Here is a 57,671-nt window from a genome sequence, read left to right as displayed (position 1 = left end):
GCGGCCGAGGCCGCCGGCCTCTCGCCGACGCTCGACGTGCTGGTGAACGCCGCCGGCATCGTGGACACGACCCCGACAGGGGTTCTCGATCCCGCCACCTACCGCCGGGTCGTCGACGTGAACCTCAACGGCATGGTGGAGTTCACCCTGGCGCTCCTGCCGCTGCTGCGGCGCTCCGGCACCGCCCGGATCCTCAACGTCGGGTCCGTCCAGGGTTTCCGGGGCGCGCCGGACTCGCTGGCGTACGCGATCAGCAAGGGCGGCGTCCACAACTTCACCCGCGCGCTCGCTGCGGACCTCGCGCCGCATGGTGTTCTGGTGAACGCCCTCGCTCCCGGGTTCATCGACACGCCCATGGCGGTGCTCGAGGACGGCAGCACGGAATACGAGACCGATTGGTTCCAGGACGTCTACGTCCGCCACGGCCGGATCCCGCTCCGCCGCCCCGGCAGAGCCGAGGAGGTCGCCGCCGCCGCCCGCTTCTTCGTCTCGCCCGAGAACACCTATGTCACCGGGCAGATCCTCGCCGTCGACGGAGGGATGGTGGCGACATTCTGACCTCAGCACCACGGCGTTCGGCCGAGGAACACCCAGCCAGAGGCTGGTCTCGCCACCCAACGCCGGACGACGGAACCGGCCGGCACCACCGCCGGCGGCCCATGTGGCAACCGGCACATTCCAGTGAAAGGACACAGCAGTGAACATCAAGCGCATCGGAGCGACTCTGGTCGCGACCGGCATGGTCGTGGGGCTCGCGGCCTGCTCCACCGGAGGCGGAGGCGGCGACGACGCCGACTCCGGCACGACGGAACTTCTCATCTGGGACGGCGTCAACCTCGCCCCAACCACCGAGGGCGGAGAAGGCGCGGAGAACTCCTTCCTCCACGCGGCGGCCGCGCAGTTCGAGGAGGAGAACGAGGACATCAGCATCGAGATCGTGCAGACCGAAGGCGACATCAGCGCCTCGTCCGCCCAGTTCCAGGCGGCCTCGATCGCCGGCGACGGACCGGACATCCGCACATCGTTCACGGGCGGCAACACCATCTCGTTCGCCGACTTCCTGCTCGACCTCGACGGCACCTTCGACCAGGAGGTCATGGAGGACCTGAGCGGGTGGAACACCGTCCGGGAGGGATACGCGGAGGACGGCGCGCTGCTCGGACTGCCGTACGGCGGCGGCTCGTACTTCTACGTGTTCTACAACAAGGAGATGGCGGAGGCGGCGGGGGTCGATCTCTCCACGCCGCCGTCGACGTGGGAGGAGATGCTCGACCTCGCGCAGGACACCATCGACGGCGGCCAGCCCGGCTTCTTCATCGCCAATCAGGAGGGCTACGTCGGGGCGTGGGTCATCGCAGCGCTCGTCGGCGGTGAGCTGGGCGACACAGCGTTCACCCAGATGTACAACCAGGAGATCCCGCTCGATCACCCGGCGATGGTGAAGGCGTACGACGCGTATTCACAGCTCTACGAGCGAGGACTGACGAATGAGGATGCGGGCAGCGTCCCGAACGGCGATGCACTCAGCAACTTCGTGCAGGGCAACGGCACGTTCCACATCTCCGGCGGTTGGGAGAACGCGCCCCTCGTCGAGGCGATGGGCGACAACGTCGGTGTCTTCCCGATCCCGGTGATGGAAGGGGCGGAGTTCCCCGACACGGCGGCGGGCGGACCGAACACAGCCATCTCGATCACCAACTACTCGGATCACCAGGAGGAAGCGAAGGAGTTCCTGCGCTTCCTCGCACAGCCGGAGATCATCGACATGTACGTGGAGATGACCCAGACGGAGGCGTCGAACAGCGAGAGCGCCGACCCGTCGGTCATCACGAACCCGCTGCTGCAGCAGGAGGCCGAGTTCCTCAAGACGGCGGACGCGGTGGTCTTCCCCTTCGACAACGTGATGCCGCAGGGACTGATCGACCTGTTCTACCGCGTCAACGCCACGACGTTCCTCGGCACGACGAGCCCGGAGGACGCGGTCTCGCAGCTCGCTGACCTCGGTGAGTCGGAGCTCGGGCAGGAATGACGCTCACCCCGACCCCACTCGCGGGCGCCGTCGAAGCGACGGCGCCCGCGGGCGGGCGCATGCCCCGACCCGGTGCGATCAAGCGGCGCGACCGCTGGATCGGCCTGGTCGCCGCCCTTCCGGCGCTCCTCGTCGTCGCCGGCTTCATGATCTACCCGGTGCTGTTCGCGCTCTTCATCTCGTTCACCCGGTCGAACGGGATCACGTTCGACTGGATCGGCCTCGGGAACTACGTCGACGTTCTGACCGACCCGCTCGTCGGCCAGGTGTTCATCACCAACCTGAAGTTCCTCATCTCGGTGCCGCTCGTCATCTTCGCCGCAATGGTGATCTCGGTGCTCCTGTTCGAGCGGATCCGCGGCTGGAAGACCTTCCGCATCCTGTTCTTCGTGCCGAACGTGCTGTCCGCGGCGGTCATCGGCATCATGTTCAAATCGGTGTTCGGGTTCAACGGACCCATCAACTCCGCGGTGGAGGCACTCGGCGGGGAGCGAGTTGACCCGTTCGTGGACGCGAACCTCGCCATCACGATCATCGTCCTCGCGCTGATCTGGTCCGGGTTCGGGTACCAGGCGCTGCTGCTGCTGAGCGGACTGAGCGCCATCGATCCCGCCGTGTTCGAGGCAGCCGCGCTCGACGGTGCCGGCTGGTGGAAACGGCTCTGGTACATCACCCTGCCCAACATCCGGCGCGTGCTCGGCTTCGTCTTCATCATCAACGTGCTCTACACCTTCAGCTCCCTCTTCGGATTCGTGTTCGTGATGACGGCGGGCGGACCGGGCTACGAGACCACGACCATCGACTACCTGGTGTTCCTGCGCGCGTTCTCCACCACGAACCTCGGCTCCGGTGCGGCGCTCGCCGTACTGCTGTTCCTGTTCATCGGCCTGCTGACCGTCGTGCAGGCAAGATTCTTCAAGCTCTCGGATGAGGACTGACGCATGAGCGCCACCGGAACCAGTGCCACGCTCGCCCGCCGCGGGCGTCGCCCGATCTTCGTCCTGCTGGTCGTGATCGCCCTCACGGTGATGTACCCGATCGTGTTCCTGGGACTCTCCGCGTTCCGCAGCAACGTGGACTATCTGCGTGACCCGTTCGGGCTCCCGACGGAGTTCACCCTGCAGAACTTCGTGGCGCTGTGGACCCAGTACGGGGTCGGCCAGGCGGCGGTCAACAGCCTCTTCGTCGTGCTGGTCGCCATGACGATCCAGGTGACCCTCGCCACCTTCGCCGGCTACGCACTCGCGAAGCTCCCGGTCCCGGGAGCCAAGTACATCCGGGCCTCCTTCGTCTCGGTGATGCTGATCCCCGGGCAGGTCTTGATCATCCCGATCTACCTCCTGCTGTCGCGGCTGAATCTCGTGGGCGAGTTCCCCGGCGTCATGCTCGTGTACATCGCGACCGGTCTGCCGTTCGCCACGTTCTTCCTGTCGCTGACGTTCCGGGCGGTGCCGAACGAGCTGCTCGAGGCGGCGCGGATCGACGGGGCCGGGTTCTTCCGGACGCTCTTCTCCGTCGCCGTGCCGGTCGGCGGCTCCGGCATCGCGACGGTGGCGGTGCTGCAGTTCCTGGCGATGTGGAACGAGCTGCTCTTCGCCTTCATCCTCATGCCCGACAACGACCGCAGGCTCCTCACTCCGGCGCTCGCGGCGATCGGCGACCGGTATCTGACCGACCAGCCCCTGGTGTCGGCGGGTCTGCTGCTCACCGCGCTCCCGCCGATCCTCCTCCTCGTGTTCGCGTCCCGTTACGTGATGCAGGGGCTCGCCGCGGGCGCGATCCGCTGACCCTGCGAATGGCCCGGCCTCCGGGCTGCCCGACCACGCACGCCCACGACGAAAGGCAGCAGCACGCATGACGGCACGACTCCGGGCAACTTCGGCCGACGGCGGAACCCTCCTGCTCGATTCCCGTGGACGCGACCTCCTGGAGCCGTCCCGGCTGTTCCGGCTGGAGCTGAACGGAAGCCGGGTGGAGGCGCTGACGGATGCGGTTGCCGAGAGCGAGGAGGAGACGGCGGTCGTCTCCGGCACTGCCGACGGCACCGCGGTTCGGGTGCGCTGGACGGCCACCCGGATCGCCGGCGAGGCGGTCTGGGAGGCGGGCCTCGTGCTCACGAACGAGGGCGAGGCGCCGGTGCGAGTCACACGGATGGATCCCGTCGCGGCACGGCTCGTCGCCGAGCGGTGGAGCACGCTGTACTTCCGGTCGGCGTGGGGCGACGAGTTCCGCCCGGAACGCGGACTCACCGATTGGGAACTGCACCTCGACTCCAGGTCGGGCAGGTCGTCACACGGCACGAGCCCGTGGCTCGGGCTCGAGCGCGATGGCGTCGGGCTGATCGTGAGCCCCGCGTGGAGCGGCAACTGGCACATCGATCTCGCTGAGGGGCGGCTGGTGACGGCCGGCATCTCGACCTGGCAGTTCGCCACCGAGCTCGCGCCGGGGCAATCGGTTACAGCCCCATCGGTCGTGCTCGCGGTGGGCGACGACATCGACGGCGCGGCGGTGGCGCTCACCCGAGCCGTCGGCGCGGCGTGGGTGCCGCGCTCGGCTGCGTCCGAGGAGCTGCCCGTCGAATGGAACCACTGGTGGCCGTACGAGGACGTCGAGGTGAACGAGCAGGTCATCTGGGACAACGCAGCGATCGCCGCGGACCTCGGCATCGGCGTCAGCACGGTCGACGCCGGCTGGTTCGGCGATGCCGACGCCGCGAGCCACTGGCAGGAGCAGCGGGGCGACTGGCATCACACCAACACCGTCCGGTTCCCGGGCGGGCTCGCGGCGCTCGGGGAGGGGATCCGGGCGGCCGGGACCAAACCGGGCATCTGGATGGAGGCGGAGGCGGTCGGCTCCGCAACGACGCTCCGTGCGGAGCACCCGGAGGTGCTGGCGCTGGCGTCCGAACGGTTCCGCCCCGACCCCTCCTACCGGAGGCAGACGGAGTCGCTCGATCCGGACGACCCCTCGTTCCTCGGCTACGTCTGTCTGGGCTCCGAGGCGGGCAGGCAGCATGTGGCCCGCTCACTCGACGCCGTGGTCCGGGAGATGGGCGCCGAGTGGCTGAAGCTCGACTTCAACATCGATCCTGACTCTGGCTGCACCCGCACGGATCACGGCCACGGCGTCGAAGACGGCCTGTTCCGCCATTACGAGGGTCTGTATCGGGTGCTCGATGAGTTCCGGGAAGCCCACCCCCAGGTGATCCTGGAGGCGTGCTCCTCCGGGGGGCTGCGGCTCGACCTGGGGATCGCCCGCCATGTGCACTGCATCTTCCTCTCCGACCCCGACTACACCGAGCACCACCTGCAGGTGCTCTGGGGTGCCAGCCTGATGCTGCCTCCGGTCGCGATGCTGCACTGGCCGTGGTCCCAGTGGCGGGGCGACTACCCGCCGTCCCAGCTGGACTTCTCGGCCCTCACCCGGGACGAGTTCGACACGATCCTGCGCGCCGCCCTGCTCCACCGGTTCGGGGTCTCGCTGCGCCTGCCGGAGCTGAGCGACGAGCAGCGGGAGAGCCTCCGAGAACACGTCCGCATGTTCACCGAGACCATCGCACCGTTCGTCCGCGACGGCGTGCTCACCCGGCTCACCGGGCAGCCGCTGCGCGTCGGACGCGGTGAGCGCAGCCCTGCGTTCCAGCTCACGCTCGACGACCGCCGGCTGCTGGCCGCGTTCCGGCTTGAGGGCGGCCGCACCCCGGACCGGCTGCGCTTCGACGGGCTGCACCCGGACGTGCAGTACAGGGTCACGGATCTGGCCACCGGCGACTCGCGTCCGCTCTCCGGCGCGGAGCTCTCAGGAGACGGCGTTACCGTCGACGACCGGGGCGGCCGGGTGTCGTCCTGGCTGCTGCTCGCCGAGCCCGCCACCTGACCGTCGGTGGCCCCCATACGGCGGTCGGGCTCACGGAACGAGATCCGAAGGAACTGCATGATCGACCTGACCGCGCCCGTGGGCGAGGCATTCCCCCCGGCCCGGGCGCGGACCCCGGCCGCGACACTCTCCTCAGACGCACCGGTGCAGAGCCTCGACGGCATGTGGCGGTTCCGGTACTCGCGGACCGTCGCGGACGCTCCCGACGGCGTCGAGGCGCCGGACTACGACGACAGCGACTGGAGCGAAATCCCGGTCCCATCGAGCTGGGGAATGCCGTGGCACGACCGGACGCTCGGGGCGGACCACGGTGCGCCTGCCTACACGAACGTGCAGTACCCCTTCCCGGTCGACCCGCCCTTCCCGCCGGACGCCAACCCGGTCGGCGATCACCGCCTGCGTTTCGACGTGCAGGAGCTGCTTCCGCGCACCGAGCTCCGCTTCGCCGGCATCGAAGGCGCGGCGACAGTGTGGCTGAACGGCACGCTTCTCGGCACCACGCGGGGCAGCCGACTGCCGTCGGTCTTCGACGTCAGCGACGTCGTCATCGCCGGCGCGAACGTGCTGGTGGTGCGGATCGCTCAGTTCTCTGCGGCCAGCTACCTCGAGGACCAGGACATGTGGTGGCTGCCCGGGATCATCCGCAGGGTCGAGCTGGCGTCGAGGCCCCATGGCGGCATCGACGACGTCTTCGTGCACACCGACTACGACCCCGCCACCGGCGGCGGCACGCTCACCGTGGATGCCGTCGTGCACGGCGGCGGCACGGCCGAGATCCGGCTCGCCGAGCTCGGCGTCGTCGCCCCCGCCGGCGACACACTCGCGCTCGACACGGTCGAACCATGGTCGGCGGAGCAGCCGCGGCTGTACGAGCTCACCGTGAGCACGCCGGCCGAGACCGTGACGCTCCCCATCGGCTTCCGCACCGTGGAGATCCGCGACGCGCAGTTCCTGGTGAACGGCCGGCCGGTGCTGCTGCGCGGCGTCAACCGGCACGAGCACCACCCGGACTCCGGTCGCGCCGTTCCCCGGGACACGGTCGAGCAGGAGCTCCGGCTCATGAAGCAGCACAACGTCAACGCGATCCGCACCTCGCACTACCCGCCCGACCCGTACCTCCTGGAGCTCGCGGACCGGCTCGGGTTCTACGTGATCGACGAGTGCGATGTCGAGACGCACGGCTTCGGACTGGTCGGGTGGCGGCGGAACCCGTCGGACGAGCCGGAGTGGGCCGACGCCTACCTCGACCGAGCGCGCCGGATGGTGGAGCGCGACAAGAACCATCCCTGCATCGTGATGTGGTCGCTCGGCAACGAGGCGGGAACGGGCCGCAACCTCGCCGCGATGTCGGAGTGGATCCGCGGGCGCGACGCATCCCGCCCCATCCACTACGAGGGCGAGCAGGACTGCGCCTACCTCGACGTCTGGTCCCGCATGTATGCGCCGCCCTCCGACGTGGCGCTCATCGCCACCTTCGACGAGCCGCCGCTCGACGACCCGGACCTCGACGCCCGCCGCCGCGCGATGCCGTTCGTGCTGTGCGAGTACGCCCACGCCATGGGGAACGGCCCCGGGGGCCTCGACGAGTACCAGGAGCTGTTCGAGTCGAGTCCGCGGCTGATGGGCGGGTTCATCTGGGAGTGGCTGGAGCACGGCATCCGCACGACCGACGCCGACGGCAGACCGCGGATCGGCTACGGAGGGGACTTCGGTGAGGTGGTGCACGACGGCAACTTCGTGATCGACGGACTCGTCTCCGCCGACCGCGAGCCGCGGCCGCAGCTCGAGGATCTCGCCGTGGTGTTCGCGCCGGTGCGCCTCACCATCGACCCGGCTGGGCAGACCCTTACGGTGCGGAACCGCTACGACTTCACCGGCACGGGTTCCCTCGCCTTCGCCTGGCGCTTCGAGGCCGCGGACGGCACCGCCACCGAGGGCCGGATCGAGGTGCCCGAGGTGGCGGCGCGCGCGCAGGCGGACGCCCCGCTGCCGCAGGAGGCCCTCGCTGCGTCGGCCGGGGGAGCCGGTGTGCTCACCGTGTCCGCGGTGCTCGCCGCGGACGCCGATTGGGCGGAGGCGGGGCACGAGGTGGCGTGGTCGCAGCGCTCCACCGTGACCTCGGCATCGCTGGACTCCACTCGCACAGCGCCGGCCGCCGGCGCAGCGTCGATGACCGGCAACGCAGGGATCGCGACGGTGGAACCGCGCACCGGCGCGCTCGTCGCCCTCGGCGATATCGACGTCGCCGACTGGCGCCTCGAGCTGTGGCGCGCGCCGACCGACAACGACCGGGGACGGGGCTGGGAGGAGCGCGACGAACCGCCGATGAGCGAGCGGTGGACCGCCGTCGGGCTCGACCGACTGGTCTCGCGGCTCGTGTCGTTCGACGCGGACTCCGACGGGGTCCGGGCGGTCACCCGGGTGTCCGCCGCCGCGCACGATTGGGGCGTGCTGCTCGACTGCGCCTGGACCGGCGTTGTCGACGGTGTCCGCCTGGATGTGTCGGTGATGCCGGACGGCGGCCCGATCGCCGTTCCGTGGGCGCGCCTGGGATTGAGCTTCTCGATTCCGGGGGAGTTCGGAGCGGTCGAATGGTTCGGACGCGGCCCTGGACCCGGCTACCCGGACACCGGTCAGTCCGCGCGGCTCGGCTGGCATTCCGCGACGGTGGACGAGCTCCAGACCCCGCACGTGCGGCCGCAGGAGAGCGGTGCGCGCCGAGACGTCCACGCCTTCCGACTCTCCGACGGGAAGGGCAGGGCTCTCCGCACCGGGGGAGACCCGTTCGCGCTCACGGTCCGTCCGTGGAGCACCGAGGCGCTCGCCGCCGCGACGCACCGGGAGGAGCTCGCCGGCGACGGGCGGACGCATATCGTGATCGACCATCTGCAGCATGGGATCGGGACCGCCTCCTGCGGGCCCGGCGTGCTCTCGCAGTATGTGCTGTGGCCGGGGCCGGCGCGGTTCCAGCTCCGATTCACCGCCTGACGGGCGCGGGCGGGCCCAAGCGTTCAGCCGGCCGCTTGTAGGCTCATCCCGACCAAGGAGGCACATTGGCGGACCGGCTGAACGGCAAGACCGCGCTGGTGACGGGCGCCGGGGCCGGCATCGGCCGCACCGTCGCACTCCGGTTCGCCAGGGAGGGTGCGAGGGTCGTCTTCGCCGACGTCGACGGCGTCGCAGCCGAGGCCGCCGCGGACCAGGCCGGCGAGCGCGGCAGGGCAGCGACCATGGACATCTCCGACGAGGGGTCCGTGGAGTCGGCGTTCGCCGCACTCGCCGACGACGGCTGGACCCCAGACGTGGTGGTCGCGAACGCCGGCGTACAGCTGTTCGGCAAGGATGCGCGAATCGGGGACCTCGAACTCCAGCACTGGCGGCGAACGATCGACGTGAACCTCACCGGCACATTCCTCACCATGAAGCATGCGGTGCGCGCGATGGTTCCGAACGGCGGGGGATCGATTCTCGTGACCGGCAGCCCCACGGGGATCCGCGGCGGGCAGGCCTCCGGGTTCACCGCGTACAGCACGTCGAAGGCGGGCATCCACGGCATGGCCGGCACCGCGGCGATCGCGTACGCGGCCGAGGGCGTCCGGGTGAACACCGTCGTGCCGACCTATACCGAGACGGGCCTCGTATCACCCTTCAGCTCGGACCCGGAGATCCGGGCGAACATCATCCGCGGCATCCCGCTCGGCCGCCCGGGGGCGCCCGAGGACCTCGAGGGCATCATGGTGTTCCTGGCGAGCGACGAGTCGGCGTTCGCGACCGGCGGCATCTTCGCCGTCGACGGCGGCATGACCGCGCTGTAGGCGCGGGCTGGTCAGCGCGTCGGGGGCGCTGTCGACTCGCGCACCACCAGGGCGGAGGGCAGCACCCGCAGGTCGACGCGCTCGCCCGACTCGATGTGGCGGCGGATCATGTCGAACGCCACGACCCCGAGCTCGTCGAAGTCCATCCGCATGGTCGTCAGCGGCGGCGAGTAGAACGCCGTCTCCGGCATGTCGTCGACACCGACGATCGAGAAGTCGCGGGGTGACTCGAGCCCGCGGGAGCGCATCGCGCTCAGAAACCCGAGCGCGATCGCGTCGTTCGCCGCGAACACCGCCGTGAAGGACGCCGGGTCGACCGTGAGGCCGGCGTGGTGCCCGGACTCGGCTCCCCAACTGGTTCCCGGGACTGGGGCCGGCACGTCGAGACCGGCCTCCTTCATCGCCTCGGTGTAGCCGCGCTCGCGTTCGATCGCCTCGTTGCGGTTCTGCGGTCCGCAGATGTGGAGAATGCGCTCGTGGCCGAGCTCGATGAGATGCCGAGTGGCGAGGAGCCCCGCCTCATGGGAGTTCAGCGCGACGGTGTCTGCGGTCGGGAGCGGCCTCCCGGACAGCGTGACGACGGGAAGCTGCTCGGAGATGCCCTCCAGCAGTTCGTCCGCGTCGCGGTACTGGGTCGCGAGGATGATGCCGTCGACCTGCAGCGACTGCAGCGTGTCGAGTCCCCGGCGAGCCTCCTCGAGCGCGCCGGGATCATCGATGTCCACGTCGATGTGGCTGATGACGATCGAGTAGTCGGTCGCGTGCGCCGCCGCGGTCACGCCGGCGTACGTGGCGGATACGCCGTAGTTCATCGTGCCCATCGTCAGCACACCGATGGTGTTGGTCCGGTTCACCCGGAACGCCCGGGCGACATGGTTCGGCCGGTACCCCAGTTCGGCCACCGCGGCCTCGATACGGGTCCGGGTCTCCGCACTGACGTAGCCGGTTCCGGTGAAGAAGCGCGACACGGTCTGTGCCGAGACGTCCGCGAGTCGCCCGACGTCCGCCATGCTGGGCCGCGTGCGCGGCGCGATGCGTGATGGTGTCGATGACATCGCGCCGCTCCCTTCTCTGCTCCGAGGCGAAATTCTCCTCAGGATACCTGCCGCGCGATGCGGATCCGACCCGGTTGGGGAGGGTTCCCGGCATCTACATTATGACCAGTTTCCGGAATAAGTGATCGATAACTTGACACCGCTTAAGTGATCGATAACCTATCACTCAGGCGTCGCGAATCACCGGGCGTCGGACAGCGGCGTTTGACCCCTCAGGCGTCACCACAGTGAAAGGACGCAAGGATGCGTGCAGGACTCAAGCCGGTCGCGTTGGCCGCCGGCGCCGTCATGGTCGCGGGACTCGCCGGTTGTGCCGGCGGAGGCTCGGGCGGCGGCAAGACCGAGGTGACCTGGTTCAAGCTCACCGAGACCGCCGGAACGGCGAACGAGACGATCAAAGAGATCGTCGCCGACTTCGAAGCCGAGAACGAGGACATCGACATCGTCGTCGAGGAGCGTGCGGTCGACGCGCACAAGGACGCGCTTCGCACCACACTCGGCACCAACGGCGCGCCAGACATCTTCTTCTCCTGGGCAGGCCCCGGTCTCGGCGGCGAGTTCATCGAGGCCGGCGCGAGCCTGGACCTCGAGGAGTACTACGAGGAGTACGACTGGGCCGAGCGCTTCTCGGAGGCCACCATGGAGACCGTCACCCAGTACGGGGGCTACGACGGCGTTCCATACACACAGCGTGGTGAGGCCCTCTTCTACAACAAAGACCTGTTCGCCGAGGCCGGCATCGACAGCGTGCCCACGACCTACGAGGAGCTGGTCGACGCGGCCGAGAAGCTGAAGGCGGCAGGCATCACTCCGATCCAGTTCGGCGGCACTGTCAACTGGCACGTCATGCGGCTGCTCGACGCGATCCTCGAGACGAAATGCGGCGCCGACGGGTACCAGGCGCTCGTCACCGGTGAGGCGAGCTGGGCCGAAGAGGACTGCGTCACCGAGACGTTCACCGAGTTCGAGATGTGGACCGGCGAGTACCTGAACGACGGGTTCATCTCGATCAACAACGACGAGTCGAGCGCGCTCTTCTACGCCGGGGAGGCGGCGATGGCGTTCGAGGGCGACTGGTTCAACCAGGCGATCCGCGACAACGGGATGGATGAGGCGACCGTCGGCATCTTCCCGTTCCCGACCGGCACGGGCCGCATCTACGGCTTCAACGAGAACAACTACATCACCACGAACTCGGACAACCCGGATGAGGCGGCCGCGTTCCTCGACTACCTCACGTCCGAGGAGGCGCAGGAGAAGTTCATCGCCGCGTTCGGCAGCCAGTCGGTCAACGTCAACGTCACGTCCGCGAGCGACAGTGAGCTCGACCAGGCCTGGGGCCCCATCTTCGAGAACGCGACCGGCGTCTACATGAACAACGATCAGAACCTCTCGCTCGCCGAGACGACCGAGTACTGGCGCATCCAGAACCTCGTCGCCACGGGTGAGCTCGACCCGGCCGACGCCGGAGCCGAGTTCCAGAAGTTCGTCGACCAGCAGTAATCCAGCTCGGCAGGCTGGGGCGGCGTACGCCGCCCCAGCCCCCCGACTCCCACCATCCCGCAACGTCGCAAGGGATACGCATGTCAACCACCATCGCGCCGCACACCCCGCCGGCGAACCGCAAGCGCCCCGCCTCGCGCCGGCGAGCGAAGAAGGCGACCCACGTCGGCTTCGTCGCAGCGCTTCCGTTCCTCGCCCCCGCGCTCGCCGCCTACCTCGTCTTCGTCGTCGGGCCGACGGTCGAAGCGGTCCGCCTCAGCTTCTTCGAGTGGTCCGGCTTCCAGGGGGCGCCCCAGGAGTTCGTCGGACTGCAGAACTACGTCCGGATCTTCACGCAGGACCCGGTGTTCTGGACCGCGTTCACGAACACCGTCATCTGGGTGATCATGTCGCTCATCATCCCGGTGGCGCTGGGCCTCGTCCTGGCGATCGCCCTCAACCGGCCGCTGTTCGGCCGCAATGCCTTCCGGTCGCTGTTCTACATCCCAGGCGTGCTGGCCCCGATCGCGATCGCGAACATGTGGCGGTGGATGTACAACCCGAACTTCGGGGTCGGTGTGACGCTCGCCGAGATGTTCAACGCGCCGTGGCTCGCCGAGATCCAGTGGCTCGGCGACCGGAATCTCGCGCTGTACTCGATCTTCGCGGCCTTCGTCTGGCAGATCGCCGGTACGAACATGGTGCTGTTCCTCGCCGGACTGCAGTCCGTCTCGGTGGAGCACGTGGAGGCGGCGAAGCTCGACGGGGCGAACGCCTGGCAGGTGTTCCGCAACGTGACACTCCCCGCGCTCCGCCCGATCACGGTGGTGGTCGTCGTGCTGACCATCATCAACTCCATCAAGGTCTTCGACCTCATCGTCGGCATGACCGGCGGAGGACCTGCGCAGTCCACGCAGGTGCTCGCCCTGTGGTCGTTCACCCAGTCGTTCGGAAACAACGAGTACGGCATGGGCAACGCCATCGCGACCGTGCTGCTCGTGATCACCCTGATCATCGTCGTGCCGTACATGGCATGGACCGCAAGGCAGGAGAAGCACTCGTGAGCCTCTCGACCGTCCCGCCCGCAGCCACGGCCGCTGCGATCGCCGGGAAGCGCCGGCAACGAGGTTTCGGCAGTTCGCGCCGCGACTACGTCAAGATCGGCCTCTGGATCGCTCTGGTGATCGCCGTGCTGATCTGGTCGATCCCCATCATCTTCATGGTATTCACGTCACTGAAGAGCGAGGCGGACGTATTCGGCACCCCCGCCTTCGTTCCGCCGTGGTCGCCCGAGTGGAACAACTACGTCGAGGCGCTCGACCAGGGCAACCTCCTCGGCGCCGGCACGAACAGCCTGATCATCGCGCTCTTCAAGGTGCCGCTCGGACTGCTGATCTCGGCAGCGGCCGCGTTCGCCCTTGCGCGGCTGCGCTTCCGCCGTCAGAGGCTGCTGATGGGCATCATCGCCATGGGCGCCATGGTGCCGATCCAGGTCGCGATTGCGCCCCTCTTCCAGGTGATCAACGGACTCGACCTGCTGAGCACGCACATCGGCGTGATCCTGCCCTACATCGCGTTCGGCCTGCCGTACACGACCTTCATCCTGTACGGGTTCTTCCGCTCGATCCCGCACGAGCTGGACGAGAGCGCGCGGATCGACGGCGCGGGCAACTGGCGACTCTTCTTCCAGATCATCCTGCCGTTGTCGAAGCCAGCGCTCGCGGCGCTGTTCATCCTCGACTTCGTCGCGACCTGGAACGAGTACGCGATCGCCCTTGCGCTGCTGCAGAGTCAGGACTCCTGGACCATTCCGCTCGCGATCCAGGGGTTCCAGTCCCAGTTCACCAGTTCATACGGCCCGCTCAACGCGTTCACCATCATGTCGGTCTTCCCCGTGCTGATCGTGTACCTGATGTTCCAGCGGTACTTCGTCGAAGGCGCCTTCGCCGGCGCCGTGAAAGGCTGATCCACTTGCCCGCGCTCACCCAACCGGCTCCCTTCACCGCGGCGACACCGCTCTTCGAGGTGTTGCATGATCACCGGGGCTACGAGATCGTCTCGAAACACCTGCCGGGTCTCGTGCACTCCTCGACACTCCACACGCTGCACGGGTACCCGATCGGACTCGTGCTCGAGACGGAGGCGGACCTCGTCGACGATCCGGTCACCCAGGCGCTCATCCTGTCCCAGATCCGCGCCATCGATCGAGACGTGCCCGCGCCGCACCGGCACCCTGAGAGCCTCGTCGAGCCGTCGAAGGACTACGAGGACGCGGACGTGGGGCTCGGCTCCGCCGAGGTGAGCTGGACAGAGACCGTGCCGCTCTACGGCCGGTTCGAGCTGCGCCTGGATGGTCCATCGCACGGCAACCCCTTCGTCGACGTCGACCTGCGGGCGGAGGTCGACGGGCCGGCCGGAGCCTCGTCGGTCCCCGGCTTCTATGACGGCGACGGCCGCTTCCTGCTCCGGTTCCTGCCGGAGCACGAGGGGACCTATTCGTTCCTGACCTCCAGCAACGCGCGGTCGCTCGACGGGATCGCGGGCTCCTTCCAGGTCACGCCGCCACGTCCGGGCTCGCATGGCCCGGTGCGAGTGTCCGATACGTTCCACTTCGCGCACGCGGATGGCACGCGCCATCGTCCCATCGGCACCACCTCCTACGTATGGACGCACCAGGGCGAGGAGCTCGAGGAGCAGACCCTCGCCTCGCTCGCAGCGGGTCCGTTCAACAAGATGCGGATGTGCGTCTTCCCGAAGTCGTACCTGTTCAACGAGAACGAGCCGCAGCTCTATCCGTTCGAGGGATCACCCACGGAGGGCTTCGACTTCCAGCGGCCGTCGCCGCGATACTGGGCCCACCTCGAGCGGCGCATCGAGCAGCTCGGCGAGCTGGGCATCGAGGCCGACCTGATCCTGTTCCACGGGTACGACCGGTGGGGCTTCGCGACCATGGATCCGGTTGCGGACGACCGGTATGTGAAGTACGCGGTCGCCCGGCTGGCCTCCTTCGCCAACGTGTGGTGGTCGCTCGCCAACGAGTACGACCTGCTGTTCGACAAGGACACCGAAGACTGGGAGCGCTTCGCGCGCATCGTGCAGGAGAACGACCCCGCCGGCCACCTGCTGTCGATCCACAACTGCCGCGAGTTCTACGACCACTCGCGTCCGTGGATCACGCACGCCAGCATCCAGCGGCAGGACATCTACAAGACCTCGGAGCTGAGCGGTGAATGGCGTGAGCGGTGGGGCAAGCCCGTCGTCATCGACGAGTGCGCGTACGAGGGCAACATCGACCAGGGCTGGGGCAACATCACCGGCGAGGAGATGACCCGGCGCTTCTGGGAGGGCGCGGTCCGGGGTGGGTACGTCGGCCACGGCGAGACCTACATGCACCCGGAGGACATCCTCTGGTGGGCGAAGGGCGGCACCCTGCGCGGCAGCTCGCCGGCTCGCATCGGCTTCCTCCACGAGGTGCTGAAGGACGGTCCCGACTTCCTCGAGCCGTCACCGCTCGACTGGGACATCCCGCGCGCGGGCGTCGATGGGGAGTACTACCTCTATTACTTCGGGTTCAACCAGCCGACCTACCGGCGGTTCCTGCTCGATCCGGCGGTGGAGTACACGGTCGACGTGATCGACACGTGGGACATGACGGTCACCCGCCTCGAGGGCACGTACTCCGGGCGGTTCCGGATTCCGCTTCCCGGCAAGCAGTTCGTCGCGGTCCGGCTGCAAGCCGTGCGATGAGCGCCGGGCGAACGACTGCGGACTTCGTAGAGAAGATCGAGGCGCTCTCGCTCGAGCAGAAAGCCCGGCTCGTCACCGGGGCGGACTTCTGGAGCACGATCGCGGTCCCCGAGATCGGGCTCCGCTCCATGGTGATGTCCGACGGCCCGGCGGGCGTCCGCGGGCCGGCGTGGGATGAGCGCGATCCGTCCCTCAACCTGCCGTCGGCGACCGCGCTCGCCGCCGCCTGGGACGTGAGGATGGCGTACCGGTACGGCGCCGCCGCGGCCGCCGAGGCCAGGCGCAAGGACGTCGACGTCGTCCTCGGGCCCACCATCAACCTGCACCGGTCACCGCTCGGCGGCCGGCACTTCGAGGCGTTCAGCGAAGACCCGCTGCTGAGCGGGGAGCTCGCCGCCGCGTACGTGCGGGGACTCCAGGACAACGGCGTCGCCGCGACCCCGAAGCACTACGTCGCGAACGACTCGGAGACCGACCGATTCACGGTCGATGTCCGAGTGGACGAGCGGACGCTCCGCGAGGTGTATCTGCTGCCGTTCGAGTACGCGGTCGAGGCGGGCGCCTGGGCGATCATGAGCGCGTACAACTCGGTCAACGGCACGACGATGTCGGAGCACGACCTGCTGCAGTCGCCCCTGTCCACGGAATGGGGCTTCGACGGTGTGGTCGTCAGCGACTGGACGGCGGTACGGAGCCTCGCCGCGGCGGACGCCTGGCAGGACCTCGCGATGCCGGGTCCCGAAGGAGCCTGGGGCGACGCGCTGATCGAGGCGGTCCGCGACGGCCGGATCGCGGAAGCCGCCCTGGACCGCAAGGTGGAGCGGCTGCTGCGGCTCGCCGCCCGGGTCGGCGCGCTCGACGGCGCCCAGGCGGTCGAGCCGGCCGAGGTCGACGGGCCGGCATTCGCCGCCGAGGCGGCGCGGGAGGGCATGGTGCTGCTGCGGAACGAGCGCGAGCTGCCGTGGGATCCCGCCGCGATCTCGAGCATCGCCGTCATCGGCCACAACGCCCTCGAGGCGCGCACGCAGGGCGGCGGCAGCGCCACCGTGATCCCTGACCACGTCGTGAACCCGCGGCAGGGCGTGATCGAGGCATTCCCCGACGCTCACATCACCTACTCGCTCGGTGCGGTCGTGCAGGAGGGACTCGCACAGCTCGAACTCGACGAACTGGTGAACCCGGTGACCGGCGAGCCGGGCGTCGCGGTGCGGTTCCTCGACGGCGACCGTGAGCTGTTCGCTGAGCACCGGCGCTCGACAGAGCTCGTCTGGTTCGGAGGCAGCGCCCCGATCGGCGCCTCGACGCGCGTGATCCTCTCGACCCGCTACACCCCGGACTCGACCGGCATCCTGCAGCTCGGCTTTGCGAGCCCCGCCCGCGGCCGGCTCTTCATCGACGAACAGGAGGTGCTCGAAGGGCGAGCGGATACGGAGGGGCTCGACCTCGCCACCGTGCTCCTCGCGCCCCCGGCCCTCACCACGCCGGTCGCGCTGACCGCCGGCGTGACGGTCGACCTTCGCTGCGAGCTCGACGTCGGGGCCGGGGAGCTGGCGCTCGGCGACGCGCTGAGCCTCACCGTCGGAGTCGCCCCGGACCGGAGCGATCCCGAGGGCCTGCGTCGCGCTGCGGTCGACGCCGCGCGCGCGGCCGACGTGGCAGTCGTCGTGGTCGGCACCAACGCGCAGGTGGAGTCGGAGGGGTTCGACCGCACGGACCTGAGCCTCCCAGGCGACCAGGACGAACTGGTCCGCGCCGTCGCACGAGCGAATCCGCGCACCGTGGTGGTGATCAACTCGGGAGCGCCGGTGCTCCTTCCATGGCGGGAGGAGGTCGCCGCCGTGCTGCTCAGCCATTTCGGCGGGCAGGAGTTCGGCGTCGCGCTCGGCGCCGTGCTGTCCGGCGCCGCGGAGCCCGGCGGCAGGCTCACGACCAGCTGGCCGGCGGCGATCGACGACGTGCCGGTCCTCGGCACCACGCCGACCGACGGACGGCTCTCCTACGGCGAGGGAATCCACATCGGCTACCGCGCGTGGCTGCGGTCCGGAGCTGAGCCCGCCTATCCCTTCGGCTACGGACTCGGCTACACCCACTGGGCATTGGACGACGTCGATGTCGTCCCCACGCCGGACTCGGCGCAGCTCGAGATCCGGGTGCGAGTCCGCAACGCCGGCCAGCGGCCAGGGAAGCAGGTCGTACAGCTGTACGCCGAGCGCTCGGACGGCCCGATCGACCGGCCGGTGCGCTGGCTGGTCGGCTTCGGCACCCTGCGGGCCGAACCGGGCGAGACGGCGACCGTCGCGATCCCCGTGCGCGACCGCGCCCTCGCGCACTGGACGGCGGACGGGTGGCGGGTCGAGCCCGGCCGGTTCACGCTTCGTGCTGCATTCTCCGCCGCCGATGCAGGCAAGAGCGTGTCCATCGATGCGCCGATCGGCGCGAAGGGGGATCCGCAGTGACGAACCCGTCCCTGGTGCTCACCGCACAGGTCGAGCCCCGCGCTCGTGTGCTGATCGACAACGACTTCTCGGGCGACCCGGACGACCTGTACCAGCTGGTCCACCATCTGCTCGCCCCGTCGGTGTCCGTGGTCGGCGTTCTCGGCTCACACCTCAGCGTCGGCGACGTCTTCGACCCCTCAGAGCGGCAGGCCGAGAACGCCGTGCGGATCGCCGAGGAGACGCTCGAGGTGCTGGGCATGTCCGGGGCCGTGCCCGTGTATCAGGGCTCGAACGCTGCGCTGGTGGACGGCAGGACGCCGCAGCCGGCCCCCGCAGTGGACGCCATCCTCGCCGAGGCCCGGAAGGAGAGCGACCTGCCGCTGTACTTCTGCGCCGGGGCCGGTCTGACCGACCTCGCGTCGGCGCTGATGATCGACCCGACGATCGCGGAGCGGATGACCCTGGTTTGGATCGGCGGCGCCGAGCATGCCGACCTGGCGACCCCGCCGGCCGGCGCCACGGACGTCGAGTACAACCACAACATCGACCGCGAGGCTGTGCGCTACGTCTTCAACGAGACCGCCATCCCCATCTGGCAGTTCCCGCGCGACATGTACCGGCAGGCGCTGGTCAGCCACGCGGAACTCGAGACACGAGTCGCGCCGTGCGGGCCGGTCGGCGAGTACCTGGTTCGGTCGATCGCCACGGCGATCAACCGCATGACCGAGCACGGACGCCCGATGGGGGAGACCTACGCCCTCGGTGACAGCCCGCTGGTGCTGGCGACGGCGCTGCAGTCGGCGTTCCAGCCCGATACCTCGTCGAGCGACTTCCTCGTCCGCCCGACACCGGCGATCGACGAGCACGACTCGTACGCCGGCGTGAGCCCGAACGCCAGGCCGATGCGCGTCTACACCAGACTGGACACACGCTTGATGTTCGAGGACTTCTACGCTCGGCTGGCACAGCACGCGTCGCGGACGCGGTGAACACCGGAGAGGACGGCTCATGCCGCAACGACTGACTGGCAAGACGGCGCTCGTCACCGGAGCGGCCGCCGGAATCGGCAAGGCGGTCGCCGACCGCTTCGCGGCGGAGGGTGCGCGCGTGATCTACGCCGATCGGAACGAGGCCGGCGCCGCTGAGGCGGCAGGCTCCGCCCCGGACCGCCGCCCGGTCGCGATGGACATCTCCGACGAGGCCAGCGTCGAGCGCGCGTTCGCGGAGCTCGGCGAGGCGGGATGGCGCCCCGATGTTGTCGTCGCGAACGCGGGGGTCCAGCTCTTCGGGCACGACGCGAAGGCCGCGGACCTCGATCTCGAGGTGTGGAAGCGCACGCTCGACATCAACCTCACCGGCACCTTCCTCACGCTCAAGCACTCGGTCCGGTCGATGCTCGAATCCGGTGGCGGGTCGATCATCGTCACCGGCAGCCCCACCGCGCTGAACGGCGAGGGCAACGAGTTCACCGCCTACAGCTCCTCGAAGGCGGGCGGGCATGGACTCGCCCGAGCCGTCGCGGCCGCGTACGCCAAGGACGGCATCCGGGTCAACATCGTCGTTCCCGGCTACACCGAGACGCCGCTCGTGACCGCCATCAGCGACGACCCGGAATCGCGGGCGGCCATCATCGGCCGCATCCCGCTCGGCCGTGCAGGAACGCCGCGCGACGTGGAGGGCATCATGGTGTACCTGGCGAGCGATGACAGCGCCTTCGCGACCGGCGCCGAGTTCCGGGTGGACGGCGGGATGACGACGCTGTGACGGAGCCGGCTGCCGACCTGACGGAGTACGAGGCCGCGGAAGCCGCGTGGGGGCATTCCGAGATACGGCCCGAGCGGTGGCTGTGCGGCCCCTGGGCGATGGAGCGTCGCGGCGACGAGCTGGCCGACATCGCGTTCGACGGGAGCCCGGTGCTCCGCATGATCCGCGCGGTGGTCCGGGACCGGGACTGGAACACCGTTCCCGTCTCCGTCGAGGCGGCCGAGCACGCCGAGGACGGCCTCCAGCTGCAGCTGCACTTCGAGGGCTTCGGCGGTCGGTTCGAAGGGTCGATGACCCTGCGTGCCGACACCGGCCAGCTCCAGGTGCGGCTCGATCTCGAGGCGCTCCAGGACTTCGAGCGAAACCGCATCGGCCTCGTGGTGCTGCACCCGCCTGGCGTCGCCGCGGCGAAGCTCACGGTGGGGCATCCCGACGGCTCGGCCACCGAGACCTCGTTCCCCGAACGCATCGCACCGCACCAGCCGGCCATGGACATCGCGACGCTCGGCTGGTCGCTCGATGGGGTCGCGAGCGAGGCCCGATTCTCCGGCGAGGTGTTCGAGATGGAGGACCAGCGCAACTGGACCGACGCCTCGTTCAAGACCTACAGCACGCCGCTGAGGCTGCCGTTCCCCGTGCTGGTCCGGGCGGGGGAGCGGATCCAGCAGGCGATCACGCTCCGCTCCGCCCGCGTGGCACCCCCGGCCTCTGAGCCGACCCCCGGCATCGTCACGTTCCGCGAGTCCGGCCAGACCGTGCCGGAGCTCGCGGTCGGCGCGTCGACGGCCGCTGGACCGGTGCCGGATGCGGCGCGGACGGCCCCGGGCGGCGCGATCCTCGTCGAGCTCATCGTGGCAACGCCGAACTGGCGGGCGGCCCTGGAGCGAGCGGTCGACGAGGCCGACGGGCGCCCACTCGACGTGCGGATCGTGGCGGCGTCGGCGGGCGAGGTGGAGTCGGCCCTCGACGTGCTCGCCGGATCGGCTCCGCCGCTGACCCGCCTGAGCGTCTACTCCCCGCACACCTCGGTCAGCGAGCCGGACCTGTGGGCAGCGCTTCGCGACGGTGCGCGCCGACGTGGGGTCCGGGCGGACCTGCTCGGCGGCGCCAGGTCGCACTTCACCGAGCTCAATCGCCGGCACCAGGACCTCCCGCCCGACCTTCCGGCGCTGACCTTCAGCATCACGCCGGAGATGCACGCCACGGAGCGTTCCCAGCTCGTCGAGTCCATCGCGATGCAGCGACTGGTCGCCGAGAACGCGGTCCGCATCGGGGCGGGACGGCCGGTGCACATCGGGCCCGTCACGCTGCGTGCCCGCTACAACGCGGTGGCGACCACCCCGCTCTCCGCCGGGGGCGATGCGACCGTCGATCGCGGCTACGGCGCCGAGCTCGTGCCCGAGGCGACCGATCCACGGCAGCGGTCCGGCGCGTTGGCGGCGTGGACCGTCGCGAGTGCGGCGGCGCTGGCGGTGCAGGGCGTCGCGAGCATCGCCTACTTCGAGAGCTGGGGTGCACGCGGTGTCCTGGACCAGCGGGGCGAGCCGTATCCGGTGGCCGGCGCGCTCCGCGACCTGGCCGAGCTCGCCGGCAACCGGCAGCTGGACGTGAGCGGTCTGCCCCCGGGGATCTGGGCGCTCGCGGCTCGCACGCCCGCCGGCGTGATCGCACTGCTGGCGAACCTGCGCTCGACCCCGGCCGGGGCGCAGGTGCAGGGAGCCGGCGCCGTCGAGCTGGCCCCGCTGTCCTATGTTCGGCTGGCGCTTCCCGCCTGACCCGGCACAGCGGGCGGCACTGCGCTCGAATGGTGAACAGCAGTTAACATTGTCGGAGCGCCGCTGAGCCTTCGAGGGTCTCCTGCCGCGCCCATCCCTGGACTGCTTCGACGATGAGGACGACATGACCGAACCGAACGCGCCCCGCGTCTCCCGCACCTGGCTCGAGCACCGCGGCAACCCGGAGTTCCTGGCGGTCCCGTCGCCGCGGATCTCGTGGCAGGTCGAGTCCGACGCCGACGGCTGGACGCAGCGGGCCGTGCGTCTCGACCTGCGGCGCGACGGCCGCGAGGCCGAGGAGGTCTTGCTCGACGGGCGCCGGTCGCAGCTCGTGGAGTGGCCGTTCCCGCCGCTCGACCCATACGGCAGCGCGCGGCTGCGCGTCTCGGTGCAGGGCGCCGACGGGGTGTGGAGCGAGCCGTCCGCGGAGCTGACGGTCCGCACCGGACCGCTCGCCTTCGAGAACTGGCCGGCGCGGTTTCTCGCGTCGCCGACCCCCGAGGAGAACAGCCGCCGGTCGACGCGCTTCCGGACCGTGATCGACGTGCCGGAGGGCGTGGTCGAGGCCACCCTGTCCGCCACGGCCCACGGCGCGTACGAAGCCGTGCTCAACGGCTCGGTCGTCGGCGACGTGGTGCTCACCCCCGGATGGACCGCATACCAGGCGCGACTGCTCGTGCAGACCTTCGACGTGATCGACCTGCTGCGGCCCGGACGGAACGTGCTCGGCGCCACCGTCGGCGAGGGGTGGTACCGGGAGCGCTTCGGGTTCAACGGCTACTTCGAGGTCACCTACGACGGGCCCGTGGCGCTCGCAGCGGAGCTCCGACTGCGGTTCGCCGACGGCTCGGTGCAGATATTCGTCACAGACGGCTCCTGGACCTCGGGCGACGCCGGTCCCGTCGTCGCGTCGAGCATCTACGACGGTGAGACGTACGACGCCCGGCGTGAAGATGACGCCCTCACCGATCCCGACGCAGACTTCCCCGACGCGCATCCGGTCCGGGTGCTCGACGTCGACCCGGGCAAGCTCCGGCCCGCCTCCGGCCCGCCGGTCCGCCGCCTGGAGACCCGGGCGGTTCAGGACGTGATCGTCACACCGTCGGGCAAGACGGTGCTCGACTTCGGCCAGAACGTCGTCGGCTGGGCCGAAATCGATGTGCCGGCCAACGGCGGCGCCGAGGTGACCCTCCGTTTCGCGGAGGTGCTCGAGGACGGCGAGGTCGCGATGCGGCCGCTGCGCAACGCCAAGGCCACCGACGTCTACATCGCCACCGGGCGCCCGGCGTCGTGGAGCCCGCGGTTCACCTTCCACGGCTTCCGGTACGTCGAGGTGTCCGGCTGGCCGGGCGAGCTGGAGCCCGCCGCCGTCCGGGCGATCGTCGTCGGCAGCGACCTCGAGCTGATCGGCGACCTCACCACGAGCGACCCGCGGCTGAACCGGCTCGTCGAGAACGTCCGCTGGTCGATGCGCGGCAATTTCCTCAGTGTGCCGATGGACTGCCCGCAGCGCGACGAGCGGCTCGGATGGACCGGAGACCTGCAGATCTTCGCGCCGACGGCGGCGTTCCTCGCCGACACGACCTCGTTCCTCGGCTCGTGGCTGGAGGATCTCGCAGTCGACCAGCACGACGACGGCAACGTTCCCATGGTCATCCCGGACTCCGTGATGGTCGTCTCCCCGCCCGCCGCGGCATGGGCCGACGCTGCCGTGCTCGTGCCCGAGACCCTCTACCGCGCGAGCGGCGACCGGGGGCTGCTGGAACGGCAGTACCCGTCGATGCGGAAGTGGACGGAGCTCGAGATCCGGCTGCTCGGCGATGACCTGCTCTGGACCGGCGGCTTCCAATGGGGCGACTGGCTCGACCCCACCGCTCCGCCGGAGAACCCCGGGGAGGCGAAGACCGACTCGGACATCCTGGCGACCGCGTGGGCGTTCCGCTCGCTGAACGCCATGGCGAACGTGGCGGGCATCCTGGGTGAAGCGGAGGATGCGGCGCGGTACGCGGACCTGGCCGAGCGCGTCAGGGGCGCGTTCGTCGCTGCCTACGTCACCCCGTCGGGCCGGATGGTGTCGGACACCCAGTCTGCGTATTCCGTTGCGATCGCGTTCGGGCTGATCACGGATCCGGAACAGCGGCGGTTCGCGGGGAACCGCCTCACGGACCTCGTTCGCGCGGGGCAGTTCCACATCCGCACCGGGTTCATGGGGACGCCGTACGTCTGCGAGGCGCTCACCGTCACCGGACACCTCGACGTCGCGTACCGGCTCCTGCTGCAGGACACGCTCCCGAGCTGGCTCTACCCGATCAGCATGGGGGCGACGACGACCTGGGAGCGCTGGGACAGCATGCTGCCCGACGGCCGGGTGAACCCAGGCTCGATGACGTCGTTCAACCACTACGCGCTCGGGGCGATCCTGGACTGGATGCGACGGGCGATCGGCGGCATCGCGGCGGGGGAGCCGGGCTACGCGGTGTCCGACATCGCACCGCTGCCCGGCGGCGGACTGACGTCGGCTCGGGCCTCATTCGAATCCGGCTACGGAACGATCGAGAGCGAGTGGCGGATCCAGGGGAACCGCCTGGTGCTTGACGTCGCCGTGCCACCGAACGCGGAGGCGCGTGTCACGCTGCCCGGGCAGGCGGCAATCGCCGTGGGCAGTGGCCGCCACCGGTTCGAGGCGCCCTACGCCGAACCGGAAGTCCGGGAGCCCGCGCCGCTGAGCCTGGAGTCTCCGCTGGCGGACTTCGCCGACGACCCAGAGGCGGTGAGCGCCCTGCGCGCCGCGATCCGCGCCGTCAGCTACATCGACCCCGCGGGCTGGACCAGCGGTGGCAAGTGGCGCCCGGACAGCCGGCTCATCGACATGCTGAACATGTTCCCCCTGGAGCATGTGCCGGCGGTCCAGGCGGCGATCGACGAGGTGAACGCCCGGCGCGGCTTCTCGCCCACCGGACCCTGACGGGCGAAGCGCGACCCGTTCAGCGACGCGCGGAGGCGAGGAGCTCCTCGAGGTCGTCGTAGAGCGCGGCGAGCCGCTCCTGGTGCAGCATCATGGCATCCGGCTCCGGGGCCTGGCCAGGAAGCGGTCCGAGCGAGACGGCGGCCACCACCTCGTCGAGCGCCTGCTCACGCGCCTCCGAGATGAGCATCGCGATGTGGTTCTCATCCGCGCTGAGCGTCCGCAGTCTGGCGGCGAGGCCGCGGAGCACCTTCTCGCGACGGTCGAGCAGGTCGGCGTCGATCAGCCGGTAGTCGTCCTGGAACAGCGCGCGGCCCTGCCGCTTGATCGCCCGCTCTCGCTCCACCAGCACGCGGTCGGCGTCCGAATCCGTCTCGTTGGCGAGATTGAGCAGCTCCTCGCGCACGGCGGTCGAGTACCACGTGTGGTCGAACGCCTTGCCGTCGCGGAGGGTGCGGAGGATGAAAAGGTTCTTCAGTGCGAGTCGTGCGCCGGCGCACGCGATGAGCACCGCCTCGTCGACCTGCACGTCGATGCTGACGTCCGGAAGCACTCGGGGGGCAGGAAGCCGCCCGGCTCGCCGCCCACCCCGCGGCCATCTCAACGTCACGCCTCCAGCATCGCAGGGATTGCTCCCAGTGGGGTGAGCGTCGGGCGGAGCGCGCGTGCCGAGCTCAGGATCGTCAGCGCAGCGGACGCGGCGCCTGCAGCTCGCGGATGCGGGTGTCCGGGCCGCTGAGCGGCGGGGGAGTCCAGCGGGCGACGGCCTCGCGCGTGCCGGGATCGAGCTCGAACTCGAGCCGGTGCGGGGTCTCCATCATCAGCACCGAGAGATGCAGGCGCCCGTTCCGCCATCCGCCCGTGACCGCGATCGGCGGCCGCCCGTCCGCCTCGCCGACATTCCAGCCGGATCCGTCGAGACGGGCCTCGGCGGCGACGAGGCCGTCCTCGACGAGCCGCACGCGCCAACCGTCGCCGTCCGCGGCGAGGTCGACCGCTTCGACCACCGGGCCCTCCGGCGAGTGAAGGACGGCGTACCCGCCTGCCGGGTCTGCACCGTCCGGCGGCGCAGCGGGTCCGTCGGCAGTCGGCAGGCGCAGTCCGGTCAGGCGCTCCGCGAGCCGGGCGTCCGCGTCCGGACCGGCATCGCCGGGATCCTCCGCCATGGCCGGCAGCAGGTGCGTCCAGACGGCGTCGAGGACCGACTGCATCGCCTCCGTCGACGCGGTCGTCGCGAGCACGACGTCCTGCTCGGGGAGGATCACGCAGAACTGCCCGAACGCCCCGTCTCCGCGGTAGCCGTGCCGGGCGTGCCACACCTGGAACCCGTAGCCGCATGCCCAGTCCGGGCTCCCCTCTCGCGGGGTGTCGATCCAGCGGGTGGAGACCTGCTCCACCCAGCCCGCGGGCAGCAGCTGCTCGCCGTTCCAGCGTCCTCCGTCCAGATACAGCTGGCCGAGCTTCGCGATGGCTTCGGTGGTCGCGTAGAGTCCGCTGAACCCGATCGATCGCCCGTCGGGATGCGACTCCCAGCCCACCGACGGGATGCCGAGCGGGTCGAACAGCCGCGGACGCAGGTATCCCACCAGATCCGTGCCGGCCCGACGCTGCAGAATGGCGGCGACCGTGTAGGTGCACGGCTGGCTGTAGGCGAAGATCGTGCCCGGCTCCTGCTCGGGCTCGTGCAGCAGGAACCCGCGCACCGGCTCGGCAGGGTCCGTCTCCAAGGCGACGTCGAGCATCTCCTGCGTGTGGCCGCTCGACATCGCCGCCAGATGCCGCACCCGGATCGACCGCGCCCGCGGCGTGACGATCTCCTCGGCGAACTCCGGGAACGCGTCCACGACCAGCTCGTCGAGGTCGAGCAGTCCCTCGTCGACGGCGAAGCCGAGCGCCGTCGCCGTGAAGGTCTTGCTGAGCGAATAGAGCAGGTGCGGCCGCTCCGGGGTGAACGGCGCCCACCAGCCGGCGGCGATCACCTGCCCGTGCCGCAGCAGCATCATGCTGTGCGGCTCGATGTCGGGGTCGCGCTCGAGCGCATCGAGGAACGCCTCGATGCCGCGGGCGTCGACGCCCTGGCTGCTCGGAGTCGCCCGGGGGAGTCGGCCAGGTTGCAGGGCGTGCGTCATGCATCCCGACGCTAGCGTGCCGACCCGACAGTGTCGGTGCGCACTCAGCTGGCACCGGTTCGACGCGCTGGCCGATTCGGAGCGGCCGGCGGATCTGCGGGTCTGCGGGTTGGCGGGTCTGCGGGTTGGCGGGTCTGCGGGTTGGCCGGTCTGGGGTTCCGCGGGTGAGATCGGTCAGGTCGCGGGGAAGGCGCTTCCCCGCCACTCTGGCTAGGCTCGCAGACGAGACCTTCCAGCTCGAGCCTTGGGGAGACGTGTGAACCCGACCACGCTGCACGATGTCGCCCGGGAGGCGGGCGTCTCGCTGGCGACCGCCTCGCGGGTCGTGAACGGAAGCGCCCGGAAGGTGGCGGAGGAGTACCGCGAGCGGGTGATGGCCGCCGCGAAGAAGCTCAACTACACGCCGAACCTGTCTGCGCAGGCCGTGGCACGGGGCACGTCGAACACGGTCAGCCTCATCGTGGCCGACATCGCGGACCCGTACTTCTCCACGATCGCCGCGGGCGTGAACCGGGCGGCGGAGGAGGAGGGCCTCATCGTCACGGTGGCAGTCACCGGGCGGAGCCCGCGCCGGGAGGTGGAGCTCGTCCGGTCCTTGCGAGCGCAGCGGCCCAAGGTGATGATCCTGGCGGGGTCCCGCTATGCCAAGGCGGATGAGAACGCGGAGCTGGCGGATGAGCTGGCGAGCTATGCAGGCCTCGGCGGCCAGGTGGTCTTCATCAGCCAGCGCGAATTCGAGTACCCGACGGTCGACATCCGGAATGAGGACGGCGCCAGGGACCTCGCGCGCTCCCTGTCAGACCTCGGCTACCGGCGGTTCGCCATCCTGGCCGGTCCCGCAGAGCTGATGACCGCGGCCCAGCGTGTTCGGGGATTCCGCGCCGGGCTGCAGGAGGCCGGCGTGACCGTGCCCGAGGCGAACATCATCCGCGGACCCTTCAGCCGCGACGGCGCCTACGACTCAATGAAGGCCCTCGTCGACCGCGGGCTCGACGACGTCGACCTCGTCTTCGGCGTCAGCGACGTGATGGCGATCGGGGCGATGACGGCGATCCACGACGCCGGGCTGCGTGTGCCGGAGGATGTGGCCGTCGCCGGGTTCGACGACGTCTTCAGCGCGGTCGATGTGATGCCGCCGCTCACCACCGTGCGCATCCCGCTCGAGGACGTGGGCGTCAAGGCCGTTCGGATCGCGCTGGGGCTCAGCGAGGAGCAGTCGGCCGTCGAGGCCGAGGTGGTGCTGCGGGGCAGCACGCCCGGCATCTAGCCCCGTCGGGCGATGCGTGCCCGATTCCGCCGTGCCGCCTTGCGACGGAAAACGCTTTCCTTTACGCTGGTTCCCGAGTCACCCACCGCATCAACGAGGAGCGTCATGCAATCGATCGGCATCATCATGAACGGCGTCACCGGCCGGATGGGATACCGGCAGCACCTGGTCCGATCGATCCTTGCGATCCGCGAACAGGGCGGCGTGCTGCTCTCGGACGGATCGCGGGTGCAGGTCGAGCCGATGCTGGTCGGCCGCTCCGAGGAGAAGCTCCGCGAGCTCGCGGAGAAGCACGGGCTCACCCACTACACGACCGACCTCGACGACGCGCTCGCCAACCCCGACTTCCCCGTCTACGCCGACTTCCTGGTGACGAAGGCCCGCGTCGCGGCCATCCGCAAGGCGATCGCCGCGGGCAAGCACATCTACACCGAGAAGCCGACCGCCGAGAGCTTCGAGGACGCGCTGGAGCTCGCCAGGCTGGCCGACCAGGCCGGCATCAAGCACGGCGTGGTGCACGACAAGCTGTACCTGCCGGGCCTGCAGAAGCTGAAGCGCCTCATCGACTCCGGATTCTTCGGCCGGATCCTGTCGGTGCGCGGGGAGTTCGGCTACTGGGTGTTCGAGGGGGACTGGCAGCCTGCGCAGCGCCCGAGCTGGAACTACCGCGCCGAGGACGGCGGCGGCATGGTGAGCGACATGTTCGCGCACTGGAACTACGTGATCGAGAACCTCTTCGGCCGGATCGAGAGCGTGTACGCGCAGACGGCGACGCACATCCCGGAGCGCTGGGACGAGAAGGGCGAGCGGTACGACGCGACCGCGGACGACGCCGCCTATGGCATCTTCGAGGTCGAGGGCGGCACGCTGGTGCAGCTCAACTCCAGCTGGGCGGTCCGCGTGAACCGCAAGGAGCTGGTCGAGTTCCAGGTGGACGGCACCCTCGGCTCCGCCGTGGTCGGCCTGTTCGGCTGCAAGATCCAGCCGCGGAACGCCACCCCGAAGCCGGTCTGGAACCCCGACCTTCCCGAGACGCACGACTACGCCGCCGACTGGATCGAGGTGCCGGACAACGAGGCCCACGAGAACGGCTTCAAGGTGCAGTGGGAGCAGTTCCTGCGCCACGTGCTCGAGGATGCGCCGTACTCCTTCGACCTGCTCGCCGGCGCGCGCGGCGTGCGGCTCAGCGAGGAGGGGCTCCGCAGCTCCGCCGAGGGCCGGCGCATCACGCTCGAGCCGGTCGAGGTCCCCGCCAGCGCTCCCGAGCTGCAGGCCGCGGGCCGCTGATGGACGTTCGCTTGCTGAAGGCGGGCGGCTCGGTCGAGCGGGTGAGGCTCGCCCCCCAGCCCGCGTACGAACCCCCCGCCTCACCGATCACCTCCCGGGTGGCGTATGCCGCGGCGCACGTGGTGCCGCGGCCGTGGGCCGAGAACGTGCCCGGGCCTCCGGCCGAGATCGACTGGGATGCCACGCTGGCGTTCCGCCGGCACGTGTGGTCGTGGGGGCTCGGCGTCGCCGACGCCATGGACACCGCACAGCGGAACATGGGGCTCGACTGGGCGGCGACGGCGGAGCTTATCCGGCGGAGCGCCACCGAGGCGAGGTCTGCCGGGGGCGACCTCGTCGTCGGCGTGAACACCGACCACCTCGCCGAGTCGTCCGTGTCGCTGGACGAGGTGATCTCCGCCTACCTGCACCAGCTCGAGGTCGCCGAGGAGGCCGGAGCCGGCGTGGTGCTGATGGCCTCCCGCCACCTCGCGCGCGCCGCGTCGAGCGCATCCGACTACGAGCGCGTCTACCGCGAGGTGATCGCGCGGGCCGGCAGTCCGGTCGTGCTGCACTGGCTCGGCACCGCGTTCGACGCGAACCTCGCCGGCTACTGGGGCTCGGACGATGTGCCGACGGCAACGGACACCGTGGTGCGCATCATGGGCGAGCACGCAGCCAAGGTGCGCGGGATCAAGATGTCGCTGCTGAACGCCGAGTCGGAGATCACCGTGCGCCGCCGGCTGCCGGACGACACCACGATGTTCACCGGCGACGACTACAACTACGTCTCGCTCATCGAGGGCGACGAGGTCGGGCACTCGGATGCGCTGCTCGGCGCCTTCGCCGCGCTCGCTCCGAGTGCGTCGGCGGCGCTGCAGGCGCTCGACCGCTCCGACAGCGAAGAGTATCGCCGCATCCTCGGCCCGACCGAGGCGCTGGCCCGCCAGATCTTCGCCGCCCCGACGCAGTACTACAAGACCGGCGTCGCGTTCCTCAGCTGGCTGAACGGCCACCAGGAGTCCTTCACCATGGTCGGTGGACTGCACTCGGGCCGGAGCCTGGTGCACCTGAGCGAGATCGTGCGCCTCGCGAACGAGTGCGGTGCGCTGGAGCGCCCGGAGCTCGCCGCGGCCCGCTGGCACGGGATGCTCGGACTGAACGGCATCTCCGCATGATCGCAGCCAGCTCAGCCGCCGGGCGTTTCTCCCTCAACCAGGCGACCGTGAAGCACGCCGACCTGGAAACCGCCGTCCGGGTGACCGCTGAGGCGGGGATCCCGTCGATCGGCCTGTGGCGCGAGCCGGTGGCCGAGCACGGCTTGGCGGCGAGCGTTCGGCTGGTCCGCGACGCGGGCCTGCGGGTCTCGAGCCTCTGCCGAGGCGGTTTCTTCACCGTGCCGGAGGGGCCGGACCGCCGGGCGGCGATCGACGAGAACCGCCGGGCGATCGAGGAGACCGCGACGCTCGGCGCACCGACGCTCGTGCTGGTCGCCGGGGGCCTGCCGGCCGGATCTCGGGACCTCGTCGGGGCACGTGCCCGAGTCGCCGACGCGCTCGCCGAGCTGGCGCCCGACGCCGAGGCGGCCGGGATCTCGCTCGCCATCGAGGCGTTGCACCCGATGTACGCCTCGGACCGCGCGGTGGTCTCGACGCTGAAGCAGGCGCTCGATTTCGCCGCGCCGTTCGCCCCGGAGGTCGTCGGCGTGGTCGTCGACACCTTCCACCTGTGGTGGGACCCGGAGCTCGCGGAGCAGGTGGCGCGCGCGGGTCGTGAGCGCCGCATCGCCAGCTACCAGGTGTGCGACTGGGTCACGCCCATCGCGGCCGACCCGCTGCTGAGCCGTGGCATCCCCGGCACCGGCGACATCGACTTCGAGGCGTTCAGCGCGCTGGTGCGGGACGCCGGCTACGACGGCGATGTGGAGTGCGAGGTCTTCCGGCAGGAGGTTTGGGAGGCGGATCCGGCTGAGGTCGCCCGGTCAGCGGCCGAAGCCTACGAGCGTCTCGTCCGCCCGCACCTGGATGCTCAGCCAGCGGAGAGCGCCGTGTCGAGGTCCCGGTAGAGGTCCTCGACGTTCTCGATCCCCACCGACAGCCGCACGAGCCCCTCCGGGATGGTCGGCGCCTCCGCAGCCCAGCGGCGACGGCGTTCGAGCGTGGACTCGACGCCGCCGAGGCTCGTGGCGTGCCGCCACAGCCCGGTGCGGTCGATGAAGGCGTCGGCCGCCTCACCCGAGGGCAGGACGATCGACACGATCGCCCCGAAGCCGGGGTAGCGGACCTCCGTCAGGGCGGGGTGGTCGTCGAGCCGGCGGACCAGCTCTTTGGCGGACGACTGGGCCCGCTCGAGCCGGACCGGCAGAGTGCGGAGCCCGCGGAGGGCGAGGAACACCTCGAGCGGCCCAGGGATGGCGCCGTTCAGCGACCGGCGCTTCTTGAGCCCGTCGTAGAGGCTCCCGCTGCCAGTGACGATCGCGCCCATCACCACGTCGCTGTGGCCTGAGATGAACTTGGTGGCCGAGTGCACGACGATGTCGGCGCCGAGCCCCAGCGGGCGCTGCAGCAGCGGCGTCGCGAATGTGTTGTCCACCACGGTCAGCGCTCCGGCGGCGCGCGCCGCGGCACTGATCGCGGCGATGTCGGCGAGCTCGAGGGCAGGGTTGGTCGGAGACTCGATCCACACCATCGCGGCATCCGCGGCGGCGGCCGTCACGGACGCCGTGTCGCCGATGTCGACGAGCTCCGCCCGGAGCCGGCCCCGCTCCTCGGCGTGGTTCAGCTGGCCGATCGTGCCCGTGTACGAGTGCCGCGGCGCGACGACCTTCGCACCGTGCGGGAGCAGGTCGAGCGTTGCCGCGATCGCGGCGATGCCCGAGGCGAACGCAAGGCACCGGCCATCCTCCAGGCCCCCGAGCGTCTCCTCGAACGCAGTCCACGTCGGGTTCCCATACCGGCCGTACTCGAGATCACCGCCCGCCGTGTAGGTGGACGCCAGGAGCACCGGCACGTTGAGCGGCTCGTCCGGCTCGCGGCTCGGCCGGCCGGCGGTGACCGCCCAGGTGTCGGGGTGGACGTTCGACGGCGACGCGTCGTGGGGGTTTCTCACGGAGGCAAGGATATTGGGCCGATCCGATGCGATTGCCGCACGATGGACTTTCGACCGTGGCCGGGCTTCCCGGTGGTCCCTAGAATCCGGACTGCCGGGAGGTCCCCGGCCGACGAGTGCCACGCGCACGAACGGAAAGGCGGCACGCTCATGAAGCGATCTCCGGCAGTGATCGACGTGGCTACGGCACGGAGTGCGGAGGCGGTCGGGGCGCGCAGTGCCGGCGCGGCGGCGACCGGGGCGCTGGCAGTCGGTGCCGCCGCATTCGGCCCCGTGGCGGTCGGCGCGCTCGCCATCTGGCGCCTCGCCATCCGCCGCGCCGTCATCCGGGAACTCCGGATCCGTCACCTGCGGGTGGACCACCTGGAGGTGCGGCGGCTCGACGTCGCCGACCGTGGCTGACGGCACCGTCGGCCTGTCGGGTCCCGGAATGCGGGCAGACTGAGGGCATGCCGGAGATCCGCTACGTCGCGCTGGGTGACAGCTTCACCGAGGGCGTCGGCGACGACCTGCCGGACGGCCGGGTTCGCGGCTGGGCCGACCTGGTGGCACAGGGGATGGCGGCCGCGTCGCCCGATCGGGTGCTCTACGCCAATCTCGCGATCCGCGGCCGCCTGCTCGACCGGATCATCGACGACCAGCTCGTCCACGCCCTCGCTCTCGAACCGACGCTCGTCACCTTCAACGGCGGCGGCAATGACATCCTCCGGCCGAACGCCGACACCGCAGCGCTGTTCCGCCGGTACACCGAGGTGATCGACCGGGTGGCGTCCGCCGGAGCCCAGCTGGTGCTGATCAGCGGCGGCAACCCGACCGCCGGGCTGCCGCTCGGCTCCCGAATCCAGCCGAAGGGCGACATGCTGAACGAGCTCGTCGCACGGCTCGCCGGTGAGCGTGGAGTGCCGTTCGCCGACAACTGGTCGGACCGGGAGCTCGCGAAGCCGGCCTACTGGTCGCCCGATCGCCTGCATCTCGCGGAAGTCGGGCACCACCGGGTCGCCGCCCGGGTGCTCGCCACCATCGGATTCGACCACCCGGCCTTCTGGATCACGGAAAGCTCGGGGACGACCGACTCGCCGGGCCTGCGTGCGGAGCTCGCCTACTATCGGCGGCACGTGCTGCCGTGGGTGCAGCGCCGCCTCACCGGCCGATCCTCCGGGGACGGCCGTGTCGCGAAGTTCGCCGAGTGGTCCGAGGTCGAGGCGCCCAGCCGCTGACGCAGAGGGATCGGTCAGGTTCGCGGGTCGTCAGAGTTCTGCGTCGGCGGGACGATGCTCTGCGGCGTGCCGCTCGCAACCTCGGTGCTCGGCTGGCCGTCGTTCGCGAGCGCCGCGGGATCGCCGTCGGGACGTCCGCCGTCGGCTTGCATGGGAATCGTGGAAGCCGGATCTGCATCCGACGGCACGGCCGTGCCGGACGCCAGCGGATCGGAGTCGGTGCCGAGGTGCTGCGTTCCGGTGGGGTCGCTGGTGTCGTCGGATGCTGTCGTGTCGCTCATGCCTCACCGTAGACACGTCGTCGGCATGCCGCGATCGGCCTCGGCCAACTTTCAGCGTTCGGCAGCTTCGTCTCGCCACACCGGGGAACTGCTTTAGTCGCTAAACTAAATCGACCGAGAAGACGGAGGATCACATGACGACGATCGCGCTGTTCGGCGCCACCGGGAGGACCGGCGCCCGAGTGCTGGCCCGTGCGATCGATGGCGGCCATCAGGTTCGCGCGCTCGTGCGGGACCCCGGGAATGTCGCCATCCGGTCGGCGGCGCTCACGCTGATTCCCGGAGACGTGCTCGACGCCGCCGCGGTCGAGGAGACGGTGGCGGGGAGCGATGCGGTGCTGAGCCTCTTCGGGCACCGCAAGGACTCGCCGAAGACGCTCCAGACCGACGGGACACGCAACATCGTCGATGCGATGAGGCGGCAGGGCGTCTCCCGCATCGTCAGCCTGTCCGGCGGCGGGCTTCGCGCCGCGGAAGACCAGCCGACAGCGGCCGACACGGTCATCCGCTTTCTGCTGAAGCGACTGTCCGGCCACGTCCTCGCCGATGCGGAGCGCCATCTCGAGGTCCTGCAGCAGAGCGGCCTGGACTGGACGGTCGTCCGCGGCCCGCGGCTGCTCGACACCCCGGCGACCGGCTCGTACCGGGTCGGGTGGGTGGGTGCCGACTCGAGCACCAAGATCAGCCGCGATGACCTCGCCGACTTTCTCCTCAGCCAGGTCGACGACCCCAGCTGGAGCCGTCGGATGCCGTTCGTCAGCGCATGAGCAGGACGGCTGAGCGGCTGACCGATGTCGCCGCCGTCCTCGACGTCGTGACCCTGCTCGACCGCGAGCTGCGGACGCTCGGCCGCGCCCCATTCGACACGCGGCGGCTGAACCGGAGCCAGCTCGCCGTCCTGTTCCTGCTCGCGCGGGCACCGGGCCCGGTTCCGGTCAACGGGCTGGCCTCGGGAGTAGGGCTCACCGCGGGCGCCGTCACGCAGACGGTGGATGTGCTGCGGGCGGAGGGGCTGGTCGCCTCGACCGTCAACCCGGCGGATGCACGCTCGCGACTCGTCAGCCTCACACCGATGGCCGAGCGGGAGGTGGCCGTATTCGAGCACGAGCTCGCCGAGCGGCTGCTGCCTCGATTCGAACCGCTCGACGACCGGGAGCTCGCAACCTTGGCAGGGCTCCTCGCCCGCCTCCGCGGCTGACGCCGGCCCGTCGGCCGCGGGAGGAGATCCGCCAGGAAGGCAACGGTGGCTATGGTTGCATCAACCATGCCGAGCCTCATCCGATCGCCCGGGCACCTCGTCGAGCTCGCCCTCCGCGACCCCGAACTCGAACGGCTGCTGGACCGAGCGGACTGGTATCTCGTCGGCTCGCGCGCGACGGGCTGGGCGGACGAGCTCAGCGACTGGGACACGATCGCGATCGTCGGTTCAGATGCGGCAGGCGCCACGGCGCCGTCACGCTCGGCGCTCGACCGGGCATTCGGCGTGATGCGCCCCGCCATCGCCGGGGCGCCGACGCTCGCGTTCCACCGGGACTGGCGCAGGTCGCAGGGCGTCGAGGTGGAGGTCATGACCCCCGCTGCCGCCGCGGACAGCGATGCGGTGGAGCATGCGTTCCAGCTCCGGCATGCGATGCCGCTCCGCCTGCGAGCCGGGGTGGGGGAGCGCGCGCGGCTCGCGGTTGCGGAGCGATTCTCCTCCCGCGCGGAGCTCCTCGCATGCCACGCCTACGAGGCGTTCCGGCGTTCGCGCAACGAGGCGGTCGCCGCCCTTGGGCGGCCGCCGGGCGGTGCACGGATCCTCACGCTCGGTGCCTGTGCCTCGTTCGCTGCGCGATTCTGGCTGCTGAGCAGGGGCCGCCCGTACCCCTCCGACAAATGGCTGCTCGCGGCCGTTGCCGAGTCGCCGGACGCCGTCCGCATCTCGGAGCTGCTGGAGGCGGTGCTGGATCCGGCGACGGACGGCGGCACTGTGTTCGACGCGCTCTGGGCGCTCTGGCGCATCATGGACGAGCTGGCTGAGCGCGTGGGCGTTCCCGCGCCGCTGCTGCGAGACTCTCCCTTCGCCGGCGGGAATGCGGCGGACGCCTCATAGGGTTGAAGTCACCATGCCACTCATAGGGACATACGAACCGAGCACCTCCGACTGGGCACGCAAGCAGGCCGAGACGTTCGAGGCATCGAACGGCGCAGAGGCCAACACGCTGCGCGGCGTGCCGATCATCCTGCTGACCTCCGTCGGCGCCAAGACCGGCAAGCTGCGCAAGACCCCGCTCATGCGCGTCGAGCACGACGGGCAGTACGCGGTCGTCGCCTCACAGGGTGGCGCCCCGACGCATCCCGTCTGGTACCACAACCTCGTGAAGAACCCGCACGTCGAGCTGCAGGACGGCGCCGACCGGGCCGACTACGAGGCGCGGCTCGCTGAGGGCGAGGAGCGGGCGACCTGGTGGGAGCGCGCCGTCGCGGTGTGGCCGGACTACGCGAACTACCAGAAGAGAACCGACCGCGAGATCCCGGTCTTCGTGCTCACCCGCCGCTGACGCGGCACGCAGCAGGCCCCCGCATCCGCGAGGGCCTGCTGCGTGTCGGCTTCACGAGCCGGGGCGCATCAGCGGCGTGCCGAACGCCTCCGCGCCTGGAGGGCGATCGCAACCGCCACTGCGAAGCCCAGCGCCAGCACCGTGACGTACCGGGCCCAGTCGTATGCGGGCTCCACGAGGCCGGAGCTGGCGTTGAACGAGCCGTGCAGGACGCCGATCGTGAGCAGGCTCCGTCCGCTCCACGAATCGATCCCTGCAACCATCAGCCGGAGGCCGAGCGCGCTCGCCAGCAGGATCCCGATCCCCGTCGCGACGTTCGCCGGAGAAGCGGCACCACTGAACGCCAGGGGCAGGTGGATGCCGGCGAACAGCGCGGCGGTCAGCACGCTGCCGCGGAGGATGCCGAAGCGGGCCATCGACCGACGCTGAACGAATCCGGTCCAGACGGTCTCCTCGAGGATGTTGATGATCACGGTGCTGCTGAGGAACGCGACCGCGTATCCCGTCAGCACTGCGGGCGTCAGGACCTCCGCACCGCCCACCGCGGCGGCGATGCTCCACGCGGAGACCGGGATAGCGGTCATCGCGACGAGTCCCCACCACGACGGCCGGGGCAGCCGGACCGCGTCGCGAAGCAGGCGCTTCACACCGCTCCGGCCGGACTCGCGGGCGGTCAGCAGCAGCGCCGGGATCAGCAGGGCGAACAGCAGCGCCGCCAGAGTGAACGGCTCGGTCGGCAGCTGCAGGGCCACCGGCACCGACATGATCGCCCACCCGATCGGCAGGGCGACCGCGGAGAACAGCAGCAGCTGGCGCAGTGCGGGGGAGTCCGGCGACCGGCCCCCTGCGGGCTCCGCCGCCGACGTCCGAATGGTGGTCTGGGACACGTGGATCAACCTCTTCTCTTCTCGGAGAGCCCCGGAGTGGGGCTTCACGCAAGCGAATGTAGATCCGTGCGCGCCAGGCGGCATCGGCCTGCGGTACCGCACCCCGGGAGCTGTGGTACCGCGGCATTAGGCCCACGCCCGCAGTTGGAAAGATTTCCGGAGCATGTCGATCCGCTGCTTCCCCATTCGACGCGATAGTAGAAGGACGCAGACTGCGGCCTCGCAACGAAGGAGAAGACCATGAAGTACATGCTGATCATGCGCGCGAACGACAGCGCGGTCGAGGCGTACCAGGAGATGGACTTCGAGCAGGTCCTCAACGCGATGGGGGCCTACAACGAGTCGATGATCAAGGCCGGGGTGATGCTCGCGGGAGAGGGCCTCTCCGACGCGAAGGAGGGCTTCGTCGTGGACTTCAGCGCCGAGAAGCCGATCATCACGGACGGCCCCTACGGCGAGACCCACGAGCTGTTCAACGGCTTCTGGATCATCCAGGTCGCAAGTCGCGAGGAGGCCGCCGAGTGGGCGAGCCGCTGCCCGCTCGGTCCAGGCAACAAGCTCGAGGTGCGTCGCGTCACCGACGAGAGCGACTTCGCGGACTACTCCGAGAACGAGTATGTCCAGAAGGAGGCCGGCTGGCGGGAACAGCTCGGCACGAAGTGACCGGAGCCAGCCCTTCACTTCGACAGGCTCAGTACGAGCACTTCGAAAGGCTCAGGGACCGACATGATGTCTGACATCGCACGGACCGTCGACGCGGTCTGGCGCATCGAGAGTGCGCGCATCGTCGCGACGCTCGCCAAGATGACCGGCGACGTCGGGCTCGCCGAGGATCTCGCCCAGGAGGCGATCGTCGATGCGCTCCGCTCGTGGCCCGAGTCGGGCGTCCCGCAGAACGCGGGCGCCTGGCTCACGGCGGTGGCGAAGCGCAAGGCGATCGACGGATGGCGCCGGCGGGAACGCCTGGACCAGCGGCATCGACTGCTCGCGCGGGATCTCGAGGAGGCCGACGAGCAGGACTGGGAGCCGATCGACGATGACGTGCTGCGCCTGGTCTTCACCGCCTGCCACCCGGTGCTGTCGCGTGAGGCGCAGGTGGCGCTCACCCTTCGCATCGTGGGGGGCCTCACCACCGAGGAGATCGCCCGGATGCTGCTGGTACCGGTCGCGACCGTGCAGCAGCGGATCGTCCGCGCGAAGAAGACGCTCGGCGCCGCGAAGGTGCCGTTCGAGGCGCCGGACCCGAACGAGTGGGGCACCCGCCTCGGCGCGGTGCTCGGGGTGGTCTACCTGATCTTCACCGAGGGGTATGCCGCGACGACCGGGGACCGGTGGATCCGGACGGATCTCGCCAACGAGGCGCTGCGGCTCGGCCGGGTGCTCGAGGGACTGCTCCCGAAGGAGCCGGAGGTGCACGCCCTGGTGGCGCTGATGGAGTTTCAGGCCTCCCGGTTCGGCGCGCGAGTGGCCAGGGACGGCACGCCGATCCTCCTCGCCGATCAGGACCGGACCCGCTGGGATCGCGCCCAGATCGGCCGGGGGAGCGCGGCGCTGCAGCGGGCCGATGCGCTCGGGCGCGGTCGTGGCAGCTACGGGCTGCAGGCCGCGATCGCCGAGTGCCACGCGGTCGCTCCGAGCGTCGCGGAGACCGACTGGGAGCGCATCGTGGTGCTGTACGAGGCGCTCGGCCGGCTTGCGCCGAGCCCCGTCGTGGAGCTCAACCGCGCGGTCGCCGTGTCGATGGCCACGGGCCCCGCGAACGCCCTGCGCATCGTCGACCGGCTCGCTTCCGACGGGTCGCTCCGCGGCTCGCATCTGCTGCCGAGCGTGCGGGGGGAGCTGCTCGCCCAGCTCGGGCGACGGGAGGAGGCGCGCTCGGAGCTGCTGACTGCCGCGGGGCTTGCCGCCAACGAACGGGAGAGCGCTGTGCTCCGCGCCAAGGCCGCCGCGCTGTAAGGCCTTCCGCCGGGGATTCGCTCGGCGCGATGCAGTAGGAACGGGGTATGAAGACTCTCTCCTTCCCAGGCACGGACCTCCAGCCGTCGAACATCATCCTCGGTCTCATGCGCATTCAGGACATGAGCGACGAGGAGATCCGCACGCTCTTCGGGGCGGCCCGCGACGCCGGCATCAACTTCTTCGACCACGCGGACATCTACGGCTCGAGCACCCACGGCTGTGAGGCCCGCTTCGGCGAGGCGCTCACCCTGTCGTCGTCGGAGCGCGAGCAGGTGATCATCCAGAGCAAGGCGGGGATCCGGAACGGCTACTTCGACTTCTCGAAGGAGCACATCCTCGAGGCAGTGGACGGCACGCTCGCCGCCCTCCAGACCGGCTACCTCGACATCCTGCTGCTGCACCGCCCCGACGCCCTGGTCGAGCCCGAGGAGGTCGCGGCCGCGTTCGACGCGCTCCAGGAGACCGGGAAGGTGCGCCACTTCGGTGTCTCCAACCACACGCCAGGCCAGGTGGAGCTGCTCAAGCGGCACGTGGCGCAGCCGCTGCTCGTCAACCAGGTGCAGCTCAGCATCACCCATGCGCCGGTGATCGCGCAGGGCGTCGCCGCGAACATGGCCGGCCTCGATCAATCGATCGACCGCGGCGCCGGCATCCTCGACTACTCGCGCTTGAACGACATCACCCTCCAAGCCTGGTCCCCGTTCCAGAAGGGCTTCTTCGATGGCGTGTTCATCGGCGACCGCGAGGCCTTCCCGGACCTCAACGACCAGCTCGAAGCGCTCGCCGAGAAGTACGGCGTCACCCCGACCGGCATCGCGGTGGCCTGGATCACCCGGCACCCCGCGAACATCCAGGTGGTGCTCGGCACGACCAAGCCGGAGCGGGTGCGGGAGTCCGCGGCGGGGTCCGAGATCCCGCTGACCCGCGAGGAGTGGTACGGCCTGTTCAAGGCGGCCGGGTACACCGTCCCGTAGGGAGGGCGACCCCTCGAAACGACGCTCGGAGCGACTCGCCCGGCGTGTGTAGATCGATTGACACTTTTTCGCGGGCGGCTTAGGGTCGCAGTGTTGAAGCGCTTCAACTGGGGCGTCGACGAAGTCTCTCGATGGAGAGGGAAGGGGATCACTCATGTCAGCAACTCATCCCAAAGGGAGGCGGCGGAGGAATCCCGCCGCTGCGTCAGCGCTCACCGCGCTGGCGCTGATCGTGCCCGCCGCGGTGCTCGGAACCTCGCAGGCGGCGCACGCCGTCGACTGCTCGAGCGTTCCGTGGATGGACACGTCGAAGAGCGCCGAGGAGCGCGCCGCTGCGCTGCTCGACGCCAGCACGCTGCACCAGAAGTACCGGTGGATGAACGAGCAGGCCGCCAACTCGCCGCAGCAGACCACGTTCGGCGGGGTGAGCTACCCGGTGCAGGTCGAGTGCACGCCGAAGATCGTGTACTCGAACGGCCCGGAGGGCGTGCACAGCGCGCCCGGCACCACCGGCTTCCCCGCGCCGATCGCGGTCGCGTCCACGTGGGACCTCGAGCTCGGCTACGAGAAGGGCGCGGCTCAGGCGCAGGAGGCGTTCGACAAGGGGAGCGCCGTGATCCTCGGGCCCGGCGTCGCCAGCGGCCGCACGCCCCTGTCGGGACGGAACGCCGAGTACTTCGGTGAGGACGCCCTGCTCTCCGGACTCTCGGCGGCAGTCAACATCCGGGGCATCCAGGAGGGCAACGAGGACAAGCCGGTGCTCGCCAATCTCAAGCACTACGTCGCCAACGAGCAGGAGACCGACCGCGCGACGAGCTCCTCCAACATGGACGAGCGCACCCTCCGGGAGATCTACGACCTGCCGTACGAGATCGCCATCAAGGAGGGCGACCCGCACAGCATCATGTGCTCGTACAACCAGCTCAACGGGGTCTACACCTGCGAGAGCCCGATCCTGAACGAGCACCTTCGCGAGGATTATGGCTTCGACGGCTACGTGATGAGCGACTTCGGCTCGGTGCACTCGACCGCGCCGTCGGTCGACGCTGGGCTCGACCAAGAGCTCAACCGTCCCATCTGGTACACGCCGGCCCGGCTCGACGCTGCCCTCGCCGCCGGTGAGATCACCGAGGAGCAGGTCGACACTGCGGCGTTCAACGTCGTGCACTCGTACATCGCCGGTGGTCTGTTCGACCGGCCCGCTCCGGCGACTCCGGCAGCCGATGTCTCAAGCGAGGAGAACCGGGCGATCTCCCAGCGGATCGCGGAGGAGGGGTCGGTGCTCCTCAAGAATGACGACGGCCTGCTGCCGCTTCCGGAAGGTGAAGACCTCACCATCGCGGTGATCGGGCAGACCGCCTCCGCCACGCCGACCAACGGCATCAGCGCGAAGACCGTGTGCGCTGCGAACTTCTCGTTCCGCGGGGGACTCGGACGTCCCGTGCTGTCGTGCGATCACCTCATCGACCCGCTCACCTCGATCAGCGAGCGCGCCGAGGCGAACGGTCAGACGGTGGTGTACAACGACGGCGCCGACCCGGCGTCGGCGGCCGCCGCCGCGGCAGGCGCGGATGTCGCGCTCGTCTTCGGCTATCTGCTGACGGGGGAGTTCTCCGACACCGCCGACCTGCGGCTCGACGGCAATGGCGACGCGCTCGTCGAAGCGGTCTCGGCGGTCAACGACAACACCGCGGTGGTCCTCGGGCACGGCACTGCCGTGGAGATGCCGTGGATCGACAGCGTGGACGCGGTGCTCGCCACCTGGTACCCGGGCGACCGGATGGGACCGGCGATCACCAACCTCCTGTACGGCGACGTGAACCCGTCGGGCAAGCTGCCCATGACGTTCCCGAAGTCGGTGGCGGACACGCCCACCAACACGCCGGAGCAGTACCCCGGTGTGCGCGACGAGAACGGCATCCGTCAGGTCGAGTATTCCGAGGGTCTCCAGGTCGGCTACCGCTGGTACGCGGCGCAGGGGATCGAGCCGCTGTTCGAGTTCGGGCACGGGCTGTCCTACACCGAGTTCGAGTACGGCCACGCCCAGGTGACGCCGAAGTCCACGAACGGCCAGAAGGAGATCCGCATCCGGTTCCGCGTCACCAACACGGGTGACCGGACCGGCACCGAGGTGGCGCAGGCGTACGTGGAACTGCCGTCGTCGACCGGTGAGCCGTCGAAGCGGCTGGTCGGCTGGGAGCGGGTGACCCTCGAGCCGGGCAAGCACGCGAACGTCACGATCACGCTGACGGCGGAGGACCTGGCCGAGCTGCACCTGCTCGAGTACTGGGACACCCAGGCGGGCGACTGGAAGACCGCGAAGGGAACCTACGAGGTGACGGTCGGCGGCTCGTTCGACACCTCCGTGGCGAGCACCTTCACGATCAAGTAGCGACACGCAACGGGAGAGGCGAGGGGCCCCGCACCCCTCGCCTCTTCGCGTCGTCATGCGGGATGAGCGCTAGATTGTCGTCACCCGAGAACGACAGGTGGCGCCGTGACGCAGCAGGACTTCCCGGCGTCACCGCCGCCGACGATGGCAGACGTCGCCACGCGTGCGGGCGTGGCGCTCGGAACCGTGTCGAACGTCCTCAACGCCCCCGAGAAGGTCGCAGAGGCGACGCGCGCCCGGGTCCAGCGAGCGATCGACGAGCTGGGGTTCGTGCCCAATCGGGCGGCGCGGGTTCTGGCCGCCGGAACGAGCACGACGATCGGCTTCGTGATCGTGGATCTCGCCAACTCATTCTTCCTCGACATGGCGCGGGGGGCCGAGCGTGAGGCCGAGCGGCAGGGTATGAACGTGCTGATCGGCGACTCGGATCTGCGGATCGAGAAGCAACGGACGTACCTGCGGCTGTTCGACGAGGAGCGGGCGGCAGGCGTGCTGGTCGCCCCGCATCCGGACACCGACGAGGATGTCGACCGGGCACGCGCCAGGGGTCGGCGGATCGTCGTCGTGAACGGCCACTCCGGACTCGCAGGATGCTCGGTGGACGCCGACAATGAGCTCGGCGGCTACCTCGCTGCCCGTCACCTCATCGAGACGGGGCGCAGACGGCTGCTGTTCGTCGGCAGTCGCACCGGGGTTCCCGCGCTCGAGGACCGGGCGCGCGGGGCGCGGCGCGCGGTGGCCGAGACGAATGGCGCCGTCGTTCTGTCGCTCCGCGAGACGTCACGGGTCCGCGCCGAGCACGGACGGGAGGTTGGAAGGGAACTGGCGACCGTCTCAGCCGGCCGGCGTCCCGACGGGATCGTCGCGGCGTCGGACCTGCTCGCCGTGGGCATCATCGAGGTGCTGCTCGCGTCCGGCGTCAGCGTGCCGGCGGAGGTCGGAGTCGTCGGGTACGACGACAACCGGGCCGCCTGGGACAGCGCGCTCCCGATCTCGACGGTCGCTCAGCCCGGCACGGAGATGGGAATCGCCGCCACGCGGCTGCTGCTCGAGGAACTGCGGAGCCCGCAGACGCACCGTCACCGGCACATCGTGCTGGAGCCCCGCCTGGTTCCGCGGGAGAGCAGCGCCCCGGCGAACCGGCACCCACGATAGGCGGGCTCAGCGATCCGACGGCTGGAGGATGCGTCCTTCGACCGGCAGCTCGGTGCGGGCGTGCAGATCCCGGGAGGAGAGGCCCGCCTCCACCCCGTACCTGCCCCCGTGCAGCACCCAGCGGCCACCGATCTCGTCATAGGCGGCGAGGTCAGCGACCGGGAACGCGAAGGGCACGACCGTGGACTCACCCGGCTCGAGACGCCGCGTTCCGAACGCGCGAAGGCTTCGTGGCGGGTGACCTGCCGGCTCGGGCGATGACGTGTAGAGCTGCACGACCACCTTGCCCGCTCGGGAGCCCGTGTTCCTCGCCAGGACGGTGCCGGTGACCTGACCGCCCGCCTCGGTGACCGTCAGCTCGTGGAGCTCGAAGGTGGTGTACCCGAGGCCATGCCCGAACGGGAACGCGGGCTCCTCGCCGATCGCGTCGTACCAGCGGTAGCCGACCAGCAGCTCCTCCTCGTACCGGACGACGCCGTCGAGGCCGGGGTACCGATCGGGTGAGCTGACCGGCGTCCGCTCCTCGCACGCCGCGAAGGTGAGCGGCAGCCGCCCGCCAGGTTCAGCGAGCCCGAAGAGCAGCCTGGTGAGCGCCTCCGCGAACCGCTCGCCGGGGTTCCACACGTGGAGGATGGCCGCGACGCGATCGGCCCAGGGCATGAGAACCGGTCCGCCGCCGCAGGTCACGACGACCGTCCGGGGATTGACAGCGGCGACCGCCTCGACGAGCCGCTCCTGATCGCCCGGGAGTCGGAGCGAGTCGACATCCATCGCCTCGCCGCTGACCCGCCCGACCACGACGACCGCGACGTCCGCGGCTCGCGCCGCCTCAGCCGCACGCTGGATCGTGTCACCCGGACCAAGCAGTCCGAGCTCGAAGCCAGGTCGGATGCCGAGCGGAGGGATGGTGATCGCCGAGCCGCTGTCGAATTCGACCAGGAGCGTGACGACGCGCCCGGCTTCCAGCGGCACGATCGCCTGCAGCGGATAGTCGGGACCCGCGATCATGGGGGAGGCCTCGCGGTATCCCTCCGCCACCTCGATTCCGTCGACGCGGAGGCGCGCGTCGCCCGCGAAGGTGAGCGCGAGGCGGTGATCCCCGGACTCCGTGGGGGTGAACGAGCAGCTGAGGGTCGCGGACCAGTCGGCGCCGACGCCCGCAGGCGGATCCGGCATCGCGAACTCCGGCAGCGTGAGCGTCTGCTCCCGCCCGGTGATGGCGTCTCGCACCGTGGCGATCACCTCCACCGTGAGCGTCGGCAGCGGCACATCGCCAAGGGTGCCACCGACGACCGTCACCGCCCCGTCGCCGAGCAGCCGGGTCAGTGGTGCCGCCAGCGGCTCGATCCGGCCGGGGGAGAGGGTCACTGCCGCGGACCCGCCCATCACGAGCAGGTGGGCAGGGTCCTCGATGCCGGGCAGCGCAAGCGACGACGCCGCCGCGAGGTCCAGGGGGAGGAGGCCGTCGTTCTTGAGCAGCACGGATCCGGCCTCGAGCATCTCGCGCGCGAGCTCCTGTGACGCCCGGTCGTCGAGCGGCTCGGTGGAGGGGGACGCTGGGTGGACGCCCGCTCGAGTCATCGCATCCGCCACGTCCTCGGCGAGCCGGTCGGTCAGCTCCGCGGGAGCCCCCTCGACCATCTCGCGACTGCGCCCGGCCATGCCGCCGAGCGCCGGCAGATGCAGCCCGGCGAGCAGTGCCCGCTCGTCGTCGCGGACGGCGAAGATGAAGTCCGGCACGATCACGCCCCGCCAGCCCCACTCCTCGAAGGGCAGCCTGAGGATCGCCGCACTCTCGCTCGCGTACTCCCCGTTGATTCGGTTGTACGAGCTGAGCAGCCCCGCCGCGCGGTACTTGACCAGCACTCTGCGGAACGGCTCGGCGTACAGCTCGAGCAGAGCACGGCGGGAGACGCGGACATCGATCGCGGCGGACCGCCGCTCGAGGCTTCCCCGCCCGGTGCGCAGGTACTCGAAGTTGTTGGCGACGAAGTGCTTCGGCACCGACAGCACACCGCTGCGCTGGAACGCTGCGGCGATCGTGCCGCCGATCTCCCCGGTCAGGAGGGGGTCTTCACCGAGCGATTCCGCGATCCGGCCGGCCCTCGGGACCCGCGCGATATCGAGCCCAGGAGCGAGCATCGCGTTCCGTCCTGCCGCCAGCGCCTCCCGGGCGACGGCCTCGCCGAAGCGCTCGGCCAGGCCCAGGTCGAAGGAGGATGCGAGGGTCAGGCCCGACGGGAACGCTGTGGCGCCCGCGACACCGCGCACGCCGTTCGGTCCGTCCGCATAGACCAGGTCGGGCAGGCCCGCGCCGGGAAGATCGCCGAGCAGGATCGACGTCGTCTCCTCGCGGGTCAGCGGCGTGCTGCCGCGGCTCACCGGTCGGCGCCCACGCCCGCGAGCGCTTTCTCGATCGCCTCGAGCACCGGCGGGGGCGTGAGGAACATGGCGCTGCGCAGCGGCCGGTTCGGCACCCACCGGGTGCGGCGGCGGAAGTACGCCGCCCGCTCGGGGTCGGCCTCCTCCAGGGCTCGGATCACCGCGGCGTACGCGTCCGGATCTTCGACCACGCGGTCGAGCGGCGAGTCCAGCGAGAACCGGTGCCGGCTCTCCTCGGTCCTCTCAAGCTCCGTCGTGAAGGAGTGCCGTCCGGAACCCACCTCGACCGGCTTCCCGGCGCCCGGCATCCACACCGTCGCCGTCGAGTTCGCCGGAACCACGGCCGTCAGCTGGAACGCGGCGCCGTCCCGGCGCCACTCCACGCTGGCGAAGCCGTACGGCGTCTCGTGGGTGGTGCTGGCGGAATCGATGCCATCGAGCACGACCGGCCTGACCTCGATCGCCTTGTAGCCGGGTGCCGCCGGTGCAAGGCCGCCGACGGAGCGGTGCAGCCAGTCGGCCACGGCCCCGAACGCGTAGTGGTTGAACGAGGTCATCTCGCCCGGGTTGATGGTGCCGTCCTCGAGCATCGAGTCCCAGCGCTCCCAGATGGTGGTCGCCCCCATGGTGACCGCGTACAGCCAGGAGGGGTTCTCCGTCTGCTGCAGCAGCCGTCCCGCCACATCGGCATGGCCGGTGGTGACGAGCGCGTCCTGGATCAGCGGTGTCCCGACGAACCCGGTGCTCATGTGATAGCCGCTCGCCCGCACGAGGAAGGCGAGCCGGTCGCCGAGCGACTGCCGTACCTCAGGGTCTCGCACGAGGCCGAACTGCAGTGCGAGCGCGTAGGCCGTCGGGGCGTCGCTCATCATCCGCCCGGCCGGAGTCACGTACTCCCGCACGAACGCCTCCCGGACGCGATCGGCGCGGTCGCCGTAGGACCTCGCCTCCTCGTCGCGCCCGAGCTGGTCGGCGGCGCGGGCGACCAGGTGCGTCGACCAGTACAGGTGCGCGGTCGCGACCAGGTCGTGGTCGGCCTTCGCGTCACCCGGCTCCTCCGGCGGAGCGTCCGGGTCCAGCCAGTCGCCGAACTGGAAGTGGCCCTCCCAGAGGAGGCGCTCGCCGGCGAGCTCGTGCAACTTGTCGGCCCACGCTCGCATGCTCTCGAACTGATCGCTCAGCACCTGCTCGTCGCCGAAGCGCTCATGCAGGACGGTGGGCACGACGGTGGCCGCGTCGCCCCAGGCGGCCGCGGGGAGCACCTCGCCCCGCAGCACGCTCGGCACGATGAACGGGACCACGCCGGAATGCTGTGCCTGCTCGACCGCGAGATCCTCGAGCCATGACGAGAGGAAAGCGTCGCAGTCGAACAGGTAGCTGGCGGTCGGGCTGAAGACCTGGATGTCGCCGGTCCAGCCGAGCCGCTCATCCCGCTGCGGGCAGTCTGTCGGCAGGGAGAGGAAATTGCCTCGCATGCCCCAGACGACGTTCTCGTGCAGCCGGTTCAGCAGCGGATGCGACGTCTCGAGCCAGCCGGTGCGCCGCATGTCGCTGTGCATGACGATCGCGGTCACCGCGTCCGGGTCCACCTGGCCGGGCCAGCCCTCGATCTCGGCGTACCGGAAGCCGTGGAACGTGAACGTGGGCTCCCAGACCTCCTCGCCGTCGCCGCGGAGGATGTACTCGTCGGTGGCGTCGGCGAAGCGGAGCGGGCGGGTGCCGAGCTCACCGTGCTCGAGCACCTCGGCATGCCGCAGCGTCAGCGTGGTGCCCGCCGGGCCGGTGACGCGGATCCGCAGGCGTCCCACGAGGTTCTGGCCGAAATCGAGCACCGACTTGCCGCTCGGGGTGGTGATCACCTTGGCGACCGACAGCTCGCCGGTGCGACGCACGGGCTCCGTCGCCCGAGGCTTGGGCACCACTGCGACGTCGACGACACGCGCCGCCGGCCACTCCTCGGCGAAACCAGGAGACGACCAGCCGCTCTTCTCCAGCCGGGCGTCGTAGTGCTCGCCGAGGTAGATGCCGCTCGCCGTGCGCGGGCCCTCCCCGGTCGCCGTCCAGTTCCCGTCGGTGACGAGGGTTTCCTCGGAGCCGTCGGCGTACTCGAGCACCAGCTGCGCCGCGACGCTGGGCTGGTCGCCGTAGAACCGGCGGGCCTGGCCCTGAAATCCGTACTGCTCGGTGTACCAGCCACCGGCGAGCTGGACGCCGATCGCATTGCGGCCTTCGCGCAGGAGGCCGGTCACGTCCGTGACGTCGTAGAGGAGCCGGTGCTCGTAGGCGGTCCAGCCGGGCTTCATCTGCGCGTCGTCGACCTCGACGCCGTTGAGCTCGAGCTGATGGACGCCGAGCGCGGTGGAGTAGAGCGTGGCGCGAGCGAGCGTCCGGTCGAGCGTGAACTCGCGACGGAGAAGCGCGGGCTGCGCCTCGCCGTGAGGCTCGGCGAGGCCGATGAACTCCGCGGCCCAGTCGCCGTCGTCCAGGTGGCCGGCGGTGAGGGCGAGCGGTTCGCTCCACTCGGACTCCGAGCCGTCCTGCCCGAAGACCCGCACCCGCACGCGGGCGCGCTCGCGTGGCGCGAGCGGCGCGAACGGCCACGGCACGAAGACGGACTGACCGCCGTCGACGCGAACGATGTCCCCGTCTCGCTCGAGTTCGGCCGATGCCTGGAGCCATCCCTCCTGTGACGCCTCCACCACCCAGGAGAGCCGTGGGGCCGGCACGGCGAGGGGTCCGCCGTCCGCTCGGCGCTCGGCCTTGAGCCGGGTGATCCGGACGTCGCGCTGGCTGTTCACGATGTGTTCCTCCTTGAACTCCGCACCGAAGGCGCGGCAGTAGATCGATCTACGAAGCGTACGGCCTCATTAGAGCAGAGTGCCACGCGCTCACTGCGGATCGGCCGGGCGATCGGTCAGCGTCGCCACGGAACGGCAGCGGGAGCGAGGCGAAGCCGCCCGCGGCGAGCCTTCGCCTCCCGTGTCGACTCCCGCGCGACCAGCTCGGGCGTGATGACCTCATGGACGGCCTCGGTGCGTCCGCCGATCCGCTGAAGGAGCATCTCCACGGCTCGTTCGCCCATCTGCTCTCCGGATTGCTCCACCGTCGTGAGCGAGATTCGCGGATAGCCAGCGAGCAGGATGTTGTCGTAACCGGCGACGGAGATGTCGTGTCCCGACTCGGCCACCGCGCGGAGGGCACCGATGGCGAGCTCGTCGTGGGCCGCGAAGATCGCCGTGGGTGGTTCCCCGTCGGCCAGCAGCTCTGCGGCGGCGGCGTACGCGCGCCCCTCGCCCTCCTGGCAGCGGGCGACGCGCACGTTGTCGCCCAGACCGGCCTCCGCCATGCAGTCGAGATACGCCTCGAGGCGAAGCGCGTGCGGGGTGCCCGACCCGGGCACGGTCACGTACTCGGGCCGGGTCAGGTGGGCGATGCGCTCGTGCCCCAGGTCGATCAGGTGCCGCATCACGCTGCCGGCACCGGCGGTGTCATCGCCCACGACGCTGTCGTAGCGCGCCGAACGATCGTGACGGCCCAGCATGACCACCGGTGTGTGTGCGGCCAGCCGCTCGAGCCATTCCTGCGAGACGAGCGGCGAGACCGCGACCACGCCGTCCACCTGGCGGTCGACGAGCGCCTCGAGCGCACGATAGCCCTCTTGCTCCTCGGCGTCCGGCTCGGCGGGCGCGATGATGAGCTGGTAACGGGTGTCACGGAGCGCGGCCGAGGCGCCGGCGAGGAGGCGGGTGAAGAACGGGTTCGCGAAGTCCGGCAACTCGAAGCCGATCGTGAAGCTCGCGCCGCGCATCGCCCGTGCTGCGACGCGTGGCCGGTAGTTCAGCTCCTCGATGGCAGTGGTGACCCGGTCGCGCATCGCGGGGCTCACGCCGTAGGCGTTGCGGAGGACCTTGGACACGGCGGCACGGGACACGCCGGCGGCCCGGGCGACGTCTTCGATCGTCGCCTGGCCCTGTCTGCGCGCCTCGGTCACGGTGCCTCCGTCCTGGTCGCATGGTGATTCCGCGGTGGGATCCCGCCGGGGATAGTGGACCACACTGCCACCCCGCGCGCCAATGGCAGGCGCGATCCCGCGTGCGCAGCGCGCCCCAAAAACGGGGGCGTGCCAAATCGTGACCGGCGGATGCGTTGCGATTTTCGTAGATCGGTCTACTCTGATCGGAGTCGTTGGTTCGAATCGGATTGACAGCCCTGTTCGACCCGCGTACGTTTGCACGACAATTGAACCGATTCATCGGCTCAAGGCACCAGCCAAGAAGTGTCTTTACATGGAGGTAAAGCAATGATCAACCGTTCAACACGGCGACCGATGCTTGCGCTGGGCGCAAGCGGCGTCGCGCTCTCGCTCACGCTCGCCGGCTGTGCCGGCGGAGGCGGAGGAGGCGGCGGCGGCGGAGACGGCGAGGAAGTCACCATCTCATACCTGGTCGACAACCAGGAGTCGACAGTGCTCGTGGCCGAGGCGCTCATCGAGGAGTTCGAGAGCCAGAACGAGGGCATCCAGGTCGAGCTGGAGACCCGCCCGCAGGGCGCCGAGGGTGACAACCTCATCAAGACCCGCCTGTCAACCGGCGAGATGAACTCCGTGTTCGCCTACAACACCGGTTCGCTGATGCAGGCCCTCAACCCCGATCAGACCCTCGTCAACCTGGACGACCAGGAGTTCGTCGGGCTGCTCGACGAGAACTTCGTCAAGGCGGTCTCCACCGACAACGGTGTCTACGCCGCGCCGATGGGCCAGGCGATGTCCGGATCGATCATCTACAACAAGGACGTCTACGAGGAACTCGGCCTCGAGGTGCCGCAGACCTGGGACGAGTTCATCGCGAACGCCGAGGCGGTCAAGGAGGCGGGCGACATCGCACCGATCGTGCAGACCTACGGCGACACCTGGACGTCCCAGCTGTTCGTGCTCGGTGACTTCGCCAACGTGCTCGCCGAGGACCCGGAGTGGGCGGAGAAGTACACCAACAACGAAGCCAAGTACGTCGACCAGCCTGCACTCGCCGGCTTCCAGAAGCTCGAGGAGGTGTACGAGAAAGACCTGCTGAACGAGGACTTCGCGTCCGCCACGTACGCCGACGGCGTCGCAATGGTCGCCACCGGTGAGGGCGCGCACTACCCGATCCTCACCTTCGCTGCGTCGCAGCTGTCGGCGTCGAACCCAGAAGCGGCGGACATCGTCGGCACATTCCCGATCCCCGGGGACAACGCTGAGGACAACGCACTCACGGTCTGGATGCCGGGTGGTGTCTACATCCCGCAGAGCACCGAGGGCGCCGAGCTCGAGGCGGCGAAGAAGTTCGTGGAGTTCGTCACCACCAAGGAGAGCTGCGACATCCAGGGCGAGATCGTCGCGCCCACCGGTCCGTTCGTGATCGAGGGCTGCGAGCTCCCCGCGGAGGTCCCGGCGATGGTCTCCGACCAGCAGCCGTACTTCGACGAGGAGAAGACCGGTCTCGCGCTCGAGTTCTCGTCCCCGATCAAGGGACCGGCACTCGAGCAGATCACGGTCGCCGTCGGGTCGGGCATCACCTCCGCGGAGGAGGGCGCCGCCCAGTACGACGAGGACGTGAAGAAGCAGGCCCAGCAGCTCGGCATCGAGGGCTGGTGACCGGCGTAAGTTCTTTCTAGCACCGTGGGGCCGGCCGCCCAGCGCGGCCGGCCCCTTTCCCGTTCCACCAAATCGTTTCGATCAACGGAGATGAAATGACTGCAGTACAGGCTCGCGCCCCGAAGGAGGTGACGACGCCCGGGCAAGGCGAAACCGGTCGCAAGAAGCGGAAGCCGATGAAGAGCCCATACCCGACCTGGTTCTACATGCCGGCGGGCGTGTTCTACGTCATCCTCTTCCTGCTCCCGACCGGGGCATCCCTCTACTTCTCACTCACCCGCTGGACGCTGTTCGACGTCGAGTTCATCGGCTTCCAGAACTTCGTGCAGTTCTTCAGCGAGCAGGCGCTCGTGCAGGGCTTCGTCAACACCTTCATCTACGCCTTCGTCACCTCCGGGGCCAAGGTGGTGCTCGGGCTTCTCCTCGGCGTGTTCCTGACGTCCCAGATCATCGCGCGGGGATTCCTGCGGAGCGTCATCTTCTTCCCGGTCATCGTCAGCACCATTGGCGTCGGCATCACGTTCAAGGTGCTGCTCGACCCGTTCGACGGCATGGTGAATCAGGCGCTCGCCATCTTCGGCGTCGAGGGCCCCGGCTGGTTCACCGACCCGCAGTGGGCGCTCATGTCGGTCGCCTTCGTCGACATCTGGAAGGGCGTCGGGCTCGCGACGCTCATCTACATCGCCGGCATGGTGGCCATCCCGCACGACTATTTCGAAGCGGCGAAGGTGGATGGCGCGAACGCCTGGAACAACTTCTGGCACATCACACTGCCACTCCTGCGACCCGCGACCGCCACAGTGGTCCTGCTGTCGCTGATCGGAGGCCTTCGGTCGTTCGACCTCATCTGGGCCACGACCAGGGGTGGACCGGGATTCACCAGCGACGTCATCGCATCGGTGATCTACAAGCAGTATCAGGCGGGCTTCTACGGGCTGTCGACCGCGGGAAACGTCGTGCTCTTTCTCGTCGTCGCGGCGCTCATCGTCCCGCTGTCCGCGTGGCTCAACCGGGGGGAGAAGGAAGCATGAGGAACACCGCCTACCGGTGGACGGCCGGCACCCTCGCGATCGTCCTCTCGATCGTCGTCTTCATCGTGCCGTTCGTGTTCATCTTCCTCACCGCGTCGAAGTCGCAGCAGGAAGCCACCCAGCTGCAGTTCACCTGGCCGACGGAGTGGGCGTTCTTCTCGAACTTCATCGAGGTGATCGAGACCCGCGACTTCATCCTGCTGCGCGCTTTCGTCAACAGCGCGATCCTCACCGTCGCCGCGGTCGCCATCATGGTGATCCTCGGGGCCATGGTCGGGTACGTGCTCCAGCGGCGCCGCTCGAAGTGGAACCCGCTCGTCAACGGGCTGGTGCTGGCAGGACTCATCATCCCGCCGGCGGTCGTGCCCACGATCTGGGTGCTGCAGGGCCTCGAGCTGTTCAAGACACTTCCCGGTCTCATCGCCGTGCACGTCGCCTTCGGGCTGCCGTTCTGCGTCCTGCTGTTCCGTGCGTTCGTCTCGGGAATCCCCAAGGAGCTCGATGAGGCGGCGACCATCGACGGCGCCGGCCCCATCCGGCTGTTCTTCCGCGTGGTGTTCCCGCTGCTGAAGCCCGTGATCATCACGGTCATCGTGGTACAGGCGGTGTTCGTCTTCAACGACTTCACCTACGCGCTCTACTTCCTTCCGGGAGATGAGAACGCGACGGTGCAGCTGACGACCTACAACTTCCAGGCACAAGCGGTCAGCCGGTGGAACCTGCTGTTCATGGACATCCTGCTCATCACGATCCCGCCGTTGATCATGTACATCTTCTTCAACCGCCAGATCGTGGCGGGCATGACCGCCGGCGGCGTGAAGGGCTAGTCCGGACCGGCTGCGGGCTGGGCAACCCTCTCGGGAGGCCCAGCCCCTCCCCGGTGCGGGCCGGGGTCAGCGGAACTCGGGCGGCGAGGAACGGGTGCGCCAGCTCAGTTCGTTGTCCGTGATGAACCGCGAGAGCACCTCGTCGCTGATCGCGAAGCCGTCCGGCACGAGCGACGACAGTGCGTCCTCGACCGCGCGCATCCGCACTGCGGAAGGCCGCGCGACCAGATCCGCCAGGAGCTCAGCGAACCCGGTGGGAGCGGACGGGGACGCGGCCAGCTGCGCGTCCAGATACTTGGCCCCGCGGAAGAAGGTGCCGTCCTTCGCCAGCACCAGCCGCCCTGCGGCGTAGGCGGAGTGCACCGCCGCGTGGTGTGCCAGGAGCGTGTTGTCGAGAGCGGTCGCCTGAGGCAGGAAGTAGCCGCCGTGCAGGGCGACCTGCGCGACGAACGCCGTGTGGAGCGACTCGAAGTAGGCCGGACCGGGGTCGAGGAGCGCGCCGATCTGCGGGGCGAGTCCGCCGCCGGCATCCCACAGCACCCGGGACCCGACGAACGACGCGCGCAGCGGATCGTCGCCAGCCGTCACCGCATCACGGAGATAGGAGGGACAGACGAGCTTCACGTCGACGTAGCCGTGTGGGTCGTCGATGCCGGTGCGGTCGACGAAGGAGATCCGGCCCTCGGACGCCGCCCGCTCGAACGCGGTGTCGGTCACGACCAGATAAACGTCGACGTCGGAACCGGGTCGGTCATCGCCTCTGGCCACCGAGCCCACCAGAACGACACCCAGGGCGTCGGGGTCACGGTGCGCGCGGTCCAGGAATGCGTCGATCGCGCCGGCGTGCCACCGTGCCATCTCAGAACCATGCCATCTCAGAGCCGTGCCACTTCGGATGCTTCCGCGGCATCCGGCGCGTCGGTCAGCAATGTCCCGGAGGCGCCGCCGCGCCAGCCGACGAGGCACGGCCCGACCCAGCGCTCCGAGCCGCGGACGAGCACCGCGCCGGACGGCACCTTCACCGTCACTGCATCGGCGGCGACGGATACGGCGATCTCACCGTCCGGGACGGGAACGACGGCCGCCGCCCACGGCAGATCGCCGAGCGCCGGGGCGACCTCGAAGGTCCGCCAGCCCGGGGAGAGCGGGCGGATGCCGAGCACCGCTTCGGGCAGGAGCGCGGCGGGGCCGGCGGCCCAGGCGTGACAGAGGCTCTTGCCGTACGGTCTGCCATACATCGCGAGCGGCGAGCCGCCCGGGCGCGGGAACTCCTCCCAGAAGGTGACGGCGCCGGCGTCCAGCATCGCGCCCCATCGCGTCCGGATGGCTGCGATGGCGTGGGCAGGTTCGCCCGCGAGCACCAAGGCCCGGAGCGCGAACGACGCCATGAACGGGGTGCCGATCCGCCCTTCGCCGGCCGTGATGGCACTGACGACGCCAGACGGGACGGGAGCAGCAGAGAGGCCGCTCAGGATCGCGAGGAAGTTCGGGTACGGTGACTCTCCCTCCGGTCCGAGGTGCTCCGCCCACGATCCGGTTCGGGCGTCCCACGCCTCACGGTGCAGGGTCGACCGGACGTCGTCAGCGAGCGCCGCCCAGCGTGCCGCTCCGTCGTGACCGGCGGCGTCCAGCAGCTCCGCCGCGGAGCGGAGGGCCCAGAACCAGAGCACCTGCAGCGCCGTGGCGTCCTTGCCGCGCTGCGGGGTTGCTCCCCAGTCGAGGAACACCGCGCCTTCGGTCGCGTCGGTGAACGAATCGGGCTCATTCGCCGGTCGGAAGAGCGCGCCTGGTCCCTGGTATCCGGCGAGCCGTTCGGTGAAGCGGTGGATATGTTCGGCCTCGCCGATGAGGTGCGCAGTGTCGCCGAAGAGCCGGAAGTACGACCCGGTGTTGATCAGCCACCAGAGGGAATAGTCGGAGATCCCGTTGACGTACCCATGGCGTGGACTGCCGAGCGCGACGATGCTGTCGCGGATGATGTCGCCTTCGCCGAACGCGTACGCGTTCGAGAGCGTGTTGAGCGCCTGGTCGCCCATCCAGGGCATCCGGTCGCGTTTGATGCCGTCCAGCATGAGCTCGTGCATGCAGGATCGCAGCGTGAAGGCGCTGTGCGCCCAGATCCGGTTGAGCTCCGGATCGGCGCAGACGAAGGCGCCGCGTCGGGCGACCGGGTGCGCCGACGCCTCGACGCTCACCGAGCGGACGCGGGCGCCGGACACGGTGAGGAATCGGAACCCCAGCTCGTGGAACGTCGTCCATCGCCCGTCGGGACGCAGCACGACCTCGTGGCGCGACTCGGAGACACCGTTCGGGTCGGCGGCTTCTTCCCGGGACTCGCCGGAGACGACGCCCGGACGGCCGTCGCAGTCGATCACGGGCCGGCCGAGCACCGGGACAGGGAGTTCGAAGATGCCCTCGGCGAGCTCCATCGCCATCGTGACGACGGGTTCCCGGCGCGCATGCGGTGCGACCAGCTCCGTCCCGGCTCGGGACGAGACCGGATGCCAATCCGTTCCGTCGAGCGAGGATGCCCATTCGCTGCCAGTCTCAAAGACCGGGCCGTCGCGGACCAGCAGCGCTGCCGGCTCACCCGCCGCGGCGCGAACCTCGATCTGCAGCCACGCGGCGCCCGCAGGCACGTCGGCCTCGCGCCGCGCCGCGCCGTCGGCTCGCTGGGCGAGCAGCGTTCCGTCGACCGAGACGTCCGCCGTTCCAGACGTGCACAAGGTGATTCGGCCGGCCGCACCGGAAAGGGCCCGTCCGAAGAACACCCGCGGGGCAAGAGCGCCATAGTTTGCGGCGTAGTGCACGAACCGGTTGGCTGCGAACCCTTCGGCGACCCGGCGGTGAAGTCTGCCCAGCTCGAACTGGCCCCGATGGTACAGCCATCGCCCTGCGGGCTCGTCTCGCGGCTCCGGCTGGTCGGGGAAGGGGTCCGGGCTCCATTGCCGAAGGGCTTCGCGGATCGCGACCGCCTCCGCAGGCGGTCCCGCAATCGTCTCGATCATCCGCGTTCCGTTCCGGCGCCCACGCGCCCGATCTGGAGCCGGCGAATCCGCGATTTCGCGTCGCGCGGCGGCTCCGACGCGCGAGTCCGCTCAGACTACCGAATCGTAGATCGGTCTACAGCATCGTGCCGCGAATTGCCGCAGCTGCGTCCGGTCCGGGAATGGGTGCGGGCAGGCGCGGTTGCACTCCATCAGTGGGGGAATCGCTTCCACGTTGTTGCGGACCAGAAGGAGAAACGGCATGCGGATCACGGTGCTCGGCGGGACCGGCTACGCGGGAAGCGCGATCACGGGGGAGGCGGAGCGGCGGGGACACGACGTCACCTCGCTCAGTCGAGCCATGCCCGCCGAGCCGGTCCCGGGCGTCCTCTACCGCACCGGGTCCGTGCTCGACGACGCCGTCCTCGCAGAGTCCGTCCGGGGCCCCGACGTCGTGTTCGAGGCGCTGTCGCCGCGCGGCGAGCTCGCCGGGAAGCTCGAGGGCGTGGTCGGCCGGCTGCTGCCGCTTGCGGCTGCCGCCGGGGTTCGGCTCGGCGTGCTCGGCGGTGCGTCGTCGCTCGAGGTCTCGCCCGGCGGCCCGAGGCTCGTGGACGTCCGTCCGCCGGCGCCCGAGGTCGCGGTCGAGGTCCACACCGGCATCGCCCTGCTCGACATCGTCCGGGGGGCTCCC

46 protein-coding genes (2 of these 46 only partly in view) are annotated in these 57,671 nt (G+C 69.9%); 35 read left to right on the top strand and 11 right to left on the bottom strand.

The window, feature by feature from the left end; all coding sequences use genetic code 11:
* From ACFFGH_RS13105 to ACFFGH_RS13075, 7 genes are all read left to right on the top strand, one after another.
* Positions 1 to 558, top strand: the 3' portion of a protein-coding gene (locus ACFFGH_RS13105; RefSeq protein ID WP_386668927.1) for an SDR family NAD(P)-dependent oxidoreductase. 201 nt of this gene lie to the left of the window's left edge; the window shows 558 of its 759 coding nt (coding positions 202-759); the start codon falls outside the window, past its left edge; the stop codon is at positions 556 to 558.
* Between the two features lie 139 nt (positions 559 to 697).
* On the top strand, positions 698 to 2,029 hold the full coding sequence (locus ACFFGH_RS13100) for an ABC transporter substrate-binding protein (protein ID WP_386668925.1): 1,332 nt from the start codon (positions 698 to 700) through the stop codon (positions 2,027 to 2,029).
* Complete coding sequence (locus ACFFGH_RS13095) at positions 2,026 to 2,967, top strand: carbohydrate ABC transporter permease (protein ID WP_386668923.1); 942 nt, start codon at positions 2,026 to 2,028, stop codon at positions 2,965 to 2,967. The genes ACFFGH_RS13100 and ACFFGH_RS13095 overlap by 4 nt, the downstream gene beginning before the upstream one ends.
* 3 nt (positions 2,968 to 2,970) lie before the next feature.
* Entirely contained in the window at positions 2,971 to 3,816 is an 846-nt protein-coding gene (locus ACFFGH_RS13090; RefSeq protein ID WP_386668922.1) for a carbohydrate ABC transporter permease, read from the top strand.
* A gap of 67 nt (positions 3,817 to 3,883) precedes the next feature.
* Complete coding sequence (locus ACFFGH_RS13085; protein WP_386668920.1) at positions 3,884 to 5,905, top strand: alpha-galactosidase; 2,022 nt, start codon at positions 3,884 to 3,886, stop codon at positions 5,903 to 5,905.
* Positions 5,906 to 5,962: 57 nt separating this feature from the next.
* The gene (locus tag ACFFGH_RS13080) at positions 5,963 to 8,893 is read left to right on the top strand and encodes a glycoside hydrolase family 2 TIM barrel-domain containing protein (protein ID WP_386668919.1); all 2,931 of its coding nucleotides are present in this window, start codon (positions 5,963 to 5,965) and stop codon (positions 8,891 to 8,893) included.
* 65 nt (positions 8,894 to 8,958) lie between these two features.
* The gene (locus tag ACFFGH_RS13075) at positions 8,959 to 9,720 is read left to right on the top strand and encodes an SDR family NAD(P)-dependent oxidoreductase (protein ID WP_386668917.1); all 762 of its coding nucleotides are present in this window, start codon (positions 8,959 to 8,961) and stop codon (positions 9,718 to 9,720) included.
* A gap of 11 nt (positions 9,721 to 9,731) precedes the next feature.
* Here the strand turns inward: ACFFGH_RS13075 and ACFFGH_RS13070 are convergent, their stop codons facing one another.
* Positions 9,732 to 10,775, bottom strand: coding sequence for a LacI family DNA-binding transcriptional regulator (locus ACFFGH_RS13070; RefSeq protein ID WP_386668916.1), 1,044 nt, complete (start codon positions 10,773 to 10,775; stop codon positions 9,732 to 9,734).
* A gap of 243 nt (positions 10,776 to 11,018) precedes the next feature.
* On the opposite strand from ACFFGH_RS13070, the gene ACFFGH_RS13065 reads away from it, so the two are divergent.
* The 9 genes from ACFFGH_RS13065 to ACFFGH_RS13025 all read left to right on the top strand — a co-directional run bounded on the left by ACFFGH_RS13065 (position 11,019) and on the right by ACFFGH_RS13025 (position 24,946).
* Positions 11,019 to 12,278: an ABC transporter substrate-binding protein gene (locus tag ACFFGH_RS13065; RefSeq protein WP_386668914.1), complete on the top strand. Its 1,260-nt coding sequence runs from the start codon at positions 11,019 to 11,021 to the stop codon at positions 12,276 to 12,278.
* Between the two features lie 80 nt (positions 12,279 to 12,358).
* Positions 12,359 to 13,321, top strand: coding sequence for a carbohydrate ABC transporter permease (locus tag ACFFGH_RS13060; protein ID WP_386668912.1), 963 nt, complete (start codon positions 12,359 to 12,361; stop codon positions 13,319 to 13,321).
* Positions 13,318 to 14,223 (top strand): carbohydrate ABC transporter permease, encoded by a 906-nt coding sequence (locus tag ACFFGH_RS13055; protein WP_386668910.1) that lies wholly within the window; start codon positions 13,318 to 13,320, stop codon positions 14,221 to 14,223. Before ACFFGH_RS13060 ends, ACFFGH_RS13055 begins: the two co-directional genes overlap by 4 nt.
* 5 nt (positions 14,224 to 14,228) lie before the next feature.
* Entirely contained in the window at positions 14,229 to 16,004 is a 1,776-nt protein-coding gene (locus ACFFGH_RS13050; protein WP_386668908.1) for a DUF5605 domain-containing protein, read from the top strand.
* Entirely contained in the window at positions 16,001 to 18,460 is a 2,460-nt protein-coding gene (locus ACFFGH_RS13045) for a beta-glucosidase family protein (protein WP_386668906.1), read from the top strand. The genes ACFFGH_RS13050 and ACFFGH_RS13045 overlap by 4 nt, the downstream gene beginning before the upstream one ends.
* Complete coding sequence (locus tag ACFFGH_RS13040) at positions 18,457 to 19,431, top strand: nucleoside hydrolase (RefSeq protein ID WP_386668904.1); 975 nt, start codon at positions 18,457 to 18,459, stop codon at positions 19,429 to 19,431. Before ACFFGH_RS13045 ends, ACFFGH_RS13040 begins: the two co-directional genes overlap by 4 nt.
* Positions 19,432 to 19,450: 19 nt before the next feature.
* Positions 19,451 to 20,206 (top strand): SDR family NAD(P)-dependent oxidoreductase, encoded by a 756-nt coding sequence (locus ACFFGH_RS13035; protein ID WP_386668902.1) that lies wholly within the window; start codon positions 19,451 to 19,453, stop codon positions 20,204 to 20,206.
* On the top strand, positions 20,203 to 21,981 hold the full coding sequence (locus ACFFGH_RS13030) for a D-apionate lactonase family protein (protein ID WP_386668900.1): 1,779 nt from the start codon (positions 20,203 to 20,205) through the stop codon (positions 21,979 to 21,981). The genes ACFFGH_RS13035 and ACFFGH_RS13030 overlap by 4 nt, the downstream gene beginning before the upstream one ends.
* Before the next feature lie 124 nt (positions 21,982 to 22,105).
* A complete protein-coding gene (locus tag ACFFGH_RS13025; protein ID WP_386668898.1) occupies positions 22,106 to 24,946 on the top strand; it encodes a family 78 glycoside hydrolase catalytic domain in 2,841 nt (946 codons plus the stop codon).
* Positions 24,947 to 24,965: 19 nt separating this feature from the next.
* On the opposite strand, the gene ACFFGH_RS13020 is transcribed toward ACFFGH_RS13025, so the two are convergent.
* Entirely contained in the window at positions 24,966 to 25,499 is a 534-nt protein-coding gene (locus ACFFGH_RS13020) for a hypothetical protein (protein ID WP_386668896.1), read from the bottom strand.
* Between the two features lie 130 nt (positions 25,500 to 25,629).
* The gene (locus ACFFGH_RS13015) at positions 25,630 to 27,075 is read right to left on the bottom strand and encodes a serine hydrolase domain-containing protein (RefSeq protein ID WP_386668894.1); all 1,446 of its coding nucleotides are present in this window, start codon (positions 27,073 to 27,075) and stop codon (positions 25,630 to 25,632) included.
* A gap of 256 nt (positions 27,076 to 27,331) precedes the next feature.
* Here ACFFGH_RS13015 and ACFFGH_RS13010 point away from each other — a divergent pair, with 256 nt between their 5' ends.
* The 4 genes from ACFFGH_RS13010 (at position 27,332) to ACFFGH_RS12995 (ending at position 31,673) form a co-directional block, all read left to right on the top strand.
* Positions 27,332 to 28,342, top strand: a complete 1,011-nt coding sequence (locus ACFFGH_RS13010) for a LacI family DNA-binding transcriptional regulator (RefSeq protein WP_386668892.1) — start codon at positions 27,332 to 27,334, stop codon at positions 28,340 to 28,342.
* A gap of 105 nt (positions 28,343 to 28,447) precedes the next feature.
* Positions 28,448 to 29,629, top strand: coding sequence for a Gfo/Idh/MocA family protein (locus ACFFGH_RS13005; RefSeq protein ID WP_386668890.1), 1,182 nt, complete (start codon positions 28,448 to 28,450; stop codon positions 29,627 to 29,629).
* Complete coding sequence (locus ACFFGH_RS13000) at positions 29,629 to 30,786, top strand: dihydrodipicolinate synthase family protein (RefSeq protein ID WP_386668889.1); 1,158 nt, start codon at positions 29,629 to 29,631, stop codon at positions 30,784 to 30,786. The genes ACFFGH_RS13005 and ACFFGH_RS13000 overlap by 1 nt, the downstream gene beginning before the upstream one ends.
* Complete coding sequence (locus ACFFGH_RS12995; RefSeq protein WP_386668887.1) at positions 30,783 to 31,673, top strand: sugar phosphate isomerase/epimerase family protein; 891 nt, start codon at positions 30,783 to 30,785, stop codon at positions 31,671 to 31,673. The genes ACFFGH_RS13000 and ACFFGH_RS12995 overlap by 4 nt, the downstream gene beginning before the upstream one ends.
* Here ACFFGH_RS12995 and ACFFGH_RS12990 read toward each other — a convergent pair.
* The gene (locus ACFFGH_RS12990) at positions 31,637 to 32,716 is read right to left on the bottom strand and encodes a trans-sulfuration enzyme family protein (protein ID WP_386668885.1); all 1,080 of its coding nucleotides are present in this window, start codon (positions 32,714 to 32,716) and stop codon (positions 31,637 to 31,639) included. The genes ACFFGH_RS12995 and ACFFGH_RS12990 overlap by 37 nt on opposite strands.
* A gap of 150 nt (positions 32,717 to 32,866) precedes the next feature.
* Here ACFFGH_RS12990 and ACFFGH_RS12985 point away from each other — a divergent pair, with 150 nt between their 5' ends.
* Positions 32,867 to 33,118, top strand: a complete 252-nt coding sequence (locus tag ACFFGH_RS12985) for a hypothetical protein (protein WP_386668884.1) — start codon at positions 32,867 to 32,869, stop codon at positions 33,116 to 33,118.
* Between the two features lie 47 nt (positions 33,119 to 33,165).
* Positions 33,166 to 33,933: an SGNH/GDSL hydrolase family protein gene (locus ACFFGH_RS12980; protein WP_386668882.1), complete on the top strand. Its 768-nt coding sequence runs from the start codon at positions 33,166 to 33,168 to the stop codon at positions 33,931 to 33,933.
* A gap of 14 nt (positions 33,934 to 33,947) precedes the next feature.
* On the opposite strand, the gene ACFFGH_RS12975 is transcribed toward ACFFGH_RS12980, so the two are convergent.
* Entirely contained in the window at positions 33,948 to 34,214 is a 267-nt protein-coding gene (locus tag ACFFGH_RS12975) for a hypothetical protein (RefSeq protein ID WP_386668880.1), read from the bottom strand.
* A gap of 134 nt (positions 34,215 to 34,348) precedes the next feature.
* Between ACFFGH_RS12975 and ACFFGH_RS12970 the strand changes: the two genes are divergently transcribed.
* From ACFFGH_RS12970 to ACFFGH_RS12955, 4 genes are all read left to right on the top strand, one after another.
* Positions 34,349 to 34,981: an NAD(P)-dependent oxidoreductase gene (locus tag ACFFGH_RS12970; RefSeq protein ID WP_386668879.1), complete on the top strand. Its 633-nt coding sequence runs from the start codon at positions 34,349 to 34,351 to the stop codon at positions 34,979 to 34,981.
* Entirely contained in the window at positions 34,978 to 35,412 is a 435-nt protein-coding gene (locus tag ACFFGH_RS12965) for a MarR family winged helix-turn-helix transcriptional regulator (protein WP_386668877.1), read from the top strand. The genes ACFFGH_RS12970 and ACFFGH_RS12965 overlap by 4 nt, the downstream gene beginning before the upstream one ends.
* Positions 35,413 to 35,478: 66 nt before the next feature.
* On the top strand, positions 35,479 to 36,306 hold the full coding sequence (locus ACFFGH_RS12960) for a hypothetical protein (protein ID WP_386668875.1): 828 nt from the start codon (positions 35,479 to 35,481) through the stop codon (positions 36,304 to 36,306).
* Between the two features lie 13 nt (positions 36,307 to 36,319).
* Complete coding sequence (locus ACFFGH_RS12955; RefSeq protein WP_386668873.1) at positions 36,320 to 36,754, top strand: nitroreductase family deazaflavin-dependent oxidoreductase; 435 nt, start codon at positions 36,320 to 36,322, stop codon at positions 36,752 to 36,754.
* A gap of 68 nt (positions 36,755 to 36,822) precedes the next feature.
* On the opposite strand, the gene ACFFGH_RS12950 is transcribed toward ACFFGH_RS12955, so the two are convergent.
* Entirely contained in the window at positions 36,823 to 37,641 is an 819-nt protein-coding gene (locus ACFFGH_RS12950; RefSeq protein WP_386668871.1) for a CPBP family intramembrane glutamic endopeptidase, read from the bottom strand.
* A gap of 240 nt (positions 37,642 to 37,881) precedes the next feature.
* Between ACFFGH_RS12950 and ACFFGH_RS12945 the strand changes: the two genes are divergently transcribed.
* From ACFFGH_RS12945 to ACFFGH_RS12925, 5 genes are all read left to right on the top strand, one after another.
* On the top strand, positions 37,882 to 38,304 hold the full coding sequence (locus tag ACFFGH_RS12945; protein WP_386668869.1) for a YciI family protein: 423 nt from the start codon (positions 37,882 to 37,884) through the stop codon (positions 38,302 to 38,304).
* Between the two features lie 66 nt (positions 38,305 to 38,370).
* Positions 38,371 to 39,597 (top strand): RNA polymerase sigma factor, encoded by a 1,227-nt coding sequence (locus tag ACFFGH_RS12940; RefSeq protein WP_386668867.1) that lies wholly within the window; start codon positions 38,371 to 38,373, stop codon positions 39,595 to 39,597.
* 47 nt (positions 39,598 to 39,644) lie between these two features.
* On the top strand, positions 39,645 to 40,574 hold the full coding sequence (locus ACFFGH_RS12935; protein WP_386668865.1) for an aldo/keto reductase: 930 nt from the start codon (positions 39,645 to 39,647) through the stop codon (positions 40,572 to 40,574).
* Between the two features lie 154 nt (positions 40,575 to 40,728).
* A complete protein-coding gene (locus ACFFGH_RS12930; RefSeq protein ID WP_386668863.1) occupies positions 40,729 to 42,966 on the top strand; it encodes a beta-glucosidase family protein in 2,238 nt (745 codons plus the stop codon).
* A gap of 105 nt (positions 42,967 to 43,071) precedes the next feature.
* The gene (locus ACFFGH_RS12925) at positions 43,072 to 44,121 is read left to right on the top strand and encodes a LacI family DNA-binding transcriptional regulator (RefSeq protein ID WP_386668861.1); all 1,050 of its coding nucleotides are present in this window, start codon (positions 43,072 to 43,074) and stop codon (positions 44,119 to 44,121) included.
* Positions 44,122 to 44,127: 6 nt separating this feature from the next.
* Here the strand turns inward: ACFFGH_RS12925 and ACFFGH_RS12920 are convergent, their stop codons facing one another.
* The 3 genes from ACFFGH_RS12920 to ACFFGH_RS12910 form a co-directional block, all read right to left on the bottom strand.
* Entirely contained in the window at positions 44,128 to 46,503 is a 2,376-nt protein-coding gene (locus tag ACFFGH_RS12920) for a beta-glucosidase family protein (protein WP_386668859.1), read from the bottom strand.
* Positions 46,500 to 49,301: a family 78 glycoside hydrolase catalytic domain gene (locus tag ACFFGH_RS12915; RefSeq protein ID WP_386668857.1), complete on the bottom strand. Its 2,802-nt coding sequence runs from the start codon at positions 49,299 to 49,301 to the stop codon at positions 46,500 to 46,502. The genes ACFFGH_RS12920 and ACFFGH_RS12915 overlap by 4 nt, the downstream gene beginning before the upstream one ends.
* 116 nt (positions 49,302 to 49,417) lie before the next feature.
* On the bottom strand, positions 49,418 to 50,494 hold the full coding sequence (locus tag ACFFGH_RS12910; RefSeq protein ID WP_386668855.1) for a LacI family DNA-binding transcriptional regulator: 1,077 nt from the start codon (positions 50,492 to 50,494) through the stop codon (positions 49,418 to 49,420).
* A 309-nt stretch (positions 50,495 to 50,803) separates the two neighbouring features.
* On the opposite strand from ACFFGH_RS12910, the gene ACFFGH_RS12905 reads away from it, so the two are divergent.
* From ACFFGH_RS12905 to ACFFGH_RS12895, 3 genes are all read left to right on the top strand, one after another.
* Positions 50,804 to 52,135, top strand: a complete 1,332-nt coding sequence (locus tag ACFFGH_RS12905) for an ABC transporter substrate-binding protein (protein WP_386668853.1) — start codon at positions 50,804 to 50,806, stop codon at positions 52,133 to 52,135.
* A gap of 95 nt (positions 52,136 to 52,230) precedes the next feature.
* The gene (locus tag ACFFGH_RS12900; protein WP_386668851.1) at positions 52,231 to 53,166 is read left to right on the top strand and encodes a carbohydrate ABC transporter permease; all 936 of its coding nucleotides are present in this window, start codon (positions 52,231 to 52,233) and stop codon (positions 53,164 to 53,166) included.
* Positions 53,163 to 53,993: a carbohydrate ABC transporter permease gene (locus ACFFGH_RS12895; RefSeq protein ID WP_386668849.1), complete on the top strand. Its 831-nt coding sequence runs from the start codon at positions 53,163 to 53,165 to the stop codon at positions 53,991 to 53,993. Before ACFFGH_RS12900 ends, ACFFGH_RS12895 begins: the two co-directional genes overlap by 4 nt.
* Positions 53,994 to 54,059: 66 nt before the next feature.
* Here the strand turns inward: ACFFGH_RS12895 and ACFFGH_RS12890 are convergent, their stop codons facing one another.
* Complete coding sequence (locus ACFFGH_RS12890; RefSeq protein WP_386668847.1) at positions 54,060 to 54,851, bottom strand: nucleotidyltransferase domain-containing protein; 792 nt, start codon at positions 54,849 to 54,851, stop codon at positions 54,060 to 54,062.
* A 17-nt stretch (positions 54,852 to 54,868) separates the two neighbouring features.
* Positions 54,869 to 57,001 (bottom strand): alpha-L-rhamnosidase-related protein, encoded by a 2,133-nt coding sequence (locus ACFFGH_RS12885; RefSeq protein WP_386668845.1) that lies wholly within the window; start codon positions 56,999 to 57,001, stop codon positions 54,869 to 54,871.
* A gap of 241 nt (positions 57,002 to 57,242) precedes the next feature.
* Between ACFFGH_RS12885 and ACFFGH_RS12880 the strand changes: the two genes are divergently transcribed.
* Positions 57,243 to 57,671, top strand: partial view of an NAD(P)-dependent oxidoreductase gene (locus ACFFGH_RS12880; protein ID WP_386668843.1) — the 5' portion only. It continues 213 nt past the right edge of the window; the window shows 429 of its 642 coding nt (coding positions 1-429); it begins with the start codon at positions 57,243 to 57,245; the stop codon falls past the right edge of the window.

The sequence above is a fragment of the Lysobacter korlensis genome, from assembly GCF_042434515.1.
Note: the sequence above shows the minus strand (reverse complement) of the source record. Positions and strands in the feature narration are given on the sequence as shown.

Bases quoted from the DNA above. Each gene is read 5' to 3' on its own strand.
- ACFFGH_RS13095 (WP_386668923.1), top strand. From the start codon at position 2,026: ATGACGCTCACCCCGACCCCACTCGCGGGCGCCGTCGAAGCGACGGCG.
- ACFFGH_RS13090 (WP_386668922.1), top strand. From the start codon at position 2,971: ATGAGCGCCACCGGAACCAGTGCCACGCTCGCCCGCCGCGGGCGTCGC.
- ACFFGH_RS13085 (WP_386668920.1), top strand. From the start codon at position 3,884: ATGACGGCACGACTCCGGGCAACTTCGGCCGACGGCGGAACCCTCCTG.
- ACFFGH_RS13080 (WP_386668919.1), top strand. From the start codon at position 5,963: ATGATCGACCTGACCGCGCCCGTGGGCGAGGCATTCCCCCCGGCCCGG.
- ACFFGH_RS13070 (WP_386668916.1), bottom strand. From the start codon at position 10,775: ATGTCATCGACACCATCACGCATCGCGCCGCGCACGCGGCCCAGCATG.
- ACFFGH_RS13065 (WP_386668914.1), top strand. From the start codon at position 11,019: ATGCGTGCAGGACTCAAGCCGGTCGCGTTGGCCGCCGGCGCCGTCATG.
- ACFFGH_RS13060 (WP_386668912.1), top strand. From the start codon at position 12,359: ATGTCAACCACCATCGCGCCGCACACCCCGCCGGCGAACCGCAAGCGC.
- ACFFGH_RS13045 (WP_386668906.1), top strand. From the start codon at position 16,001: ATGAGCGCCGGGCGAACGACTGCGGACTTCGTAGAGAAGATCGAGGCG.
- ACFFGH_RS13035 (WP_386668902.1), top strand. From the start codon at position 19,451: ATGCCGCAACGACTGACTGGCAAGACGGCGCTCGTCACCGGAGCGGCC.
- ACFFGH_RS13025 (WP_386668898.1), top strand. From the start codon at position 22,106: ATGACCGAACCGAACGCGCCCCGCGTCTCCCGCACCTGGCTCGAGCAC.
- ACFFGH_RS13015 (WP_386668894.1), bottom strand. From the start codon at position 27,075: ATGACGCACGCCCTGCAACCTGGCCGACTCCCCCGGGCGACTCCGAGC.
- ACFFGH_RS13005 (WP_386668890.1), top strand. From the start codon at position 28,448: ATGCAATCGATCGGCATCATCATGAACGGCGTCACCGGCCGGATGGGA.
- ACFFGH_RS13000 (WP_386668889.1), top strand. From the start codon at position 29,629: ATGGACGTTCGCTTGCTGAAGGCGGGCGGCTCGGTCGAGCGGGTGAGG.
- ACFFGH_RS12995 (WP_386668887.1), top strand. From the start codon at position 30,783: ATGATCGCAGCCAGCTCAGCCGCCGGGCGTTTCTCCCTCAACCAGGCG.
- ACFFGH_RS12985 (WP_386668884.1), top strand. From the start codon at position 32,867: ATGAAGCGATCTCCGGCAGTGATCGACGTGGCTACGGCACGGAGTGCG.
- ACFFGH_RS12980 (WP_386668882.1), top strand. From the start codon at position 33,166: ATGCCGGAGATCCGCTACGTCGCGCTGGGTGACAGCTTCACCGAGGGC.
- ACFFGH_RS12975 (WP_386668880.1), bottom strand. From the start codon at position 34,214: ATGAGCGACACGACAGCATCCGACGACACCAGCGACCCCACCGGAACG.
- ACFFGH_RS12970 (WP_386668879.1), top strand. From the start codon at position 34,349: ATGACGACGATCGCGCTGTTCGGCGCCACCGGGAGGACCGGCGCCCGA.
- ACFFGH_RS12965 (WP_386668877.1), top strand. From the start codon at position 34,978: ATGAGCAGGACGGCTGAGCGGCTGACCGATGTCGCCGCCGTCCTCGAC.
- ACFFGH_RS12960 (WP_386668875.1), top strand. From the start codon at position 35,479: ATGCCGAGCCTCATCCGATCGCCCGGGCACCTCGTCGAGCTCGCCCTC.
- ACFFGH_RS12955 (WP_386668873.1), top strand. From the start codon at position 36,320: ATGCCACTCATAGGGACATACGAACCGAGCACCTCCGACTGGGCACGC.
- ACFFGH_RS12945 (WP_386668869.1), top strand. From the start codon at position 37,882: ATGAAGTACATGCTGATCATGCGCGCGAACGACAGCGCGGTCGAGGCG.
- ACFFGH_RS12940 (WP_386668867.1), top strand. From the start codon at position 38,371: ATGTCTGACATCGCACGGACCGTCGACGCGGTCTGGCGCATCGAGAGT.
- ACFFGH_RS12935 (WP_386668865.1), top strand. From the start codon at position 39,645: ATGAAGACTCTCTCCTTCCCAGGCACGGACCTCCAGCCGTCGAACATC.
- ACFFGH_RS12930 (WP_386668863.1), top strand. From the start codon at position 40,729: ATGTCAGCAACTCATCCCAAAGGGAGGCGGCGGAGGAATCCCGCCGCT.
- ACFFGH_RS12905 (WP_386668853.1), top strand. From the start codon at position 50,804: ATGATCAACCGTTCAACACGGCGACCGATGCTTGCGCTGGGCGCAAGC.
- ACFFGH_RS12900 (WP_386668851.1), top strand. From the start codon at position 52,231: ATGACTGCAGTACAGGCTCGCGCCCCGAAGGAGGTGACGACGCCCGGG.
- ACFFGH_RS12895 (WP_386668849.1), top strand. From the start codon at position 53,163: ATGAGGAACACCGCCTACCGGTGGACGGCCGGCACCCTCGCGATCGTC.
- ACFFGH_RS12890 (WP_386668847.1), bottom strand. From the start codon at position 54,851: ATGGCACGGTGGCACGCCGGCGCGATCGACGCATTCCTGGACCGCGCG.
- ACFFGH_RS12885 (WP_386668845.1), bottom strand. From the start codon at position 57,001: ATGATCGAGACGATTGCGGGACCGCCTGCGGAGGCGGTCGCGATCCGC.